Origin of the sequence: Ralstonia pickettii (assembly GCF_030582395.1) — a bacterium.
Taxonomy (GTDB): Bacteria; Pseudomonadota; Gammaproteobacteria; order Burkholderiales; family Burkholderiaceae; genus Ralstonia; species Ralstonia pickettii_D.
In genome coordinates this window covers 3,269,511-3,325,969 of sequence record NZ_CP104381.1, presented here as the reverse complement: position 1 = coordinate 3,325,969, position 56,459 = coordinate 3,269,511, and the positions used below count along the sequence as shown (strand labels likewise).

At 64.3% G+C, this 56,459-nt stretch carries 54 protein-coding genes (2 of these 54 cut by a window edge); 18 read left to right on the top strand and 36 right to left on the bottom strand.

The features are described from left to right. A protein-coding gene (locus N5B55_RS16040; protein WP_304538664.1) for a globin domain-containing protein crosses the window boundary here: on the bottom strand, positions 1-556 show its 5' end (the start). It extends 647 nt beyond the left edge of the window; 556 of the gene's 1,203 nt are visible here — the first part of the coding sequence; it begins with the start codon at positions 554-556; its stop codon lies beyond the left edge, outside the window. Positions 557-785: 229 nt separating this feature from the next. Between N5B55_RS16040 and N5B55_RS16035 the strand changes: the two genes are divergently transcribed. The 5 genes from N5B55_RS16035 to N5B55_RS16015 all read left to right on the top strand — a co-directional run bounded on the left by N5B55_RS16035 (position 786) and on the right by N5B55_RS16015 (position 4,487). Then, complete coding sequence (locus tag N5B55_RS16035) at positions 786-1,265, top strand: RrF2 family transcriptional regulator (RefSeq protein ID WP_154207752.1); 480 nt, start codon at positions 786-788, stop codon at positions 1,263-1,265. Positions 1,266-1,393: 128 nt separating this feature from the next. Further along, on the top strand, positions 1,394-1,777 hold the full coding sequence (locus N5B55_RS25330; RefSeq protein ID WP_369812410.1) for a DUF2795 domain-containing protein: 384 nt from the start codon (positions 1,394-1,396) through the stop codon (positions 1,775-1,777). A gap of 26 nt (positions 1,778-1,803) precedes the next feature. Beyond that, complete coding sequence (locus N5B55_RS16025; RefSeq protein ID WP_304538663.1) at positions 1,804-2,343, top strand: DUF4142 domain-containing protein; 540 nt, start codon at positions 1,804-1,806, stop codon at positions 2,341-2,343. 35 nt (positions 2,344-2,378) lie between these two features. Continuing rightward, the gene (locus tag N5B55_RS16020; RefSeq protein WP_304538662.1) at positions 2,379-2,585 is read left to right on the top strand and encodes a hypothetical protein; all 207 of its coding nucleotides are present in this window, start codon (positions 2,379-2,381) and stop codon (positions 2,583-2,585) included. 243 nt (positions 2,586-2,828) lie between these two features. Next, positions 2,829-4,487, top strand: coding sequence for an S-layer protein (locus tag N5B55_RS16015; protein ID WP_304538661.1), 1,659 nt, complete (start codon positions 2,829-2,831; stop codon positions 4,485-4,487). Positions 4,488-4,518: 31 nt separating this feature from the next. On the opposite strand, the gene N5B55_RS16010 is transcribed toward N5B55_RS16015, so the two are convergent. Beyond that, on the bottom strand, positions 4,519-5,970 hold the full coding sequence (locus N5B55_RS16010; RefSeq protein WP_304538660.1) for a sensor histidine kinase: 1,452 nt from the start codon (positions 5,968-5,970) through the stop codon (positions 4,519-4,521). Next, positions 5,948-6,628, bottom strand: coding sequence for a response regulator (locus tag N5B55_RS16005; RefSeq protein WP_065860016.1), 681 nt, complete (start codon positions 6,626-6,628; stop codon positions 5,948-5,950). Before N5B55_RS16005 ends, N5B55_RS16010 begins: the two co-directional genes overlap by 23 nt. A 147-nt stretch (positions 6,629-6,775) precedes the next feature. On the opposite strand from N5B55_RS16005, the gene N5B55_RS16000 reads away from it, so the two are divergent. Then, positions 6,776-7,825: an ABC transporter substrate-binding protein gene (locus tag N5B55_RS16000; RefSeq protein WP_065860015.1), complete on the top strand. Its 1,050-nt coding sequence runs from the start codon at positions 6,776-6,778 to the stop codon at positions 7,823-7,825. An 18-nt stretch (positions 7,826-7,843) separates the two neighbouring features. Here N5B55_RS16000 and N5B55_RS15995 read toward each other — a convergent pair whose 3' ends face one another. After that, positions 7,844-8,971 (bottom strand): porin, encoded by a 1,128-nt coding sequence (locus N5B55_RS15995; RefSeq protein ID WP_154207747.1) that lies wholly within the window; start codon positions 8,969-8,971, stop codon positions 7,844-7,846. Between the two features lie 288 nt (positions 8,972-9,259). Between N5B55_RS15995 and N5B55_RS15990 the strand changes: the two genes are divergently transcribed. Then, positions 9,260-9,694 (top strand): PaaI family thioesterase, encoded by a 435-nt coding sequence (locus N5B55_RS15990; RefSeq protein WP_154207746.1) that lies wholly within the window; start codon positions 9,260-9,262, stop codon positions 9,692-9,694. Between the two features lie 23 nt (positions 9,695-9,717). Continuing rightward, the gene (locus N5B55_RS15985; protein ID WP_304538659.1) at positions 9,718-10,317 is read left to right on the top strand and encodes a hydrolase; all 600 of its coding nucleotides are present in this window, start codon (positions 9,718-9,720) and stop codon (positions 10,315-10,317) included. A 4-nt stretch (positions 10,318-10,321) separates the two neighbouring features. On the opposite strand, the gene N5B55_RS15980 is transcribed toward N5B55_RS15985, so the two are convergent. Then, on the bottom strand, positions 10,322-11,167 hold the full coding sequence (locus tag N5B55_RS15980; RefSeq protein ID WP_304538658.1) for a helix-turn-helix transcriptional regulator: 846 nt from the start codon (positions 11,165-11,167) through the stop codon (positions 10,322-10,324). Between the two features lie 124 nt (positions 11,168-11,291). Between N5B55_RS15980 and N5B55_RS15975 the strand changes: the two genes are divergently transcribed. Together N5B55_RS15975 and N5B55_RS15970 are read left to right on the top strand one after the other, a co-directional pair. After that, on the top strand, positions 11,292-12,992 hold the full coding sequence (locus tag N5B55_RS15975; protein ID WP_304538657.1) for an MFS transporter: 1,701 nt from the start codon (positions 11,292-11,294) through the stop codon (positions 12,990-12,992). Beyond that, positions 12,890-13,669: an aquaporin gene (locus N5B55_RS15970; protein WP_369812409.1), complete on the top strand. Its 780-nt coding sequence runs from the start codon at positions 12,890-12,892 to the stop codon at positions 13,667-13,669. Before N5B55_RS15975 ends, N5B55_RS15970 begins: the two co-directional genes overlap by 103 nt. A 9-nt stretch (positions 13,670-13,678) precedes the next feature. On the opposite strand, the gene N5B55_RS15965 is transcribed toward N5B55_RS15970, so the two are convergent. From N5B55_RS15965 to N5B55_RS15915, 11 genes are all read right to left on the bottom strand, one after another. Beyond that, a complete protein-coding gene (locus N5B55_RS15965) occupies positions 13,679-14,326 on the bottom strand; it encodes a response regulator transcription factor (RefSeq protein WP_304538655.1) in 648 nt (215 codons plus the stop codon). Between the two features lie 242 nt (positions 14,327-14,568). Further along, entirely contained in the window at positions 14,569-15,783 is a 1,215-nt protein-coding gene (locus N5B55_RS15960) for an EAL domain-containing response regulator (RefSeq protein WP_304539809.1), read from the bottom strand. 940 nt (positions 15,784-16,723) lie between these two features. Next, on the bottom strand, positions 16,724-17,530 hold the full coding sequence (locus tag N5B55_RS15955; RefSeq protein WP_009239483.1) for a MetQ/NlpA family ABC transporter substrate-binding protein: 807 nt from the start codon (positions 17,528-17,530) through the stop codon (positions 16,724-16,726). Positions 17,531-17,667: 137 nt separating this feature from the next. Beyond that, positions 17,668-20,484 (bottom strand): sensor histidine kinase, encoded by a 2,817-nt coding sequence (locus tag N5B55_RS15950; RefSeq protein WP_304538654.1) that lies wholly within the window; start codon positions 20,482-20,484, stop codon positions 17,668-17,670. A gap of 637 nt (positions 20,485-21,121) precedes the next feature. After that, positions 21,122-21,745: a potassium-transporting ATPase subunit KdpC gene (kdpC, locus tag N5B55_RS15945; protein WP_304538653.1), complete on the bottom strand. Its 624-nt coding sequence runs from the start codon at positions 21,743-21,745 to the stop codon at positions 21,122-21,124. A gap of 15 nt (positions 21,746-21,760) precedes the next feature. Continuing rightward, a complete protein-coding gene (gene kdpB / locus N5B55_RS15940) occupies positions 21,761-23,986 on the bottom strand; it encodes a potassium-transporting ATPase subunit KdpB (protein ID WP_304538652.1) in 2,226 nt (741 codons plus the stop codon). A gap of 40 nt (positions 23,987-24,026) precedes the next feature. Next, complete coding sequence (kdpA, locus tag N5B55_RS15935) at positions 24,027-25,799, bottom strand: potassium-transporting ATPase subunit KdpA (protein ID WP_015856000.1); 1,773 nt, start codon at positions 25,797-25,799, stop codon at positions 24,027-24,029. A gap of 19 nt (positions 25,800-25,818) precedes the next feature. Further along, positions 25,819-25,908: a K(+)-transporting ATPase subunit F gene (gene kdpF / locus N5B55_RS15930; RefSeq protein WP_304538651.1), complete on the bottom strand. Its 90-nt coding sequence runs from the start codon at positions 25,906-25,908 to the stop codon at positions 25,819-25,821. Next, on the bottom strand, positions 25,905-26,030 hold the full coding sequence (locus tag N5B55_RS15925) for a hypothetical protein (RefSeq protein ID WP_004628489.1): 126 nt from the start codon (positions 26,028-26,030) through the stop codon (positions 25,905-25,907). The genes kdpF and N5B55_RS15925 overlap by 4 nt, the downstream gene beginning before the upstream one ends. 31 nt (positions 26,031-26,061) lie before the next feature. Next, positions 26,062-26,835: a TorF family putative porin gene (locus N5B55_RS15920; protein ID WP_369812434.1), complete on the bottom strand. Its 774-nt coding sequence runs from the start codon at positions 26,833-26,835 to the stop codon at positions 26,062-26,064. Positions 26,836-27,322: 487 nt separating this feature from the next. Continuing rightward, the gene (locus N5B55_RS15915; RefSeq protein ID WP_009239489.1) at positions 27,323-27,748 is read right to left on the bottom strand and encodes a universal stress protein; all 426 of its coding nucleotides are present in this window, start codon (positions 27,746-27,748) and stop codon (positions 27,323-27,325) included. Positions 27,749-28,453: 705 nt separating this feature from the next. On the opposite strand from N5B55_RS15915, the gene N5B55_RS15910 reads away from it, so the two are divergent. After that, entirely contained in the window at positions 28,454-30,427 is a 1,974-nt protein-coding gene (locus tag N5B55_RS15910; RefSeq protein WP_178959641.1) for an APC family permease, read from the top strand. 324 nt (positions 30,428-30,751) lie between these two features. Here N5B55_RS15910 and N5B55_RS15905 read toward each other — a convergent pair whose 3' ends face one another. The 3 genes from N5B55_RS15905 to N5B55_RS15895 form a co-directional block, all read right to left on the bottom strand. Then, on the bottom strand, positions 30,752-31,075 hold the full coding sequence (locus N5B55_RS15905; protein ID WP_304538650.1) for a type II toxin-antitoxin system HicB family antitoxin: 324 nt from the start codon (positions 31,073-31,075) through the stop codon (positions 30,752-30,754). Between the two features lie 46 nt (positions 31,076-31,121). Continuing rightward, a complete protein-coding gene (locus N5B55_RS15900) occupies positions 31,122-31,577 on the bottom strand; it encodes a DUF3828 domain-containing protein (protein WP_304538649.1) in 456 nt (151 codons plus the stop codon). Positions 31,578-32,140: 563 nt separating this feature from the next. After that, positions 32,141-32,656 carry a hypothetical protein gene (locus tag N5B55_RS15895; RefSeq protein ID WP_304538648.1) on the bottom strand — a complete coding sequence of 172 codons (516 nt, stop codon included), beginning with the start codon at positions 32,654-32,656 and terminating at the stop codon, positions 32,141-32,143. A gap of 731 nt (positions 32,657-33,387) precedes the next feature. On the opposite strand from N5B55_RS15895, the gene N5B55_RS15890 reads away from it, so the two are divergent. Further along, complete coding sequence (locus N5B55_RS15890) at positions 33,388-33,750, top strand: hypothetical protein (protein WP_024973928.1); 363 nt, start codon at positions 33,388-33,390, stop codon at positions 33,748-33,750. An 85-nt stretch (positions 33,751-33,835) separates the two neighbouring features. On the opposite strand, the gene N5B55_RS15885 is transcribed toward N5B55_RS15890, so the two are convergent. From N5B55_RS15885 to N5B55_RS15860, 6 genes are all read right to left on the bottom strand, one after another. Continuing rightward, the gene (locus N5B55_RS15885) at positions 33,836-34,150 is read right to left on the bottom strand and encodes a hypothetical protein (protein WP_304538647.1); all 315 of its coding nucleotides are present in this window, start codon (positions 34,148-34,150) and stop codon (positions 33,836-33,838) included. 5 nt (positions 34,151-34,155) lie between these two features. Then, entirely contained in the window at positions 34,156-34,485 is a 330-nt protein-coding gene (locus N5B55_RS15880) for a hypothetical protein (protein WP_027678782.1), read from the bottom strand. Between the two features lie 191 nt (positions 34,486-34,676). Next, positions 34,677-35,384 carry an aquaporin gene (locus N5B55_RS15875; RefSeq protein WP_304538646.1) on the bottom strand — a complete coding sequence of 236 codons (708 nt, stop codon included), beginning with the start codon at positions 35,382-35,384 and terminating at the stop codon, positions 34,677-34,679. A gap of 5 nt (positions 35,385-35,389) precedes the next feature. Further along, complete coding sequence (locus tag N5B55_RS15870; RefSeq protein ID WP_304538645.1) at positions 35,390-35,908, bottom strand: arsenate reductase ArsC; 519 nt, start codon at positions 35,906-35,908, stop codon at positions 35,390-35,392. Continuing rightward, entirely contained in the window at positions 35,902-36,222 is a 321-nt protein-coding gene (locus N5B55_RS15865) for an ArsR/SmtB family transcription factor (RefSeq protein WP_304538644.1), read from the bottom strand. Before N5B55_RS15865 ends, N5B55_RS15870 begins: the two co-directional genes overlap by 7 nt. 399 nt (positions 36,223-36,621) lie before the next feature. Beyond that, positions 36,622-37,083: a lysozyme inhibitor LprI family protein gene (locus tag N5B55_RS15860; RefSeq protein ID WP_304538643.1), complete on the bottom strand. Its 462-nt coding sequence runs from the start codon at positions 37,081-37,083 to the stop codon at positions 36,622-36,624. Between the two features lie 173 nt (positions 37,084-37,256). On the opposite strand from N5B55_RS15860, the gene N5B55_RS15855 reads away from it, so the two are divergent. Both N5B55_RS15855 and N5B55_RS15850 read left to right on the top strand, forming a co-directional pair. Next, positions 37,257-38,249 carry a lysozyme inhibitor LprI family protein gene (locus N5B55_RS15855; protein WP_304538642.1) on the top strand — a complete coding sequence of 331 codons (993 nt, stop codon included), beginning with the start codon at positions 37,257-37,259 and terminating at the stop codon, positions 38,247-38,249. Positions 38,250-38,481: 232 nt separating this feature from the next. After that, positions 38,482-38,787 (top strand): hypothetical protein, encoded by a 306-nt coding sequence (locus tag N5B55_RS15850; RefSeq protein ID WP_009239500.1) that lies wholly within the window; start codon positions 38,482-38,484, stop codon positions 38,785-38,787. Between the two features lie 22 nt (positions 38,788-38,809). Here N5B55_RS15850 and N5B55_RS15845 read toward each other — a convergent pair whose 3' ends face one another. The 5 genes from N5B55_RS15845 to N5B55_RS15825 form a co-directional block, all read right to left on the bottom strand. Beyond that, on the bottom strand, positions 38,810-39,982 hold the full coding sequence (locus N5B55_RS15845; protein WP_304538641.1) for a chromate transporter: 1,173 nt from the start codon (positions 39,980-39,982) through the stop codon (positions 38,810-38,812). A 229-nt stretch (positions 39,983-40,211) separates the two neighbouring features. Then, complete coding sequence (locus N5B55_RS15840) at positions 40,212-42,293, bottom strand: TonB-dependent receptor (RefSeq protein WP_304538640.1); 2,082 nt, start codon at positions 42,291-42,293, stop codon at positions 40,212-40,214. Positions 42,294-42,486: 193 nt separating this feature from the next. Further along, positions 42,487-43,449 carry a mannuronate-specific alginate lyase gene (locus N5B55_RS15835; protein ID WP_304538639.1) on the bottom strand — a complete coding sequence of 321 codons (963 nt, stop codon included), beginning with the start codon at positions 43,447-43,449 and terminating at the stop codon, positions 42,487-42,489. Between the two features lie 191 nt (positions 43,450-43,640). Beyond that, a complete protein-coding gene (locus tag N5B55_RS15830) occupies positions 43,641-45,014 on the bottom strand; it encodes an ABC transporter ATP-binding protein (protein WP_304538638.1) in 1,374 nt (457 codons plus the stop codon). Between the two features lie 150 nt (positions 45,015-45,164). Then, positions 45,165-46,949 carry an ABC transporter permease gene (locus N5B55_RS15825; protein WP_015855982.1) on the bottom strand — a complete coding sequence of 595 codons (1,785 nt, stop codon included), beginning with the start codon at positions 46,947-46,949 and terminating at the stop codon, positions 45,165-45,167. A gap of 288 nt (positions 46,950-47,237) precedes the next feature. Here N5B55_RS15825 and N5B55_RS15820 point away from each other — a divergent pair, with 288 nt between their 5' ends. Beyond that, a complete protein-coding gene (locus tag N5B55_RS15820) occupies positions 47,238-47,525 on the top strand; it encodes an acylphosphatase (protein WP_154207724.1) in 288 nt (95 codons plus the stop codon). 105 nt (positions 47,526-47,630) lie between these two features. Then, entirely contained in the window at positions 47,631-49,217 is a 1,587-nt protein-coding gene (locus N5B55_RS15815; RefSeq protein WP_304538637.1) for an inorganic phosphate transporter, read from the top strand. An 81-nt stretch (positions 49,218-49,298) separates the two neighbouring features. Here N5B55_RS15815 and ppk2 read toward each other — a convergent pair whose 3' ends face one another. The 3 genes from ppk2 to N5B55_RS15800 form a co-directional block, all read right to left on the bottom strand. Next, positions 49,299-50,201, bottom strand: a complete 903-nt coding sequence (gene ppk2 / locus N5B55_RS15810; protein ID WP_304538636.1) for a polyphosphate kinase 2 — start codon at positions 50,199-50,201, stop codon at positions 49,299-49,301. A gap of 150 nt (positions 50,202-50,351) precedes the next feature. Then, positions 50,352-51,209, bottom strand: coding sequence for a 23S rRNA (adenine(2030)-N(6))-methyltransferase RlmJ (locus N5B55_RS15805; RefSeq protein WP_304538635.1), 858 nt, complete (start codon positions 51,207-51,209; stop codon positions 50,352-50,354). 60 nt (positions 51,210-51,269) lie between these two features. Continuing rightward, the gene (locus N5B55_RS15800) at positions 51,270-52,703 is read right to left on the bottom strand and encodes a CoA transferase (protein ID WP_304538634.1); all 1,434 of its coding nucleotides are present in this window, start codon (positions 52,701-52,703) and stop codon (positions 51,270-51,272) included. A 107-nt stretch (positions 52,704-52,810) separates the two neighbouring features. Between N5B55_RS15800 and N5B55_RS15795 the strand changes: the two genes are divergently transcribed. Continuing rightward, positions 52,811-54,043: a citrate synthase family protein gene (locus N5B55_RS15795; RefSeq protein WP_304538633.1), complete on the top strand. Its 1,233-nt coding sequence runs from the start codon at positions 52,811-52,813 to the stop codon at positions 54,041-54,043. 7 nt (positions 54,044-54,050) lie between these two features. On the opposite strand, the gene minE is transcribed toward N5B55_RS15795, so the two are convergent. From minE to minC, 3 genes are read right to left on the bottom strand one after another with little or no spacing between them, the layout of a single operon-like run. After that, positions 54,051-54,305: a cell division topological specificity factor MinE gene (minE, locus tag N5B55_RS15790; RefSeq protein ID WP_004628536.1), complete on the bottom strand. Its 255-nt coding sequence runs from the start codon at positions 54,303-54,305 to the stop codon at positions 54,051-54,053. Positions 54,306-54,319: 14 nt separating this feature from the next. Beyond that, on the bottom strand, positions 54,320-55,138 hold the full coding sequence (gene minD, locus N5B55_RS15785; RefSeq protein WP_009239512.1) for a septum site-determining protein MinD: 819 nt from the start codon (positions 55,136-55,138) through the stop codon (positions 54,320-54,322). A gap of 44 nt (positions 55,139-55,182) precedes the next feature. After that, positions 55,183-55,977, bottom strand: coding sequence for a septum site-determining protein MinC (gene minC / locus N5B55_RS15780; protein WP_304538632.1), 795 nt, complete (start codon positions 55,975-55,977; stop codon positions 55,183-55,185). 349 nt (positions 55,978-56,326) lie between these two features. On the opposite strand from minC, the gene N5B55_RS15775 reads away from it, so the two are divergent. Further along, on the top strand, positions 56,327-56,459 hold the 5' portion of the coding sequence (locus tag N5B55_RS15775; RefSeq protein WP_304538631.1) for a bifunctional 2',3'-cyclic-nucleotide 2'-phosphodiesterase/3'-nucleotidase. Its footprint extends 1,922 nt past the window's final position; only the first 133 of its 2,055 coding nucleotides appear in the window; the start codon lies at positions 56,327-56,329; the stop codon falls past the right edge of the window.

Sequence of the window (56,459 nt, the reverse complement as noted above, 5' to 3'; positions counted from 1 at the left end):
GACCGGGCAGGAAATCGGCCAACGGCGCATCGCCCACGGCTTCGAGCTTGAACGAGACCACGTCTTCGGCTTGCTGGCGGCGCTCCACAATGCGCACCGGCTGACGATGATCGGGGCCACTGCCGGTGTGCTGGTACAGGCGTGCTTCCGCCGCGATCAACTCGGCCGCGAGCAACCAATAGGCTTCGTCCCAGGCGGCAAGCAGGTCGGGCGTGGCGGCGTCACCCAGAACCTCTGCAATCGCACCAATCAGGTGACGCGCCACGATCGGGTAATGACTTGGCTTGATCCCCACCGCGGCATGCTTGTGCACGATGCGGCTGACCACGGGCGCCAGCGCCGCGTTGTTGCCATGGTTGGCAGCGTACGCAAACACCGCCGAAGCCAGCGACTGTTGCTGCGATCCATTGGCCTGGTTGCCCATGTTGAACACGTTGGTCAGCTCGGGGTGGCTGGCGAACATGTTGCGATAGAAGGTCTGGGTGATAGTCAGGCCGTGCTCGCGCAGCACCGGAACGCTGGCATCGATGTAGGGCTTGGACTTGTCGGACAGCATGCTGGACTCCAAATATGCGTTAAAGATGCAACAAATAGGACGGGGGCGCCGCCAGGTTTTGTCCTGGATGGCGTAGTGCTCAACCAACCGCTTGGATCGGATTCTATTAAACATACATTTTCGATACAACAAATAAGACTGCGACAAACCGGCGCATCTCTTTGGCCGCTTCCCGATAAGATGCGACTTTCATGAATGTTTTAAGCTACGGCAATCCCGAACACCCGCCATGCGACTGACCGACTACACCGACTACGCGCTGCGCACGCTGATCTACGTGGCCGTGCACCCGGACGAACTTGTCACGATCCAGCGCATTGCGGATGCCTTCGGCATTCCCAAGAACCACCTAATCAAGATCGTCCAGCAGCTTGGGCAGGACGGCTTCCTTCACACCGTGCGGGGGCGCGCGGGTGGCATCACGCTCGGCCGCCCTGCGGCAGAAATCAATCTCGGCGATGTGGTTCGCGCCACCGAGCCCGATTTCCGCATGGTCGAGTGCTTCGACGGTGACGACAACCACTGCGTCATCACGCGCGTGTGCGGCCTGCGCGGCGTGCTCCACGCAGCGCTGGAGGCGTACTTTGAAGTGCTCGACGGCTACACGCTGCAGGATCTGGTCGACAAGCCGAACGCGGTCAACCGCGCGCTAAGGGAAGCACCGCTGCCGATGCCGCGTCCGCGCGCCAAGCCTGTATCGCGCACGTAGCCCACGCGCCGCTTCCGTCAAGCATTCTCTGACTTCGCACCTTCGCGCAGGCATGTTGGCTGCTGCGTAGCGGTGGTTGGCCGCGCCATTTCGGGTGACGGCCCGACTAACCAACCAGCGGAGGTGTCATGAAACCGACTCGCGACAAGAGCAAGCACGCGTCGCACTCGAAATCGACGTCGCAGGGCAAACGCAGCAGCGCATCTGACAAGGAGCGTGGCGGTCACGCCAGCCACGGGAGTGCCGGCAAGTCGTCTGAACGTGCCGGTGCCAAATCGCACGAGCGCGGTGCCCATGGCGGCGGTACCGGGGGCGAACACGCAACGCACTCTCCGATCGGCATTCAAAAGGCGCTGAAGGGTGCGTCTTATCCGGCAAAGAAGCAGGAGCTGCTGAAGACCGCGCAGGCCAACGGCGCAGACGACAGCACACTCAAGACGCTGCAAGACATGCCCGACGATGAATACGACACGCCGGCCGCTGTTTCCAAGGCCGTCAGCAACGAAAAGTGATGCGTATGCGCGCAGGAGGACGACTCATGAACAGATCGACACACCATATTGGCGCCCGGCGTGTTGCCGCGTTGCTGGTGGCAGGGGTGCTGGGCTTTGGCGGCGCATTGAGTGTGGCGCGGGCGGCGGCGGACAAGTCCGACACCACGTTCGTGACCAAGGCTGCGGCATCGGGCATGCTCGAAGTGCAGGCCAGCCAAGTGGCCATCACTCGCGCGAGCAGCCCAGACGTGCGCGCGTTCGCACAACGCATGGTGAAGGATCACACCACCGTTGGTGACGAACTCAAGGCACTGGCCGGCAAAAAGGGCATCGCCGTGCCGGAAAGCCTGCCCGCCGATGAGCGCGCGAAGGTGGACAAGCTCAACGCATTGGAAGGAGCCAAATTCGACAAGGCTTACGCCGACGAGGTAGGCGTGAAGGCCCACAAGGAAGCCGTCTCGTTGTTCGACAAGGCCTCGAAGGATGCAAAGGATCCCGACATCAAGGCATTTTTCGCGCACAACCTGCCGGCGCTGCGTGAGCACCTGCAGATGGCGGAGCAACTGAAGCTCGCGGCGAAGTAATTCCGTGAGCAGATCGCATCATTGACGAGGTGACCATGAACAGCCGACACCAGAAGGGCGCGGGCCCTCCCGACGCCGACGAGCCTTTCCTGACCGATGTGTCTGAAACCGATGCAGAAGGCACAACCGTGCGCGAAGCCGAAGTGCGCGAACGTGATTTGTCGGAAGTGGACGGGCGGAAATCACACCGCCAGCCCGCCCGGGAGGAAGAACGCGATACATCAAGCAAGGACGCACCCTGACGCGCCAGCAGTGCGCTGAAGGCGGCCCCTTTTCGGGGCCGCTTTCTTTTGCGCGCTGTTTGGTGCCTTACCTCTTCACTGCATCCCGCACCGCTTCCTGTTTTCACAAGGCGTCTTCACCAAACCTTCACGCCGCGACGAGAAGATTACGCCACGCAAACGTTTTAATCGTGAATGAACCGCCCACAGGCATGGGCGGCCGGCGGCGTTTGCCCGACCTCATCGAATCGACAGGAAACCACCATGCTTTCGACCAAGAAAACGCTGCTCGCGATTGCGGTGCCGGCATGCATGACGCTCGGCTTGTACGCGTGCGGCGGCAGTGACGACCCCGCGCCTACGAACACTGCAGGCACCTCGCCGGCACCCACGCCGACCACGCCGACGCAGCCCGCCAAGCCGCAGGGCCTGTGGACCACGGGCGACCTGCACGTGCACACAGCAGAGTCCGTCGATGCCGTTACGCCGTTGTCGACGGTGCTCGATCACGCATTCGACCTCAATGGCCTCGACTGGATGGCCGTATCGAACCACCTGCGTCCGTCGCCGCGCGACGCCACCGGCGCCACGCTTGCAGGTGGCTCGATTGCCGCATCGGCCGGGATCGCCCAATACGAGATGCCCGCGATTGCGCAGGCGCAGGCGTCAGGCAAATACGCAGGCAAGCTGATCTTCTCCGCTGCCGAGTGGGACATGCCCACGCACGACCACTTGAACGTGGGCATCTTCGATGGCATCGACAAGCTGCAGACGTCGGCCAAGGGCTTGAACAAGTTCGAATACTTCTTTACCCAGCAATCTGCATCGCTGTTCGATCCGAACGATGTGACCGCTTGGCAGCAAGATGGCCCGCGCGCCGGCACCACCCACGCCGACGTGGTCAATGCCTTCAAGTGGCTGAAGACGAACTACCCGAACACCAGCTACGGCCTGATCAACCACCCGTCGCGCAACCCCGGCAAGTACACGGTGGCGGATTTCCGCGAGTTCAACGACACGGCGCCCGACATCATGTTCGGCATCGAGGGCATGGTCGGCAACCAGATGGAACCCGATCGCGGCGGCTATGCCAGCGCCTACATCGATGCCAACCTGAAGAACCGCACCTACGGCGGCGTGGATTACGTAGTCGCCCAAGTCGGTGGCGTCTGGGATGCGCTGCTGGGCGAGGGCCGCCGCATCTGGAACTTTGCGGATTCCGACCACCACTTTGAAGTCGACGCCACACAGCAGTTCAGCAGCGGCTACTACCCCGGCGAATACGCCAAGACGTACATCTGGCTGCCGGGCACCAGCACCGACCTGAAGACGCTGCTGGCGGCCATGCGCTCGGGCAAATCGTTCGCCGTGTTCGGTGACCTCATCAACGCGCTGGACTTCAATGCGGGTACCGCGGCCGCATCAGCCGACATGGGCGGCACGCTTACGGCCAAGGCCGGTGACAAGGTGACGATCACCATCCGCTTCAAGAGCCCCGATCGCAACAACTACGAGTACCCGCTGGGCAGCGGCTTCAAGGTCAACATGCGCCCGGTGGTCGACCACGTCGACCTGATTGCGGGTGACGTGACGGGCAAGGCGGCATCGGGCACGCCGGCCTATGCGAAGGACACCAACGACTCCACCAAGGTCATCGCTACGTTCACGAAGGCCGACTGGAAGGTCGACGCTGACGGTTACAACAGCATCACGTACACCTACACGGCTGCCAAGAACCAGTACTTCCGCCTGCGCGGCACCAACCTCGGCATGAACGTGTCAGGCGAGACCAGCAACGGCAACCCGCTGCCCGACCAGAAGACCGTGGTGACGGAAAACGCCGCGCGCTTCAACGCCATCAACGATCGGAACTACAACGATCTGTGGTTCTACTCGAACCCGGTGTTTGTGTCGGTGCAATAAGGGGGGGAAGCAGTAGGGCGGCGGCGACGACTTACGCTGCGGCGGGTGCGCTCGTGCGTCGCAGCCAAACCGTCACCGCCAGCCCGACGTTACCTGGCCCGGGGGCGAGCGCAATCTGACCGCCCATGCGATCGACGATCTGACGCACGATCGCCAGCCCCAGGCCACTGCCCTGCGTTTGCGTGCCTTCCAGCCGCGTGAAGCGCTCGAACACGCGTGCGTACGCCTCGGGCGGAATGCCTGGGCCGTTATCGGTCACGGTCAGCATGGCCCAGCCGTAGTCCGCCGACACCTGCACCGTCACATGGCCGCCTTCCTGCGTGTAACGCACAGCGTTGTCGACCAGGTTGAAGAGCAGGGCCGCGATCAGCGTGCGGTTGCCCGACGTCCACACGGGCTGGTCGGCTAGCTCGATGCCCAGGTCGATCCGGCGGCCGTCGGCGAGCAGCGCGAGGTCTTCCAGCACGGTGCGCGCCACCTGAGAGAGGTCCACCACCTCGCTCGTCGCGGCCGAGGATTCGGCCTGAGACAGCAGCAACAAGTCGTTGATGAGATCCGCCAGGTTGCGCGTGCTGGTGCGCGCAGCCCTCAGGACTTCATGCAGCGCGGCATCTGCGTTGGCTTGCGCCGCCACCTGCATCTGCGTATCGAGAATCGCCAGCGGCGTGCGCATCTGGTGCGCGGCATCGGCAATGAAGCGCTTCTGCGTGAGCGCGTTGTCGGCTATGCGCTGCAGGTACTGGTTGAACGCGCCGGCAATCGGCTGCAACTCGTGCTGCAGGCCGTTGGGATCAAGCGGCGCGAGGTCGGTGGGGGCGCGTGCCGACACATTGCCGGCCAGCCGTAAGATCGGCCGCAATTCCAGCGTCAGGCCGATGAGGATCATCGCCAGCGCCAGCCCCACGAGCGCGAGCTGGCGCACGGTGGCGGGCCACCACAACTGGCGGATCATCGCGTCACGGCCGTTCATCGTTTGCGCGACACGTGTGACGACGCGCTCGGTGCGGCCGGCGTCGTACATGGTGCGCACCACGGCGGCTACGTGCACGGGCTGGCCCTCCACGGTATCGGTGTAGGTGCCGGCGTCGGCGAGGCCAGCCGCGTCAAACGCGGGGCGCGTGCCGAAGTCGAGCCGCCCGGCCAGCAGGCGGCCGTGCTCAGTGCTGACCTGGTACGCCACCTGGTCGCGCACCGCGGTTTGTGGCGCGGCAAACACCGCCAGCGCAGCCGGCGGCACCGACACGCGCAGGCGGCCTTCGTCCCACTCGATCTGGCCGCTGATCATCTGTGCAGCCGTGTCGAGCGCATGAAAGTGCACGAGATCGGCGTTGTGGCGCGCGGCGGCCAGGTCGAGCCAGCCATCGGCCGCCACGTAGACGACCAGCGGCAATGCCAGCCACAACACCAGCCGGGCGCGCAAGCTGTGCGCCCGTGCCGGGGCGGACTGCGCGGGCGCCCCGTCAGGACTGCGCGGCGGACGCATCGCGCAGCAGGTAACCAAGGCCGCGCAGCGTGACGATGGTGGCAGCGGAATGCTCCAGCTTCTTGCGCAGGCGGTGGATGTAGATTTCGATGGCCTCGGGGCTGGCTTCGTCGTCCATCCCGAACACGCCGTTCACCAGCGCCGGTTTGGACACCGTGCGCCCCAGCTTGAGCATGAGAATTTCCAGCACCGTGTGCTCACGCGCCGGCAGCACCAACGGCTGGCCGGCCAGATTGAAGGTACGGCTGCCGGTGTGGTACGTCAGGTCGCCGCATTGCAGCTCGACGGATTGGTCCGGCGTGCTGCGCCGCACCAGCACCTGGATCCGCGCAATCAGCTCGCGAATCTCGAACGGCTTGACGAGGTAGTCATCGGCGCCGGCCCCCAGGCAGGCGACCTTGTCGTCGATGCCGCCGCTGGCCGTGAGGATCAGCACCGGCACCGCGTTGCGCCGGCCGCGCAAACGTTGCAATACCCCTTGCCCAGACAACTTAGGCAATTGCAGATCGAGCAGCACCACGTCGTAGTGTTGTGTAAGCAACAGCGTATCTGCGGATTCGCCATCGGTGGCGTGATCCACGGTGAAATGGGCACGGCGCAGGGCTTCCGACAGCCAGTGCGCCAGCGGGGCGTTGTCTTCGATCAGGAGCAGCTTCATGCGAAAACAGCGCGTCCGAAAAATGAAAGCGATTTGTGGGTTGCCGCTTCCTAGAATGGTGGCGGCTGCCTACGCGCGCCGGAGGCATCACTCGCCAGACCCGGACCGCGCGATACCGATATCTACAAAAGAGCCGGAGACAACTCAATGGGTGTTTTTACCTGCAGGACCGCCCGCGCACGCGGGGTCCGGGGCTGGATCACGCCGTGGCTCGCTGCCCTTCTGGCAGTGGCAACCTCGCACGCCCTCGCACAAGACCCGACGCGCTTGACGCTCATGGTCAGCGGCACCGCCAAGATGATCTACCTGCCGGCCACGCTGGCGCAACGTCTGGGCTATTTCCGCGACGAAGGGCTGGAAGTGGAACTGATCTCGCAACCCGCCGGCGTCGATGCGGAGAGCGAACTGCTCACCGGCTTTGCACAAGGCGTGGTCGGCTTTTATGACCACACCATCGACCTGCAGGCCAAGGGCAAGGAAGTGCGCGCCATCGTCGTATTCAGCCAGGTGCCGGGCGAAGCGGAAGTCGTGTCGACACGGTTGCCGGCGACGGTGCAGTCGATGCGCGACCTGCGCGGCCGCACGCTGGGGGTGACGGGTCTGGGCGCATCCACCAGCTTTCTCACGCGCTATCTCATGGCCCAGCAAGGGCTGTCGGCCGGGGACTACACCATGCTGCCGGTCGGAGCCGACCGCAGCTTCGTCACCGCGCTGCGCAACGGCCGCATCGATGCCGGCATGACCACCGACCCGACGGTCTCGCGCCTCGTGCACAGCGGCGAAGCCCGTGTGCTGTTGGACTTGCGCACACTGGAAAGCACGCGGGCTGCGCTCGGAGGCCCGTATCCCGCCGCATGCCTGTACCTGCAGACCGCATGGCTGGAGGCGCATCCGGACATCGCTGCCAAACTGGCTCACGCATTCGTGCGCACCCTGCGCTACATGCACACGCACGGCGCCGAAGACATTGCCGCCCGCATGCCGGCTGAATTCCGGCGCGATCATCCCGAGCTGTACGCAAAAGCGCTTGCCGCCGCGCTGCCAACCTTCAGCACCGACGGACGCATGCCGGACGACGGCCCACCCACCGTCCTGCGCGTCCTCGCCGCCAGCAATGCCAACGCGCGCGACAAGCACATCGACCTCTCGCGCACCTACACCAACAAGTTTGTCGACCAGGTGCGCGAGGGCCGCTAGCTCAAGCCAAACAGGCGCTTAGAAGCGCGTGCGCATACCGACGGCAAACTCCGTCTGGCTGTTGTGGCCGTTGGTGCTGCCCACGATGTACTGATCCTTCAGCTTCATGTAGTCGGCCGCGACGTAGAACTCCGTCCGCTTGGACACGTGGTAGAACACCGAGCCGTACAGCGTGCTCTTGCGTCCGCTGCCTGCTGCCGTGGCGCCCACCACGCTGGCATACGCGTTGAGGGTGTTGCCGTCGGCGCTGAAGGCGGCGTTGTTGGCCTTCATGATCTGGTAGCCGATTTCATAGTCGAAGGCGCCCGGGGGAGCGACCTTCAGCGACACGGTGTAGGCGTTATCGCTGCGGTTGCCGATCGCGGCCGGCTGCTCGCCGGTGTAATGGAAGTAACCGGCATTCACGCGGAACATGCCGAAGATCACGTTGCCGCCCACCGAGTACGAACGGTCCATGAAGCCGCCCACCTTGGCCTGTTGCGCGAAGCCAGCCAGGTGGAAGTTGTCGCCGTTGTAGCCCAGCGCGAGCGATTCGGTCGTGCCTTGCGTGAACTGGCCCGGCACTTCACCAAACTGGTAGCCCAGGGCCGTCAGGAAGCGGCCGTCCCACATCTTCTTCCACACCACGCCGTTGTTCATGCGGGTGCCGGTGGCGCTGCCTGCGTAGAAAATCAGCTGCTTGAAGTTGTTGACGTTGGTGTATCCGCCTTCGTCCAGACCGACTTTCTCGCTGGTGTACGGGTCGCCGTAGATCCCGGAGATGTCACGTGCAATCGCGTTTTGGCGGCCGAAGGTCAGCTTGCCCAGCGATTCGCTCGACAGGCCCACCCAGGCATCGCGGTTGAACAACACGCCCGGGGTGTCCATGTTGCCGGTTGGTGTTTCGAATTCCGATTCCAGCTTGAAGATGGCCGACGTGCCGCCGCCCAGGTCTTCCTTGCCGGTCAGGCCCCAGCGGCTGCCCGAGAACCAGGGCACCTGGAAGCCGGTGGTGCGCGCGCCGGCGGCGTTGGTGTTGTTGACGGTGCTGATCGTGGTGTCGATCAGCCCGTAGAGCGTCACGTTCGACTGGGCATGGGCGCCGCCGGCGGCCAGCGTGGCCGCAGCCGCTGCTGTTGCCGCAAGGGCAAACTTGATGCGGGACATTGAAGTCTCCTTCCTTTGTGGGTGATGGTGTCCGGTCGTAATGCCGGCTTCGGAAAACGCGCAACGGCAGTGGGTCAGGCCGCCGATGCAATCGCTGGGCGAGCGTAGAAGGGGGCACCTTTCAGGAGCCTTTCGCGTCGGCGTGCGCGCAACGTTAGGGTCTACCCGTATTGGGGCGTGCGCTGACGCTCAGTTGTTGCGTCGACCCATGCAACGCATTGCAGCCCCGGCAATCGGGCTCGCGGTAGAGTGTCGTGTCACCTCTTCCGAACTCAAGCAGACTTCCCCATGCATCCGTCCCAAATGACCGGCCTGCAATTGCTGCAAGCCATGTCGCACGGCGAACTGCCGCGCGCCTCGATCAGCGAAACCATCCCGATGACGATGGATGTCATCGAAGCAGGCACCGTGCACTTCACGGCCCGGGCCGACAAGCGCCACCTCAATCCGCTGGGCGGCGTGCACGGCGGTTTTGCGGCGACGGTGCTCGATTCCGTAACGGGCTGCGCCGTGCATTCGATGCTGGAAGCCGGCGTCGGCTACGGCACGGTCGACTTGAACGTGAAGATGGTGAAGGCTGTGCCGGTCGATACGCCGCTGGTGGCCGTTGGGCGCGTGCTGCATGTCTCGCGCACGATCGGCGTGTCGGAGGGCACGCTCAAGACCCAGGACGGCACGTTGCTGGCGCATGCCACGGCAACGTGTGTCATCCGCCGTCCATAACCCCGATTCATCTGGAGCATCTGATGTCTGAACCGCTGCAAACCCTGTCCGCGTTGTCTGCGAAGACCACCGCACTGGTGTTGATCGACCTGCAACGCGGCATCCTGCCGTTTGCCCAGGGGCCGCACTCGGCCGAGCAGGTATTGAGTGCGTCCGCCAGGCTCGCCAAGCGCTTTCGCGAGCTGGCTGCGCCCGTGGTGCTGGTGCGCGTGGGATGGGCGCCGGACTACGCCGATGCGCCGCGCCAGCCCGTCGACCGGCCCTCGCCTACACAGCCGGGCGGTCTGCCGCCGCAATGGTGGGAACAGCCCGCCGAGCTGGAGGTCGCACCCACTGACATCCAGATCACCAAGCGCCAGTGGGGCGCGTTCTACGGCACTGAGCTGGATCTGCAACTGCGCCGTCGCGGCGTCACCACCATCGTGCTGGGCGGTATCTCAACGCATGTGGGCGTGGAATCGACCGCGCGCGCTGCGTGGGAACACGGCTACGCGCTGGTGCTGGCCGAAGATGCGATGAGTTCGAACGATGCGGCGATGCATCGATCGTCAGTGGAGAACGTGTTCCCGCGACTGGGCCGCGTGCGCGATACCGGCACCATCCTCTCGGCCTTGACGGCCTGAGCGTTCAGGCCCCGTCCTCGACGGGCACGTAGAGCACCATGCGCAGGCGCGGGTCTTCCATCACCGGCAGACCAATGTAGTCATAGCGGACGACCTTGCCGCCAGGCGTGCGGATCAGCTTGTGTTCCGCACGCTGGGCGCGCACCTCGTGCTGCCGCCACCAGGTATCGAACTCGCGGCTACTGGTGCGCAGCCGGTCGACCAGTGCAGCGAGCACCGGGTCGTCTGCATGCGGGTCGTACACCGCGCGAAACTTCGCCAGCATGCGCCGCGCCTCGTTTTCCCACTCGACAAAACGCTCGCGCGCGTTGGCGTACAGAAACATGTAGACCAGCGAGTTGCGGTCTTCCGGCGGCATCGTGCCGAAATCCATGAAGAGCTGCGAGGTCGCCTCGTTCCAGCACAGCAGTTCGGTGCGGTAGCTGCGCACGTGGGCGGGCAGCGCCATGCCGGCGACGGCGCGCCGCAAGACATCCGGCACCGCCTCGGCCGTGGAACGCTCGGCCGCTCCCGCGCCGGCGCCCGTCAAAACGGATTCGGCACGCGCCAGGCCCCGCATGTGCGCGCGCTCGTCCGAAGACAGCTTCAGCGCCCGCCCGATCGCCTCGATGGTCGCCACGGAAGGCCGCACGTCGCGCCCCTGCTCGATACGCACATACCAGTCGATGCTGATGTTGGCGAGTTGCGCGACTTCTTCGCGGCGCAGGCCCGCGGTGCGGCGGCGCCCGCTGCCCTCGGGCAGCCCCACGTCCTGCGGGCGCAGATGGCTGCGGCGGCTGCGCAGGAACTCGCCCAGCTCGTTGCGGGGCGCGGCGGGTAAGGGCGCAAGGTCGGCGGTGAAATCGTCCATGGCGGTATTACACACGCTGGCATGTGCGGGTGGGAGGGACAAGCTAATCCTAGGTTAATCCTAGCTCTGCATCGAATCGGCTCGCGCACCTACGCTGCGTTCATCCCACTTTCCGGAGCCGATCGTGACTCACCATTCTTCTGCTTCCTCCGTATCGGAACCCCGCCGCTGGCTCGCCTTTGGTGTGATGGTGACGGCGCAATTCATGTTCATCGTCGATGCGTTCATCGCCAATGTGGCCATCCCGAGTATCCGCACGACCTTGCATGCCACACCCGCGCAACTGGAGGCCGTGCTGGCGGTGTACCAGCTTGGCTACGCGATTCTGCTCATCACCGGCGGCCGTCTGGGCGATTTGTTTGGGCGGCGGCGCGTGTTTCTGCTGGGTCTCGTCGCCTTTACCGCCACCTCGGCCGGTTGTGGGCTGGCGGGCAGTGCATCGGCGCTGATCGCATGGCGTTTCGCGCAGGGCCTGTCGGCCGCGATGATGGTGCCGCAGGTGCTGGCGAGCGTGCAGGCGCTCTTTGCCGGCGCCGAGCGCGACCGCGCACTGTCGATTTTCGGCCTGGTGATGGGCACCGGCGGGGCGGCCGGGTTGCTGGTGGGCGGCGCACTCACCAGCGCCGACATCGCCGGGCTGGGCTGGCGCGCGGCCTTCCTGATCAACGTACCGGTCGGGCTGACGGCCGCGCTGCTGGGCGGGCGCTGGATCCCGCACCCAAGCCCCGACGCGGCGAAGGTGCATCTGGATACAACCGGCGTGACGTGGATGGCCGTGAGCGTGGCGGCCGTGCTGGTGCCGTTGCTGTTCGGCCGCGAATTGCACTGGCCGGTGTGGACGCTCGCGCTGCTGGTTGTTGGCGTGCTGGGTATGGCCACCTTCCAGCAGCTTGAGGCCCGTGTCGACCGCGCAGGCGGTACGCCGCTGCTGCCGCCGGACCTGCTGCAGCATCGCGCCTTCATGACGGGCCTGACGGCATCGGCGCTGCACTACATCGGGATGATGGCGTTCTTCCTGGTGCTGACGCTATATCTGCAGAACGGGCGGCAGCTTTCCGCGGTGCGCATGGGTATCGCCATCCTGCCGCTGGCCATCACCTTTCTGATCACATCGCGGGTAGCCAATGCCTTGGTACGGCGCTATGGCGTCCGCGCGCTGTTGGCGGGGCTCGGCCTGATGGCCCTGGGCCTGCTGGTGCTGCTGGCGGGATTCGGAACAGAGTGGGCACACCCCGCCACGCCCAGCATGATGCGCATCGGCATTGCGGTGGCGCTGTACGGGGCGGGACAAGGGCTGGTCGTCGTTCCGCTGATCGGCTTGGTGCTGACGGGCGTCGCACGTACGCAAGCGGGGGCAGCGGCGGGATTGCTGATGACCGCGCAGCAATTGGCGGGCGCGCTGGGCGTCGCCTGTATCGGCGGCCTGTATTTCACCTTCGCCGCTCCCGGCGGCGCCAACGGCATGGCGCACGGCACGATGGCGGGCTGCACCGCCATGCTGGCAGCGCTCGGTGCGGCGGCCGTCGGCTTTGCGCGGCTGGGTGCACAACAGCGCCGACTGGCCGCCACCGGCGCGGCAAGCCCGGCCTCAGCCCCGCCGTACCAATCCCGCCATTCGATACTCGGGCGCGCGACACAAGCGCGCCTGGGTGCATTGATCGGCCCCGACGGAGGTTCCAAACTCCCGCGCGATGCGCTTGGCATCGTTCCTCTTCTTCCCTCATGGCCACTGTGTCCCATCTTCGCGCCGCGGTCTCGGCCACGTCCGCTGCACCATCCCTGGCGCGCCGCATCGTTGCGGAGGCACTTGGCACAGCCCTGCTGATTGCGGTGGTGATCGGCACGGGCATCCACGCAAGCCGACTCTCCGGCGGCGACGCCACGTGGACGCTGCTGGCGCAATCGCTGGCCGGTGGCGCCGGGCTGCTTGCGCTGCTGACGGTCTTCACGCCGGTGTCGGGCGCACACCTGAACCCCGCGGTCACGCTGTCGGCGTTGTTGCGGGGCAGTCTGCGCGGCCATGAGGCACTCGCCTACCTGGCTGCCCAAGCTGCGGGGGCCGTGCTCGGCGTGGCGGCCGCGCATGCCATGTTCGGCATGTCGGCGTGGGCGCCGGGCACGCATGCCGCAACCGGGCCCGCCCTGTGGTGGAGCGAGGCACTTGCAACGTTCGGATTGATTGGGGTGGGCATCGCATGCGGCCGTCACGCGCCCAGGCACTTACCGCTGGTGGTGGCCGCCTATATCGCGGCGGGGTACTGGTTCACGTCGTCGTCCTCGCTGGCCAACCCGGCATTGGCCCTTGCCTGCGCGCTGACCGACGGCCCCTCCGGCATCCGCCCTGGAGACGTGCCGGGCTACATGCTCGCGCAGTTGCTCGGCGCGATGCTCGCAACGCCCTTGTTCAATTGGCTGATGGGCGTAGAAGCGTCGCCGGCGCTGGCATCCGACACGGCCATCGCCCCGGCGCAAGCCGTACCGATGCACCGCGGGGCCGGCTGAGATCGCCGCTCAACGCAGCGCCGTCAAACCGCTGTCGCGAACGTACTGAAACAAATCCGTCTCGCGCACCAGCCCGAGCTTACGCAGCGCCACGGTTTTTTGCGTGCTGACGGTTTTGATGCTCGATCCGAGCTTGAGGGCGATGTCCGACACGCCCATGCCGCCGGCATACATGCGAAGCACTTCGCGCTCGCGCTGGCTCAGTCGCTCAGTCACAGTCCGCTCGTTGGAACCGAGGCCCGTGTCCGCCAGGATGCGCGGGCTGTCGTAGCGCACGCCTCGCGCACCGGCCATGACAGCGTGGCCGACATGAACCAAGCCATCGTCCTTGCTCACGATGCCGGACACACCGATTTGCCGCATGGCCCGCAAGAGGGCCGGATTGTGAACCATCGTGCAGACAACGATGGCGCGCTTCGGATGCTTCTTGCGCAGGCGCGCCAGCAGTTGCATGCCATCGAAGGCGGGTTCGCCGCCCATGTTGTAGTCGGTCACGATGACGTTGCAGTCGGTGTGCAGAAGCACCTGCAGAAGTTCGCGTCCGTCGTGTGCCTGTGCAACGACACGCTGCTGGGGAAACTGCCCGATGGCGGCCGCCAGCCCCAGCAGAATCAACGGATGATCGTCTGCCATCACGATCGAGAGGACAGAGGACATGCGCGCGCGGTCAGCTCAGGCGCGTCGCCGGAGATGGCGCATCGTACTTGGCAAGCAACAGAGGGGGAGAGATCCGAGCCGTCATGGGAGAGTGGAAGGCCGCCGAAAGGAGCCGGTACCTTACTGACCCGATGTGCCCGACGGGGTCAGATTTTTCTTACTTTTGCGGCGTGTAACCTTTCGGCGCAGAAGCTGTTTTTATCAGGGCTGAAGAAAACTGAATCGCCCTGCAGCATTCGCACTTAAGCCGCCGCTTGCACATGCGCCAGAAACGCCGTGACGGAGAGCGGCGCGGCCCACAGATAGCCCTGGCCCGTTGCACAGCCCAGGGCGCGCAGCGTTTGGCGTTGCGCTTCGGTTTCCACGCCTTCGGCAATGCACTCGAGCTGCAAGGTGCGCGCCAGTTCGATCATCGTGCGGCAGATCACGCCGCGCTGGCTGGTCTGGTCCACCGCGGCTGTAAATGAGCGATCGATCTTGAGAATGGTGAATGGCAGATCCGCCAGCAGCTTGAGCGTGGCAATGCCCACGCCAAAATCATCGATGGCCAGCGGATGACCGAGCAGGCGCAGACGGTTGAGCGCAATGGTGAGCTGTGCGGCATCAGGCACGGGCGAATCTTCCGTCAGCTCGATGGCGATGGCCGCCGGCGCAATACGCGCCTCACGCACGATCGTTTCGATGCGGTCGACGGTGCCGGCACGGCCCAGCGTCTGCGCAGACGCGTTCACGCCGATCGAGACGGGATGCGCATGCGCGGCCAGCGCGTGCTGCACACGCACGCAATGCTCCAGCACGTGGAAGAACAGGCCATCGGACAGCCCCAGCGCTTCCAGCCGCGGAACGAAAGCCGCGGGCGATACCCGCCCATGCACCGGATGCATCCAGCGGCACAGCGCCTCGGCGCCGGCAATCTGGTTGGTGGCCAGATCGTGCTGCGGTTGGAAGACGACTTCGATCTGCTCGGGCGTTTCGTGGATGAGGGCCGCCAGTTCATCGTCGGAAAACTGCGGCAAACCCGGGGTTGCGGCAGGCACCGGGTCCAGCTCGCGCGCAGCGGCTTCTTCCAGCAACGGCAGCACATGTGTCGGACGCAGTGGCTTCTGCACGCCATGCGTGCGCGTCAGCCCGATCGCATCGGCCAGGCCGACATGCGACTCGACGATCGGTGCGTCCATCGCGCTGACCCACGCCCACACGGGCGCCTGGCGCGGAAAGACACGGCCGCCGCGCAGATGCATCTGCTCCATCAGTTCCGGACCGTTCATACCGGGCATGTCGATGTCGCACAGCACGAGATCGACGTGGCAGAGCTGGAGGAGGTAGAGCGCCTCGCGGCCGTCGCAAGCGGTCAGGATCTGCTGCACGCCCAGCGTATGGAGCAGTTGCCGGGCGGCAGCCCGTTGCACGGGGTGGTCGTCCACCACCAGCACGGCGAGTTGCGCGAAACCTTCCATCGGCCAGTCCTTGTCGTTGTGCGTATCGGCGCGCAGCGCATCGTGTTTGCGCTGTGTGACGCCACCGTCAGCCGCCATTGAAGCACCCTGCAGAAGCCTTGTCAGGCACAGTCAACACGGAGCCGGAAAAAACAAAGCCCGCGCAGCTTTTCAACTGCGCGGGCCTTGAGCGATTCCCCCAACCTTTTGAGCTTCCGACGCCGGTGTCGACGGCGTCGGGATGGAAGAAATCGTGCCCGAAAAAAATGAAGCCCGCAACAGGGGCGGGCTCAAAAGGGGGGGAGTGCTCTCTAAAGAGAGAGCAAGGTGAAGTTTAGTGGAGGGGATGACGTCAGACTGTCCGGGGTTCGCCGAAACCCTTGTAGGACAAAAACTGACGAAATTTGGCGATGTTAGCTGCACAAAGCACGCTGTTGCGCGCACATTAGCAGCAGCAACGTGATTCAAACAACGCTTTGGATAGGATCGGCGCTGACGCGGGCAGGCGACTCAAGCGTGGCTCGGCGCGCGCGCTTAAAAAATTTGCGCTCGTTGCTATCGGGCAACGCCGCGCTCGCAGGTCGCTTGAGAGGAAGGTTTCAGAGTAGCCAGGATCGGCCGAGATGCAAGGCGGCCAGAAGAACAACAACGGCGGCGGCGCACCAAAGAAAAAAGCCCGAGCACCAGGTGCTCGGGCCACAATCCACCAAGGAGGGTGGAGGAGACAGTTCCTACTATAGCGAATCGTTTGCTGCGTTGCAATAAGGTAGAACTACTTAATGTAACGAGAAGCTACAAGCGTTGCCAGCGCACCACGTGTGACGGAAACGCTTGCAACCGTCACACACTGCTGCAGCGCAGCAAATGACTTGGCGCGCCGCCGGCTAAGCTGAGCCAGCGGCGCGCCGCACTTCAATCTCGGGTCAGTTCGCGAAAGTAATCGCTGACTTAGCGTGAGGCCTTAAAACGCCGGCAGGATCGCGCCCTTGAACTGCGTGTCGATGAACTTGCGCACGTCTTCAGATTGGTAGGCGCGCACCAGCGTCTTCACCCACGGCTGATCCTTGTCTTTTTCACGCACGGCGATGAGGTTGGCGTACGGCCCTTGGCGATCTTCCAGTGCGATGGCGTCCTTGGTCGGCGTCAGGCCGTTCTTGACCGCGTAGTCAGTGTTGATCGAAGCGGCGTCCAGATCATCCAGCGAGCGCGGCAGTTGCGCCGAATCCAGCTCGATCAGCTTGATCTTCTTCGGGTTCTCGACCACATCACGCGGGGTCGCATTGTTGCCGTTCGTGCCGGCGCCGGCCTTGAGCTTGATCACGCCCACCTTTTGCAGCAACAGCAGCGCGCGGTTGCCGTTGGACGGATCGTTCTGGATACCGACCTTGGCACCTTCCTTGAGCTGCGCGAGCGACTTGACCTTCTTCGAGTAAAAGCCCATCGGCGCCACATACGTCAGGCCCACATTGACAATCTTGTAGTGGCGCGCCTGGATCTGGCTGTCGAGGAAGGGTTGATGCTGGAAGCCATTGGCGTCCAGGTCGCCCGAATCGAGCGCCGGGTTGGGCTGGGCGTAGTCGTTGAACTCGATGATCTTGACGTCGAGGCCATCCTTCTTGGCGACCTTCTGTACGACTTCCCAGATTTGCGCATCGGGGCCGCTCATGGTGCCGAGCTTGATCTGCTTGGTATCGGCATTGGCGGCGGTGGCGACGGCAAAGGCGATGGCCGGTACGGCCACGCGCGCAAGGCGGGAGAACAGGGACATGGAGAAACCTCGTGGATCTTGTCGTGAATGAAATCCGCCCGCGGATAGCGGGCGTGTGACGTGATCCTGTCATAGCGGCATCCGTAACCGAACGACTTTTTCGGCATGTCCATATGCCCTGCGACGGTGCAGCCAGGCTAGGCGATGGGCTCGGCGTCTTCCAGAGGCGGCGGCTCGGCGGCGGGCAGGGCGACGACGAAGCACGCGCCGCCGTCAGCCGGCGCCTCCACCCAGATGTGGCCGTGATGCGCACTCACGATGGCCTCGCACACGGCCAGGCCCAGCCCGACGCCGGTGGTGGCCGATTCCTTCTCACCGCGCGTGAACTTCTCGAAGATGGTCTGCACCGAACCCGCCGGCACGCCGGGGCCGTGGTCGCGCACACGCAGGCGGAGTTCGTTGCCGCGTGCTTCGTCGTGGACAATCTCGCCAGAGATACGCACCTCGGTGCCGGCCGGCGCAAACTTGCCCGCGTTCTCCAGCAGGTTCGACAGCACGCGCTCCATCAGCGGCCCGTCGCAGCGGATGAGCGGCAGGGCTGCGAGGTCATCCACCACCACACGATGATCGGGCAGCGGAATCGCCTGCAGCGCCGCGCCAACCAACTCCTCCACCGATTGCCACTCCAGCCGCAGCTTGACGTCCTGGTTCTGCAGCCGCGCCATGTCGAGCAGGTTCGTGACCATCGTACGCATGCGCTGGGCCTGCTGCCCGATGGCGGCCGCGGCTTCTGCCTGCAGCGCGGGCAGGGGCGGCTGCGCGCGCAACAGCGTTTCGGCCATCCCCACCAGGCCCGTGAGCGGCGTGCGCAAATCGTGCGACACGGCGGCCAGCAGTGAATTGCGCAGCCGCTCCGATTCAATCCGCACCAAGGCGTCGCGAGCGACTTCCACGTAATGCACACGCTCGATGGCAATCGCGATGAGCGTGGCGCAGGCGTCGATCTGGCGGCGGTTGTCGGGTTGGGCGAGCACCTGGAAAGTTTCCGGCTCCACGGCCAGCACACCGCGAATCGCCATCGGCGCCTTCAAGGGCAGATACAGCACCGAGCCAGACGGCAGCGTATGCGTGCCCGTACCGGCAGGCTGGCCGTGCTGGTACGTCCAATCGGCCAGCACGCGGTCAAGATTCGGCATGCCGGACGGTGCATCGGTGCTGCCTTCCGGCTTGGCGACCTGCGGTGCGCCCAACCGCCCATCGAGCCCGACGAAGAAGAACGCACAGCGCCCGCCAAACGTTGCGTTGACGAAGCGCCCGCCGATGCTGACGATCTGGTCCAGCGTGAGCGCGGCAGACAACTCCCGCGCGGCCTCATACAACGCATGCGCCGCCGCCTCGCGCTGCACCGCCACCTCGGCCTGTTCACGCAGGCCCGCCGTCAGCTGGCCCACCAGCATGCCGACCGCCAGCATCACCCCAAAGGTCAGCAGGTACTGCACGTCGCTCACGGCAAAAGAGAAACGTGGCGGCACGAAAAAGAAATCGAACAGCGCCACCGACAGCACCGACGCCAACGCTGCCGGACCCCGCCCGTGGCGCATCGCCACCGCCACGACGGCGGCCAGGAACAGCATGACGATGTTGGCCAGATCGAACACCGGCCGCACCAGGCTGGACAGCGCCGTCGCAATGCCGACGTACACGCAGGCGGCCACGTAAGCCGGCTTGAGCCAACCAACCTGTGCATCGGCCGCGCGCTGGGCTTCGCTGCGCACATCAGCGCGGCCGACCTCCGCTGCGCGCGGCGTGAGCTGGATATGCGCCGGGTCCGCCGCGGCACGGATCACGTCGACCTCGGGGCAATGCCGCGCCAGGGCCTCGGCAAAGTCGCCGCTGGGCAGCCGGCGCTCCAGCCCGATCGCCAGCCGCAGCGCCACGACGACGGCCCGCGCCGATCGCCAGCGCTTCTCCGGCGGGCGCCCGATCACGGCCTTGGTGATGTTGTGGCGGCGGATATAACCGGTGATCGCCTCGACGGCGTTGGTGCCGGCCAGCGTCTCCACCTTGGCGCCGGCGTCTTCGGCCAGCTTGAGCAGGGCATGCAACCGCTCGGTGCGCGCATCGGCGGCGCGCAGATGCGGCATCACCACGGCCACGGCATGCCAATCGCATTGAAGCTGGGCCGCGAGGCGGGCGGCGCTGCGGATGACCTGTTCGCCATCGCCCTGCGGGTCGAGGCACGCGACGACGGTTTCGCGCGTGCGCCAGACGTTTTCGATGCGGCGCGCGCGGCGGTAGGCCTGCACGTCGTCGTCGACGCGATCGGCGGTGCGGCGCAGGGCGAGTTCGCGCAGCGCGATGAGGTTGCCCTTGCGGAAGAAATTGCGCGCGGCGTGCTGCGCCTGCTCGGGCATGTAGACCTTGCCCTCGGCCAGGCGGCGCAGCAGTTCATCGGCCGGCAGGTCGACGAGGATGACTTCGTTGGCGGCATCGAACACCGCGTCCGGCACGGTTTCCCACACGCGGATGCCGGTGATGCTGCCCACCGCCTCGTTCAGGCTGTCGAGATGTTGGACGTTGACGGTGGTCCAGACATCGATGCCGGCGGCGAGCAAATCCTCAATGTCCTGCCAGCGCTTGGGGTGGCGCGAGCCCGCCACGTTGGAGTGCGCCAGTTCATCGACGAGGATGAGGGCGGGCTTTCGCGCCAGCGCGGCATCGAGATCAAACTCGGGCAGCGTGCGGCCCTTGTATTCGATCTGGCGGGTGGGGAGGCGTTCGAGGTCGGCGACCAGCGCGGCGGTTTCGGCGCGACCGTGGGTTTCGACCAGGCCGATGATGGCGTCGATGCCGGCTGCGCGCGCGGCCTTGGCTGCTGCCAGCATCGCGTAGGTTTTGCCTACGCCAGCCGAGGCGCCGAAGTAGATGCGGAGTTTGCCGCGGGCGGACTGTTCCTTGCCGGATTGGAGTTCGGCTAGGAGTTGGTCGGGGTTCGGGCGCTCGTTATCTGGCATGCGCTGTATTTTGGGTTTTTGGGACTTGGTGGTCCATCCCTGTTTCATCCCCTGCCGGGGCTGACTCACTTTCTTTGTCTTGCCAAAGAAAGTAAGCAAAGAAAGGCGCGCCCGAGATGGCGACCCACCCCTTGAATTTATGTCGCAGGGAGGGGAAGGGAAAAACTCGCTGCGCTCAGACAGTTTCCCTTCCTTTTTCCTCCCTGCAACAGAAATTCAAGGCGCCATCTAGGGCAGGGTACGGCCACACCATCGAAGCACCACCGCAGTAGAGCGCAAGCGACAAGACGCGAAGCAAAGCGAGCGAACCAGTGGAGTGCGAGCGAAGCGAAGCAGAGCACCGCAACAAACGAAACTCCGACAGACCACGCAAACCACAGTTTCGGCCGTTGACGTTCCTGCCCTTGATGGCGCCTTGAATTTTCGTAAGCGGGCGGAAAAAGGTGGGGAACTGTCTGAGCGAAGCGAGTTTTCCCCACCTCCGCCCGGTTACGCAAATTCAAGGAGTCTTTCGCCATCTCGGGCGCGCCTTTCTTTTGCTTACTTTTCTTTGGCAAGACAAAGAAAAGTGAGTCGGTCCCGGCAGGGAACGAAAGGGGGATGGACCACCAACATCAAAGCCAGCAGTCCACAACCCTCACTTCAAATCATCCAACGCCAAATTCAGTTCCAACACATTGACGGTAGGCTCGCCAAACACCCCAAGCACCGGCCCCTTGGTGTTCTCAGCCACAGCCTTCTTCACCAGGTCAGCCGAGAGATGCCGCGCACGCGCAACACGCTCCACCTGATACGCCGCAGCAGCAGGACTAATCTCCGGGTCCAGCCCACTGGCGGATGCCGTCACAAGATCCGCAGGAATCGGCGCACTGTTCGTCGGGTCCGCTTCCTTCAGCGCCGCAATGCGTGCCTTAGCCGCTTCCGTCAACGCAGGGTTGCTCGGCCCAAGGTTCGATCCGCTTGACGCCTGCGCGTTATACGGATTCGGCGCAGTCGCCGAGATCCGCCCCCAGAAATACTCCGGCGTATCAAAGTTCTGCCCGATCAACGACGAGCCAACGGCCTTGCCATGACGCTCGATGATCGAGCCCCCGGCCTGCGCCGGAAACAACGCCTTGCCAATACCCGTCACCACCACCGGATACAGCACGCCGGTAATGAGCGACAGCCCAACAAACACCACCAGCGCTGCACGCAGCAGCCCACCTTGTTGCGGCACATCGGCCTGAACAGGTTGACGCGCTTGAGTTGTGGTTGCCATGAATGCACTCCTTCCTTAAACCCAGCCCATCGCGGCCAGGAACATGTCGATGATCTTGATGCCCGGGAAGGGCAGCAGCAGGCCGCCCAGGCCGTAGATCAAGAGGTTGCGGCGCAGCAGCGTGGCAGCGCCCAGCGCGCGGTACTTCACGCCCTTGAGCGCCAGCGGGATCAGGAACACGATGATCAGCGCATTGAAGATCACGGCGCTCATCACGGCCGATGCGGGCGTCGCCAGGTGCATCACGTTCAGCGCGGCGAGCTGCGGATACGTCGTCGCGAACGCGGCCGGGATGATGGCGAAGTACTTCGCCACGTCATTGGCGATCGAGAACGTGGTGAGCGAGCCGCGCGTCATCAGCATCTGCTTGCCGATCTCGACAATCTGGATCAGCTTGGTCGGGCTGGAATCCAGGTCGACCATGTTGCCGGCCTCCTTGGCGGCCTGCGTGCCGCTGTTCATGGCGACGGCCACGTCGGCCTGTGCCAGGGCGGGCGCATCGTTGGTGCCGTCACCGGTCATGGCAACGAGGCGGCCCTGCGCCTGCTGTTCGCGGATCAGCGCCAGCTTGGTCTCGGGTGTGGCCTCGGCAATGAAGTCGTCAACGCCCGCTTCGGCTGCGATGGACGCGGCGGTCAGGCGGTTGTCGCCGGTGATCATCACCGTCTTGATGCCCATCTGACGCAGCTCGGCAAAGCGCTCGCGGATGCCGGCCTTTACGATGTCTTTCAGTTCCACCACGCCGAGCACGCGGTCGTTGTCGGACACCACCAGCGGCGTACCGCCCGCGCGTGCCACGTCATCCACGGCCGTCGATACGGCATCGGGAAACTTGCCAGCCAACAGCGTCACGTGCGTGCGAATCGCATCGGCCGCCCCTTTGCGGATCTGACGGGCCTCCCCGTTGTGCCCAACGTTGATGCCGCTCATGCGCGTTTGCGCAGAGAAGGCGACGTACACCGGTTGCGTCTTCGCCAGCGCCGCTTCATCGATGGACGCCTCGCCCAGGTTGCGCGCGAGCGTGACGATGCTGCGGCCTTCCGGCGTTTCATCGGCCAGCGACGACAGCCATGCCGCCTCGGCCAACTGCTTGGCCGTCACGCCCGGCGCCGGGATGAAGCGCGATGCCTGACGGTTGCCGTGCGTGATCGTGCCGGTCTTGTCGAGCAGCAGCACATCCACATCACCAGCCGCCTCTACGGCGCGGCCCGACGTGGCGATCACGTTGGCCTGCATCATGCGGCTCATGCCGGCCACGCCGATGGCGGAGAGCAGCCCGCCGATGGTGGTCGGGATCAGACACACCAGCAGCGCCACGAGCACAGTAATCGTGATCGGCGAGCCCGCCTTCATCACATCCACCGAGAAGATCGAGTACGGCAGCAGCGTGACGGTCGCCAGCATCAGGATGATGGTCAGGCTCACCAGCAGGATCGTCAGCGCCAGCTCGTTGGGCGTCTTCTGGCGCTTGGCGCCTTCCACCATCGAGATCATCCGATCCAGGAAGCTCTCGCCGGGGTTGGCGGTGATGCGCACGATGATCCAGTCCGACAGCACACGCGTACCGCCGGTCACAGACGAGAAATCCCCGCCCGATTCGCGGATGACCGGTGCCGATTCGCCCGTGATGGCGCTTTCGTCCACCGAGGCCACGCCTTCGATCACCTCGCCGTCGCCGGGCACCATGTCGCCGGCTTCGATGAGCACGATGTCGCCACGGCGCAGGGCGGTGGCGGCGCGTGCTTCCACACGGTCACGGCGGGCGGCATCCGCCAGCACCTTGGCCTGCACCGTGGTCTTGATGCCGCGCAGCGATGCCGCCTGCTGCTTGCTGCGGCCCTCGGCCAGCGCTTCGGCAAAGTTGGCGAACAACACCGTGAACCACAGCCACACCGATACGGCGAGGATGAAGCCCGCCGGCGCTTCGGCCTGGCCGCGCAGCGCCATCACCCACAGGATGGTGGTGAGGATGCTGCCGACGTAGACGACAAACATCACCGGGTTCTTGGCCTGCGCGCGCGGCGACAGCTTGCGGAAGCTATCGACAATGGCGGGCTTGACCAGCGCCGACGAGAACATCGACAGCTTGCGCACATCCTTGGCGGACAGCGTGGTATGCGTCGTGTGCGTGCTGCGTGCCTGCGGCTCGGCGGCTGCAGCAGTACCAGTACCGGCGGTGGGCTCAAGCTTGTGCTTGACCGTACGCACAGCCGGTTCGGATTCGGGATAACGGATAGCCATAAGGCACCTGTTGATATTGGGTAGACGACTCGCCGTGCGCTTAGCGGGCGAGATGCTCTGCAATGGGGCCTAGCGCGAGCGCCGGGATGTACGTGAGCGCGCCCACCAGCAGCACCGAGCCGATCAGCAGCACCACAAACAGCGGGCCATGCGTGGGCAGCGTGCCGGCCGTCACGGGCAGGCGCTTCTTGGCGGCAAACGTGCCTGCCATCGCCAGCACCGGCACGATGATCCAGAAGCGGCCCAGCCACATGCAGATGCCCAGCGCGATGTTGTAGAACGGCGTGTTGGCAGACAGGCCCGCAAACGCGCTGCCGTTGTTGTTGGCGGCCGACGAGAAGGCGTACAGCACTTCAGAGAAGCCGTGCGTGCCCGGGTTGAAGATGCCCGCCTTGCCCTGCGTGACCACCACGGCCACGGCCGTGCCCACCAGCACCAGCAGCGGCGTGACGAGGATGGCGATCGACGTCATCTTCATCTCGAACACCTCGATCTTCTTGCCGAGGTATTCCGGCGTGCGGCCGATCATCAGGCCCGCGATGAACACGGCCAGGATGGCGTACACCAGCATGCCGTACAGGCCCGAGCCCACACCGCCAAACACCACTTCGCCCAGTTGCATCAGGAACATCGGCACGAAGCCGCCCAGCGCGGTCAGCGAGTCATGCATGGCATTGACCGCCCCGCACGACGCTGCCGTTGTGATGGTGGCAAACAGCGACGAGGCCACGATGCCAAAGCGCGTTTCCTTGCCCTCCATATTGCCCACGGTCTGGTCGATGCCAAGGTTGGTGAGCATCGGGTTGGCGTGCAGCTCAGCCCATGCCAGGAAGACGGCGAGCACCACAAACAGCACCGTCATCGCAGCCAGCACGGCCCAGCCTTGCCGGCCATCGCCCACCATGCCGCCAAACGTAAAGCACAGCGCCGCCGGGATGATGAAGATGCACAGCATCTGCACGAAGTTCGTCAGCGCGTTGGGGTTCTCATACGGGTGCGCGGAGTTGGCATTGAACGGGCCGCCGCCATTGGTGCCGATCATCTTGATGGCTTCTTGCGAGGCGATCGGACCCATCGGCAGAGTCTGCGTTTGCGTGGTGGCCTTTTCCGTGACGGGGTTGCCTTGGGCATCCTTGATCGGCTGGCCGTTGGCATCCATCTTCGGGTTGTCGTACGTGGTGGCGGTGACGGTGGTCACCTCCTTGTAGCCATCGAAGTTCTGGATGACGCCCTGGCTGACAAAGAACACCGACACGATGATCGACAACGGCAGCAGCACATAGACCGTCGAGCGGGTGAAGTCGACCCAGAAGTTGCCGATGGTGTTGGCCGAGTGGCGCGCAAAACCGCGGATGAGCGCAATCACCACCGCAATGCCGGTCGCCGCAGACAGAAAGTTCTGCACCGCCAGCCCGAGCATCTGCGTGAGATAGCTCATCGTGCTTTCGCCCGAATAGCCTTGCCAGTTGGTGTTGGTGACAAAGCTGACCGCCGTGTTGAACGACGAATCCGGCGTGACCGCACCAAAGCCCTGCGGGTTGAGCGGCAGCCACTGCTGCGCGCGCTGCAGCGCATACACCGCCAGCGCGCCCAGCACGTTGACGACGATGACGGCCAGTGCGTAGTGCTTCCAGCCCATCTCGGCCTTCGGGTTGACGCCGGCCACGCGATAGAACAGCCGCTCGACGGGGCCGAGCCAGTGCGTGCGCGATGGCTTGTCACCAAACACGCCGGTCATATACGCGCCCAGCGGTTTGGCCAGAACCAGCAGCACGACCAGATAGATCGCCAGCTGGAGGAGGAACGCATTCATGGTGTGCCTCGCAGTGTTGTTAGAAACGTTCTGGCCAGAGCAAGGCCACGAACAAGTAGACGAGCAGAACCACCGTGATGGCCCCGGACAGCGCATAGAGCCAGGTCATTGCTGTTTCTCCATCGCGTGCGTGGTGGGTTGGTCTTTGGTGGCGAGCCGGCCGGAGAGGGCGAGCAATCCGCCCACTGCCAGGGCCAGCACCGCTAGGCCGGCGAGATAAACGAGGTCCATATGCGCTCCCCTTTCCTTCGGGTGGTGGTCGTTAGAACGTCTTGGTCACGGCGAGCAGGGCGGTCGCCTTGCCCATGTAGCTGTTACGTGTGTTGGTGTAGGCCAGACGCGATGCATTCGTGTCGATGTAGCTCAAAGAAGCTGTCCAGCCCGAACCAAAATCCTTCGTTACGCCCACTTTCCAGTCGGCATAGGACGTGCGCACCACTTGGTGCGGCACTTGTTGATAGCCCACGTGCAGGTTCAGCGTCAGGCCCCAGAAACCGGTGTCGAAGTTGCCCGACAGATCGAAGTACTGGCTGTGGTGGCTATCTGCAAAACCGAACAGGTTGGAGAACGCATGCGAATACTTGAACGTGACGGGCCCGTAGCCGATCTGCGCATAGCCTTCCGTGGTGTGCGGGCGGGTGTAGCTGTCGGGGTAGCTGCCCGGGTAGTAGTACTGCAGCACGCCCACATCAATGGGCACATCCTTCATCAGCTCGGTCTTGTAGCCGCCGTAGAAATCCATCTCGATGGGGGCAGAGACGTTGGGGTTGGAATCCCCCAGCCAGCTGATCGACGAGTTCCAGTTGCCCACGTAGAAGCCGTTGGGCAGCGCGTAATCCACGCCGCCTTGGATGGCAGGCTTGTTGTTGGTCTGCATGAGACCGCGATAGCGGTACTGGCTGGCCAGCGTGACGTTGGCCGTCAACGGGCTGGCAGGTGCAGCCGGGGCGGCAACAGGTGCCGGGGCAGCGTCAGTGGACTGCGCAAATGCGGCCGCGTTCGACAGTGCTGCGGCACAGAAGACAACGCCACCCATGACGGTGGCGCGCAAAGAAACGTTGGCTTGCATGGACCTTTCCCTTGTTGTTTTAGGTGCCGCCCGGCCCGGCGCAGATGCGCGTCAACTGGGGCCGGATGCGGCGTGCGGACAGGCTCCCGTCACAGGGCCTGCGTGCAGTGCAACATTAGGGAAGCGGGGATAAAAACGGGATAAAGCTTCAGGGGAGGGGTGTAAACGCCGTGTAAAAACGGTCGATTGCCCGGGCGATCACTGCCCCAGTTGTATCAGGGGTGCCCGCGAGCCAGACACACCGGGCCGCGATACAGCTCCGAGCAAAGGCGGGACATCCCGTAGCGGATAGCGCCGGTCTTGGTTGTCGGATTTCGGGGAATACGGCCACGCGCATTGCGGCGGGCTCCGGCGCGGTCGACTTTGATGGCTACGCACGTGTTGGCCGGCACCCCGCGCGGATGGCGGTAACGCTGCGTCATGACGACGAGCGTCCTGCGTACGGGCGCACTGGTTAGCGAACCAGCGTCACCGGAATGCGAGACAGGCGCATCAACCGGTTGGACAGCCGGGCGGCCATGAGGGAGCCGAGCGGTGAGCGGGCAGCCGAGCCCATGACGATCATGTCGCATTGGTTGGCGGCAGCGGTTTGCGCGATCGTTTCGGCCACGCGACCGATCCGGACCTGGGCAACGTAGTGCGCGCCGGCATCGTCCAGGATGGCGCGCGCCCGCCGCAGGGCCTCTTCACCGCTCTGTTCCTCAATCTCGCGCAGGGCCTGCAGCGAGTGGTAGGCGCTGGCGCGTCCCCCTTCAATCGGTGTCTGTACGTTGAGCAGCACGATGTCCGACGCGCAACGGTCCTGGCAGAGAAAGGCTGCATGGCGAACCGCGTCGAGCGCGTGGCGAGAACCGTTGACGGGGACGAGAAGCTTGAGCATTGCGTAACCCTGATCACGTTGGTCGACCGGCGGCAGGGTGAGTCGGGTCGTTGCCTGCACAGTGCCGGGGGCATGGCCGTTTGAACAGCGTGACGGCCTGTCGGTGTTATACGAACGCCGCCGCAAAGACGGTGTAAAGACTGCGGCCCGTGCCCATAAAAAAGGTGTAAAGGGACGCGCGTACCGCATGCGCCGTGGGCGCGGCGTCGGCTGACGTCGGCCCAGCAGGACCAGCGGCAGCGGCAGTCTTCACGAGGGATCCCCGGGGTTCGAGAGCCCTTTCTCATGGTGCTCGATTGCGCGCCCATAGCGCCGGGACGCGCTTCGCTCATCCAGGTAAAGCACCACGAACAACATCACGAGGGCGAGCACGGCACCGGCGCCGAGTAGCCATCTGGCGGCCAAAGTCATGATGATTGAGCGCACTGCGCCCCCATAGTCCAGTCAATGCAAGAGTAGTGAGGCGGCCATTAAAAACGTGTAGAGACTTGGCGTGGCTGTAGAAAAATCCTGTAAACGCCCTGCCCGTGCGTTTGCGGGTGACCATCACAGCAAGCCAGCCCAGGCATGCATCTGTGGCGTTGCGAAGGGTGTTGTTTTAGATTGCCGACTAGAACGCCATCCAACTCGGCGCGCACGCGTGGGAATGACTCCTCCTGCGACGACGACGCGCGCATCGATATCATCTGCTGCAGGGGAGACACCATGGCACGCTTCGCCAAGATGTGGCAGTTGCTGTTCGGCAAGCCATTGGACCCGCTGGACCCGCGCACGCGACACGCCATTGCCGTGACGCCGCTGCTGGCGTGGGTCGGCCTGGGTGCGGATGGTCTCTCATCCTCCTGCTACGGCCCGGAAGAAGCCTTCCTGGCACTGGGCCAGCACACACCGCTTGCCTTGTTCCTTGCGTTGGCCACCGCTGCCACGGTGTTCATCATCGCGCTGGGCTACAACCAGGTCATCGAGCTGTTTCCCACTGGCGGAGGCGGTTACCGCGTAGCCACGGCGCTGCTCGGACCCCGGCCCGGGCTCGTATCGGGCGCCGCACTCCTCGTCGACTACGTGCTGACGGTTGCAACGTCGCTTGCCAGCGGCGTCGACGCATTCTTCAGCCTGCTGCCCGTGAGCGCGCAAGCATTCAAGCTGGGCACCGAGATCGTGCTGGTTGTACTGATGACCGGGCTCAACTTTCGGGGCATGCGCGAATCCATCCTCGTGCTGCTGCCCATCTTCATCGGCTTCGTGGTGCTGCATCTCGGTTTGATCATCTATGGCGTCGCCGTACACGGCCAGCACCTTGCGGCTGTCGTGCCCGAGGCCGTCGGCGAGGCGCATGGCATGTCGCAAGCCTTCGGGCCACTGGTGATGATCGGGCTGCTGATGCGCGCGTTCTCGATGGGCGGCGGTACCTATACCGGGCTGGAGGCCGTCTCCAACAACGTCAACATGCTGGCCGAACCGCGTGTTCCGGCCGGCAAGCGGACCATGGTGTACATGGCAACGTCGCTGGCCTTTACGGCAGGCGGCATCATCCTGCTCTACATGCTGTGGCAGGCCAAGCCGGTGGAAGGGCAAACGCTCAACGCCGTGGTGTTCGGCAGCGTGATCGACCACATGGGCCTGGACTCCGCCTTCGCACGCAGTGCGCTGCTGGCCGCCGTGCTTGCGTTCGAGGCCGGCCTGCTGCTGGTTGGCGCGCAAACCGGTTTCCTGGATGGCCCCGCTGTGCTGTCGAACATGGCGCAGGACTCATGGGTGCCACGTCATTTCCGTGATCTGTCGACGCGACTCGTGCGGCAGAACGGCATCATCGTCATGGGCGTGGCCAGCGTCATCATCCTGCTGTGGACGCACGGCCAGGTGGCGGTACTGGTGGTGCTCTACAGCATCAACGTGTTCCTGACCTTCAGCCTGTCATTACTGGGCTTGTGCACCTATTGGTGGCGCCGCCGCCGCGATGGCGGCAACTGGTACACGCACTTCGGTCTGTCGGCGCTTGGGCTTTCGGTCACCAGCACGGTGCTCGTCATTACGCTGGTCGAGAAATTCATGGCCGGCGGTTGGTTGACCGTGGTCGTCACCAGCGCGGTGGTCGCACTCTGCTTCCTGATCCGGCGGCATTACGATGAAACGCGCGCACTGATCGCCAAGGAAGACGCCTTGTTTGCAGGCCAGCCTCCGGTAGTGGACCCAGCCACGGCGCCAGCACAGCCCGACCCGTCGCAGCCGACCGCCATCCTGCTGGTGGGCAAGCATCGCGGCGCCAGCATGCACGCGCTGCTCTGGGTCAACCGGCTGTTTCCGGGTCACTTCAAGAACGTCATCTTCCTGGCCGTGGGCGAAGTGGATGCCCAGAGCTACGAGGGCGCGGAGCACCTGGACCACCTGCGCCAGACCATCGGCGCATCGCTGGAGTACTACGTCGCGCATTGCCGGCGGCACGGCATGGCGGCCGACTACCGCATCGCCTTCGGCACCCACCCGATTGCCGAATTCACCCGACTGGCCGAAACAACGATGGACGCCTTTCCGAACAGCGTCTGCTTTGCCAGCAAGCTGATCTTCAAACAGGTCAACTTCCTGACCGCATGGCTGCATAACCAGACGCCGCTCGAGATTCAGACGCGCCTGCATGTGCAGGGCAAGCAGATGGTGCTGCTGCCGATGAATGTGGGGTAGGTGGAGTTGATGTGCGGGGGAGTGTAAAGGCGCTGCAGAAAGGGTAGGCGCCACATGCTGCGACGCCCGGGTGTCTCTGCTGGACTGTTTACCTGTACTCCCAGGTGTCGTCGATTTTGATGATCTACCAGGCCGCATCCACTCGCTTCATGAACAGGAGCACATGCACCGGGTCTTGCGGGTGCCCCGGGGGCGGGTTGAATGACGATCACGTCTCCTTTTACCGTCGGCCGTTTGATAGTTAGTCTCATCGGAAATCACACGCTGGCCCGAGGCAAGAAAAAGCCCGCTTGCGCGGGCCGGAGACGGGTCGATATTGCTTCGTTATGCACACAGCTTGGCGCTCGCGAGGCGATTCAAGCTAACGCCCTGTTCTGCGGCCTGCATGACCAGGGCGCGATGCGCCTGCGGTGGGATTCGCACCTTGAATTCGCCGCTGTAGGTACGGTCAGCGATTGGCTCAGGGCCTTCCTCGCCATTCGCCTCCATGTCGCACACCGTTTCGGCAACAAGGTTACGAATACCGGCAAGCGCACCTTCCGGCGTGGCAGCGAGCCACGATAGCGACGGGAATCCTGCGCAGAGGCCGACGTGCTCTCCATCTTCAGAGGACCATGTCGTTCGGTAAGTGAAGTGGTTCTGCGTCATGACTTCGCTCCTGAATCAAAAGAGCCGCACAAGGCGGCTCTCTTTGTCAGTTACCCGGTGATGAATAGGGCAGCATGTCATCGACCTTGATGATCTTCCAACCATCATGTTGCTTGGTGAAAAACACGAGAACGGTGACCTCGCTACGCGAGCCGAAACTCACAGGCACGACAACAGCATCGCCGAACGTGAGCTGCCTACCTGGCTTGATATGCGCGAGCCAGTCACGTTCGTCGTAATCCTGCACCTTCAGAAAGTAGTCCGCCCCGCCAGGAAGTTGATCTCGCTTGTAGTCTCTGCGCAGGCTCTCAACCGTGGACGCGTCAACGTAGCGACCGATCTCATGATCTAGAAGCGGAAACACTTGGTTCACCTGCTTGTTGATGTACCAGACATAGAATTGCTTTGCTTGCAGACCAGGAGATGTCACGGCGTCGGCATAGGAAGCGAACGAGAATGTCATTAGAAAACTGGCAATCCAGAATGAGAGTATTTTTTTCATTCTTGCCTCAATGATGTCGATATAGCTTGTATGGTGGCTTTTGTGTCCGATACTCTTGCCCCGGATAAAATCCATTGTTCTGGACAAAGTCTGATACCCAGGTTGTTCCGTCAAACATTGCCATATGGCCGTGGGGGTGCCCCGGGATGGGTTGGATCACAATCACGTCCCCTCGACGAGGCGACGATGCATCCCCCTCCCCCAGCTCGATAAATCCGGCCTGACGCAAGGGGAATCCATAGTCCTTTGCCGATAGTGTTCGCGTCACACTGATTCCGCCTGCTTCAATCGCCTTTCGGACATACTTTGCACAATTCCCACCGCTTTGGCTTTGCGCATGCTGTCGAACATGATTGGCGGCTGCATTACTGTCCCACATATTTTCCTCGCATTCAGTTCATCGGAAATATCTCTCACCAGATATTTCCGAGAATGCTAGGACTTAAATCGTAGTTTAAGGATTGAGATTTGTGCCATATTCATTGGAAGATGTGTTATTCCAATTCAACAGGCCTTCTTCACGTCCGTCTCGTACCAAACCCATCCGCATCATCCAACCCCGTCTACGATGATTCAGCCCCCCGCACCTCATCCGGCGATCTTTCCTCACTTCTGCCGGCCTCGTCGTCTTTTCGCTTTGCTCCCCGACTAAACCGCACCGCCAGCGCCTTGCGCGCCGCATCCAACCCTTCGCCCTGGCCCGCCACCTTGAGGAACGCATACCCCTCCAACGTGGCGCTCATCACATCGCTGCCCAGCGCCAAGTGCGAATCCGCCATGCGTTCGTGAATGCGCGCCACGCGCATGAGGCGGCTGCGTAGCTGATCGAAGCCCGCCAGATCGCGGCGCAGTTCGGCGAGGTCGAAATTGCCGGGCAGCACGTTGGGGTTGTTGTTCAGCACCTCCACGGCCTTGCGCGCGAAGGCTTCGGACTTGTCGCCCATCTTCACCAGCGTTCGGCGCTGAACCGGGGTGAGGTCGATCAGGCTGGCGAGCCGGTCTTCCAGCGTCTTCAGCGCACCGTCCACAGCGGCCAGATCGGCCGAGGTGAGCTGATACGAAATCAAGTTCTGCGGCATTTCACTCCTCGCAAATCAATTGGCGGTGCCGTGCCATCAAGGGCACGAGGGCGGGAGATTGGCCGCTGCGGCGCTGATCCGCAATGCCAGGAGGGGGTTTTGGGCGAAGAATCAGAATGATCTGATGCGGCCTTCACAACTCGACACATCGAGCGGCGTTCTCGACGGTCCGAGCTCGGTGCTCGGCGTATGAGGCTCTTTGCTCGACCGTCCGAGCTCGGAGCTCGGCGTGCGAGGCTTTTTGCTCGGCGGTCCGAGCTCGGAGCTCGACGCGTGAGGCTTTTTGCTCGGCTGTCCGAGCTCGGAGCTCGACGTGTGGGGCTTTTCGCTCGGCTGCCCGAGCTCGGAGCTCGACGTGTGGGGCTTTTCGCTCGGCTGCCCGAGCTCGGAGCTCGACGCGTGAGGCTTTTTGCTCGGCTGTCCCAGCTCGGAGCTCGGCGTACGAAAATCAGAATCCGGTGCGTACCCCCCATCGCTATAATTCCCCCGCTGCCGCACCAAGGGCAGCCGGGTGTAGCAGCCCGTCTCTTTCTCACAGGCCGGATAGCCGCTGCCACGCGGCTTTTTTCATCCGGAGCTTGTGCACGCCTATTGTTTTTACGGCGGGCCGGGCAGGGAGACCTTCGGGTCTGCCGGTTTCCTGTGAGGCCGGTCTGCTACCCCTGTCGTCGGGCCCGCCACCCTCGTGTAGCAGCGAATGGCCGGGCCTCTCTTGTCTCACAGGAGGTTCCATGACCGGAGTCGCAAGCGGGCACCGCCCCGCGTCTTATCCATCTCCACCAACAGCACCACCCACCACGTCGTCTGGCGCAGGCACGCTTACAAAAAACCGTACCTACCTGAACGGCGCAATCGCAGCGCAGGCGTATCTCAGGCGCACGCGCACCGCCATGCGCACCCACGGCCAATGCCGACCGGGGATGCTGCGTGAAGAGCTTCAACACTTCTCCGCACACGCGTTCCCGCCGGCTTTTATCAAAGGCTTTATGGATGCGATTGATGCGTACGTTTCGATGTCGCTCGGAGGGCGCGATGTCGATCCGCAGACGTGGGATGTACTAGCCGCCATAGAGCGGCGAGGCTACAGCCAATAACAACTGATTGACGCATTCCCGCGACGGGCGGGAATGCCATGGCCGTGTCGTCGCTTCCCTCAGCACCATGGCCAAGACCATCCCATCACTCAACGTGTTCTTCAAACTCGCTGAGCCGCCTCATGACAGCGGGATTGTCTTTGTACCGCCGCTTCAACGCTGCAAGACGCTTGTCAGTGCCAGCGCAGTAGATGTCGAAGCTGTCGAGCAGCCTTTCTCGACGCGCAACCTGCTCCGGACTGTCTTCCTCAATCACTTGCCGACGGATGTAGTCACAGGTCTTCCGTTCCTCAATGAACGTTGTCACTTCCGATGGCGGGCGCGGCGGCGTAAGCGCGCTTGCGTGCGAACACGCGGTCAGAAGGACGAGGCAGCCAGCAAACCTCAATGTGGCGCTCATATACCTCAAACCTTCCCCACCGGCTTCAACTCCCACATCGGCAGGTAATTCATGATCGGCCGCTCAAACGTGCCACCCTTGTCGAGAAAGGGCTTGGCCGAATCCAGCATCGGGCGAAACGTATCCAGTTGCTTGGCCGCATCGAGATCAGTCCACAGGCTCACGTTCGACAGCGACGAGGTCGCCTCGTCCTCGCCCACATAGAACGCGACCAACCCGCGCATGGCTTCGATACCGGGCCGGAGCACGGCTTCGAGGTCGTTCATCATCTGGCGCATCTCGGCGAACTTGTCTGGTGGACACCGAAGAATCGAGACTCGGACGACTGGCTGCATTGGGAACTCCTCGCATTGAGATGCGTTGAACAAGTTTCGACTCTCGGCGCACTGCCGGCCTGCACTCGTTCGCTAACTCGCAGATTTCGCTTCGCAGGTCAGCGCGCGACGCAGGGCCTCGTCAAGAGTAGTACGCGCCACGCGGGGTGCAAGCGTGAAGGAGAGGGGGGCGGGCGCTGGTGGCTCGGGGGTTACGTCTGCGGCGGATGCTCGCCCGACGATTCGATGACGTTGGGATGGCCGCTCGCAGCAAGGCGCGGCTCAAGCAGGTTGTGCAGCAGCATGCCCAGCACGGCGCCCGCGCATTCAGCCAGCACAAACCCCGGCACGCTGCCGGGCGCGATGCCGGCAAAGCTGTTGCTGAACATGCGCCCGAACGCGGCCGCCGGGTTGGCGAACGATGTGGACGCCGTGAACCAGTACGCCGCGCCGATGTACGCCGCCACCATCGATGCAGCCCGCCCGTTGGGCGCCCGCAGGATGACGAGCAGCAGGCCGGCGGTGGCCACCGCTTCGGCAATCCACTGCCCCGTGCCGCTGCGCACCTTGGTGGAAAACTGCAGCAGGGTCATGTCGAACATGGCGTGCGCCAGCCATGCACCCAGCACCGCGCCCAGCATTTGCGCAACGATGTACGGCAGCAGGGCGGCGCCGGGCAGCTCGCCACGCGCCGCCATCACAGCGCTCACCACCGGATTGAAGTGCGCCCCGCTGATGAGCCCCAAGGCTTCGATCAGGACGTAGAGGCCTCCCACCGTGGCGGCCGTGTTGGCGAGCAACGCGATCGCGACGTTTCCGCCAGACAGGCGTTCGGCCATGATTCCGGAGCCGATCACGATGGCCAGCAGTAGCGCCGTACCCAGTGCTTCGGCGGTGAGCCGGCTACGTAGTTCGACCATGGTGCTCAGGCCTGCGCAATGCGTTCCAGCGCGGCCTGCAGTTCGGCGTTGCTGAGTGTGTCGAGCGGCAGCGCCAGCAACTGCAGCATGCGGTAGCCGATGGCCTGACGTGTCAGTTCAAAGGCTTGCCGCTTGCCCTCCTCGCCGCCCGGCGCGTTGGAGGGGTCGGCGTAGCCCCAATGCACCTTGACGGGACTGCCGGGCCAGTAGGGGCAGGTTTCCGCTGCGGCGCTGTCGCACACGGTGATGACGATGCGCATCTGCGGGGCGCCGTCGCCCACGAATTCGTCCCAGCTCTTGCTGCGGTAGCCGGTGGTGTCGATGCCTGCGTTGGTGAGGGCTTCCAGTGCAAACGGGTTGAGGCGGCCGCTCGGTGCGCTGCCGGCGCTGTAGGCGCGCACGTCTTTGCCGAGTTGTTTGGCCCAGTGGTTGAGCATGCCTTCGCTCAGCACGCTGCGTGCGGAGTTGTGGGTGCAGAGGATCAGGACGTTGGTGGTGCGGGCGGCGGTGGGGGTGGTCAGCATTTGCAGTCACTGGCGGCGCTCAGGCAGGCGTTGCCCTGGCAGCAGTTGTCGGTCAGGAAGCCCAGCAGGGCATTCATGTGGTCATACGCCGCGCGGTAGATCAGGTTGCGGCCGTCGCGCTCTTGCGTTATCAGCCGCGCTGTCGTCAGTTCCTTGAGGTGGAACGACAACGTGGCGCCCGGCACTTCGAGCTGTTCGGCAATCGCACCCGGCGTGAGGCCGGTTGGGCCTGCCACGACCAGCATGCGAAACACCTGCAGGCGAATGCCGTGAGCCAGCGCGGCGAGGGATCGGATGGCGTCGGTCTCTTCCATAGTTCCAACATATTGAAACTATTGAATGACAGCCGGGTGTCAATCCGTAGGCTGTGTTGCCGCTTTGCCCACAACCCCGCCACGGCCTCGATGCCCCACAGAGGGTTTATCGGTTTACTTCTTTATGTATACAGATAGTAGTAGTAGATAACGGTGGATAAGTCCTGTGGATAAGCACCAAAAGCGCTTTGGCATCAACCACTTGCAGAACGGACAACCCATCGGACAGCGTGTGCCGTCGCGTGGATGACTGCAGGGCATCGCGTCGGGGCCCGTCGCCACGGTGGGAAGTTATTCCCGTGCTGTCTGCACGCTGACCCCGGAGAACCAACACGTTTGTCCCTGGAGTTATTCACAGGGGGAGGGGAGGTTATCCACAGTGGCATCTCTCCCACCCGGCTAGTGCGGGTAGTACTCCAGCTCTGCAATGCGCGCCCGGATTGCCTCCACGTTCAGCCCTTCGATATCGGGGCTCGCCACCGAACCGGCGTCTGCCCGCCATGGCGCGTTGTCGGCGGCCTTCTGGGCTGTCCGATAGGCCAGCCACGCACGTTGTGCGTTACGGATGGCCTCGCGCGATACGGGGTCGGATTTGCTCATTACGGCTTGGTACAGCGTGTTCATCTGCCGGTCGTAGGCCTGATACGCGGCGTGCGTGCACTCGGTCATGCCGGCCGTGGTTTCGCCGCGCGGGGTTTTCAGGCATTGCTCCAGCGCGTCGTCGATGGGGTCCGCGGCCGATGCGGCCAGGGGCAGTAGCAACGCGGCAGCGACGGAAAGCGTACTGACGACTCCGCGCATAAGCCGGGTGGCGAGATAGGATGCTTGGTGGGTCGGGGCGTTGAGCGTAGGAAGGGCCATTGCGTACCTCATCGTTTTTTCGGCGGGGGGTGGTTGCCATGGTAGGAAAAGTCTTTCCGTGCCGCTCTGGCCGGGGGGTGAAAGCAACCAGGCGCGGAGAAAGCACACCAGACGGGCCAATTCCGCAGCACAATCGCGCACACGCTTATCTTGTTTTCCCATGGGTGCATCCAATGACGCCATTTCGCGGCATCTCCGCTATCGCTTTTGCCATCGCCTTGCTGCCCACGGCTACACACGCAGCCAGCTTTGATTGCGCCGCCGCCCGCAGCCCCATCGAGCATGCCATCTGCAATGACGCGCAGCTCTCCGCGTTGGATAGCCAACTGGCCGATACGTACCGCGCTGCGTTGAACAAGCACGGCGTCGACACCAATGAATTGAAGGCCGCGCAACGCGATTGGCTGAAACAGCGTGCCCCATCGAGCCAGATCGACGTGGAAGAATTGAAGTACGCGTACCGCACGCGGATTGACGAGTTGGAAGCCCAGCCCGCTTTTCCGGAGCCAAGCGAGCCGGTCAATGGCCCGGTCTTCCCGCTGACGGCGATCGCGAAGCAGCGCGACTTCGTGCTTCGCATGCTCGAAGCCTGCCCGGGGGACAGCAGCAAGGAGGACATCACCTGCGAAGGGCCCGCCCAGTTGGTCATTCATGACAAGGGCCAACGCGCGGTGCGCCAGGTCATCAACCTGTCGAGGGTATTTGTCGCTCTGCCCAAGGGGGGCAGGGGGCCGCTGGTCAACTCGGCGCACCTTTATGACTACCAGGGCGTAATCAACGTTGGCGATTTCAACTTCGATGGCCAGGAAGACTTCGGCATCCAGACTGGTAACGAGGGCAGCTACGGCGGCCCGAGCTACGACGTCTATCTGTTCAATGCGCAGGCGCAGCGCTTTGTGCGCAATAGCGAGATGACGTCGCTGATCCTGTCGACACTCGGTTTCTTTGAGGTCGATGCCGAAAACAAGCGTTTGCGGACCTTTGCGAAGGGCGGTTGCTGTTATCACGAGACCACTACGTACCGCGTCGACCGCGATGTGCCGGTCGCCGTCGCGCGCTACATCGAAGAGGTGATGAATTCCGGCGACAAGATGAAGATCACCGAAGAAACCTTCGTCAACGGCAAATGGCGCAGCAAAGTGCACTACGAGCCGATACCGAAGTGAAAGCGCTCACCCGTCGACCGCAAGCAAGCTCGCCGGGTCGTCTGCTTCGGGAGCATTGGCTACACGCCCTCATCCTGGCATCTACGCCATCTCGGCTAACCGATGGCTGATAACGCAAACACGACGGCCGTCCTATACCTGTGGTGTTCGGCCATGCGCAGGTGTGGCGGCCGTGGTGGCCGTGGTGACCTCGTTGCGGCGCTTGCCCTGGCCATCATCCAGGAGGCAGATCATGCGCATGCTCGTCAACGTGCGGATTCCGCACGAACCTTTCAACACCTATGTGCGCGACGGCTCCATCGCCGAGCGGATCCCGCGCGTGTTGGCCGAAAGCAAGCCCGAGGCGGTCTACTTTACCGAGCAGAGCGGCCATCGTGGCGCGGTGCTCATCGTGAATGTGGAATCGGCCTCGCACATTCCCGCATTGGCCGAGCCGTGGTTCCTGCAGTTCAACGCAGACTGCGAGTTCCGCATCGTGATGAGCGCGGAGGATTTGCAGAAGGCGGGGTTGGCGGAGATTGGTGCCAAGTGGAAGTGAAGTCGCCGCTGCTGGCGTGGTGTTACCGATGCAGCAGCGGATACAGCGCCAGGCCAAGCAATGCGGCGCCTGCCACGATCACCGGTTCGGGCAGCTTCTTGAACTTCACGAGCAGCAGCACCGTCGCCACCGCCAGCAGCGCCGTCGGTACATCGACGATGGAGCGCTTGGCCAGCACGATCACCGCGCCGGTAATGGCGCCCACGGCCGCCGCTGTTACGCCATCAACAAAGGCCAGAATGGCCGGCAGCTTGCCGTATTTCTTGAAGTACGGCGCCGGCAGGATGGTGAACAGGTAGCACGGCAGGAACGTGCCCAGCGCAGCCACCCACGCACCGGGCAGGCCCGCCACCAGGTAGCCGATAAAGCCGACAGTGATGACCACCGGGCCGGGCGTGATCATCGCCACGGCCACCGCGTCGACGAACTGCTTTTCGTTGAGCCAGTGGTGCTCCGTAACCACGCCGCCGTAGAGGAACGGCACGATGGCCAGCCCCGAGCCGAAGACGAATGCGCCGGCCTTGGCGAAAAACGCGCCGAGCTGCGAGAGCAGCGGCCAGTCGATCGAGCCAAGCACACCGCTTGCCGCCGCGACCGGGGCAACGGCGATGGCATTCGTGCGGCCCTGGCGCAGCCACCGGGGCGGCGCGCGCCAGAACCACACCAGCACGCCCGCCGCCAGGAACAGCCACGCCACCTCCGATTCGGTGATGACCGTCACGGCCGCCAGCAGCAGGTAGATGGCCCACAACAGCTTGTCTTTGCCGACGCTCTTGGTGGTGAGCTTGTGCGCACTGATGGCGATGATGCCGATGACCGCCGCGCCCACGCCGTAGAACACGGATTGCATCCACGTCAGGCCGCCAAAGCGCGTATAGGCCCAGCCCAGCGCCACCACCATCAGGAACGACGGCAGCACGAACGCAATGCCGACGAGCGTTGCGCCGACGATGCGGTAGTGCACGTAGCCGAGGTAGATGGCCAGTTGGGCGGCCAGCGGCCCCGGTGCGAGCTGGGCGAGCGCAAGGCCTTCCTTGTAGTCCGCTTCGGTAATCCACTGGCGGGCATCGACCAGGTCGCGGCGCATATAGCCGGCCAGCGCTACGGGGCCGCCAAAACCGAGTGCGCCAAGCCGCAGGAAATACAGGAGCAGTTGCCGGAGCGTGTAGGAGGGGCGTTCGGGGGCAAGGTTCATGCGTTACCTGGGCAAGGTATGGGGCGGTTAAGAGAGCAGCATAGGCCGCCATAAGCGTACCAATGCAGTGGACGTGCTGCGCGAGTACGTCCCCATCTTTGCACCGAGGGACCCGCAGCCTCGATGAGGAACGCGTTGACGGCCACCAATGCGCGCCCGGCTTGCCCCACGTTGGTGCCAAGCGAGACCCCCCGGGGCGGTGCAAGCCGCCGCAGCCCTCTTCGTCGATCTAGAAATTCCACACCACACCGGCGCGCATGGTGCGTGGTTCTGCGGGATGAATGTGGCGGTCATTGATGCCGGTTGCAACACCATTGGCATCCAGCGGCGAGGCTTCGCCCTTGAGCAGGGATGCGTAGTAGTAGTCGATATCGTTCACCTTTTTGTTGAGCGCATTGAGCACCTCGACGAATACGCGCACGTTCTTCTGCAGCCGGTAGCCCAGCTTGAGGTTGACCAGGAACGACGATGCGGAGCGCACGCTGTTGTCTTCAACGAGCGGGCGCGGGCCGAAGTAGCGCAGCCGTGCGCCGAGCATCCAGCGGTCGTGCATCCACGACACGCCGGCCGATGCGGTGGTCTGGATGGCCTCGGGGATGGTGTCGCCTGCCGGGTTGCTGTCGCGAAAGCGCGCGCGCGAGAAGGCCGCATCCGCATCGAGAATCAGTTCGGGCAGCGGTGTGTAGTAGGCCGCGAGTTCCACGCCCGTGCGGCGGCTCGGGCGGCTGGGCTCGGTGGTGCCGGTGTCGCCCGAGAAGACAAGTTCAGAGCCGATGTCCAATCGCCACAACGACGCGGAAAGCTGCAGGTTGGGGGCAAGCGCCCGCGTGCGCACGCCGACCTCGTAGCCGGTGGCAGGGACGAGCACCGACACCTTCTGCACCGGGTCTGCGCTCACCGGATCAACGGTGGTGGTCGCGCCGCGCACGTCATTGCTGTGATAGCCCCGGCCCCAGTTCATGAACACATCGGTACGCGCCGTGGGCGACAGCACGGCGCTCAGCTTGGGGCTCACGATGTGGTCCGTTCCATTGCCCGAATTGAGCGGGTTGCTGCTGGCAACGCTGTACCAAAACTGATCGGCCCGCACACCGGCGATGGTGCGCAGCCACGGCAGCCACTGCGTGCTGTTGCGCACGTAGAGCGCGGTGCTGGTTTCGTTCACGGTGTCGCTGCGTACCAGCGCGTACGGTTGCCGCGCCTGCGTGTTGGTCAGGCGGATCGGGTCCAGCCGGTCAAAGCGCGTCTGCGAGCCGACTTCCGTTTCGCTCTCACGCCCGGCAACGCTGCCCAGCCACGTGCGCGATGCATTCACGCCAGTGGTGACGCGGTTCTCGAACTGCTCGAACTGGTCGCCTCGCTCGGGGTTATTGAGCGCATACGTAAAGTTGGAGAACAGCCGCAGCCGGCTCTTGATGACGTAGGCGTTGGCCTTGAACACGCCGTCGGCAAGCGGCCGCAGCCAGTCGGCCGAGAGGCTGTAGCGGGACGCTGCGCCGCCATCGCTCGGGTCGATTGCACCAAAGCGCGGGATCAGCCCTTCGTTGATGGCGCGTAACGGCACCTGGTCGGTGGATTGCCACGCGTTCTTGTAGGCCATGCCCGTCACGCTGACGCGCTCGCCGCCGCCCAGCGGCACGGTGTAGCGCAGCACGCCATTGAGCTTGTGCACGCCTTCGGGCACGGTCCACGGGCCGTTCTCGCCCAGCCATTCGAAGCCATAGAGCAGCGTGCCGGGGCCAAGCGTGCTGGAATTGGCCAGCAGCCCGCGCCGGTAGTTGTGCTGCCCGAGTTCCAACTGCGCGATGCCTTGCGGCAGACGATTCACGTAGTCCATGCGCACGGCACCGGCGGCAGAGAAGTCGCCTTCTTCCGCAAAGGAGGGGCCTTTCTTGTAGGCAATGCCGTCTACCAGTTCGGGGATGACGAAGTTCAGATCGGTGTAGCCCTGGCCGTGCGCGTGCGTACGCATGTTGACCGGCATGCCGGCCACCGTGGTGGCGAGATCCGTTCCGTGATCAAGGTTGAAGCCGCGCAGGAAGTACTGGTTGGCTTTGCCATCGCCGCTGTGCTGCGTGACGATCAGGCCCGGCACGCTCTCCAGCAATTCGCCCGGCCGCAGCAGGGGGCGGTTCTCCAACTGGGCGCGCGGCACATAGCCTTGGTTGGCGGCCTCGCCCGTGGCCGACGCGGCGGCTGCAGAACCGCTGGCGGTGACGGTCCCAAGCTGAAATTCAGGCTGTTGAAGGCCCCCTGCATGAGCGATGCCCGGGTGGCCCCACGTCCAGCACAGGCCCCACAGTGCCCTCATCGACCACGCGTAACGCCCCTGCATACCACGGCCCCCTTTGCCCCGGATGTTGTTTGCGAAGTGCTATGCAAGCCTCATACCACATGTCGGTGGGCGAGGGCTTAGGGGGGATGGTCGGTGCGGGTCAAAGGCTTTGCGCTGCAACGCTGCGGTGGAAAAGCACGGAGCGCGCCGTGCCGGCGTCGTCCACTCGTCAATGGCCGGGCAGCTCCGCGCCCCACGCCGCCGTCACGTTGCCGCCCAACCGCCATTCAGAAAACGGGCGGCGCGGTGCAATCAGCGCAGGCAGCCGCGGGTCTCGCGCGTGGACATAGTAGGGCTCCATCCAGCACAGCTCATCCTGGAAGGTCCACGGAAACAGCGCCTGCTTGATCGGCGTGATCTTTTCGAAGCTCGCCGGGTCAATCACCGCATCGATCACCAGATTCGCCAGGCGGCCGATGGCGTGGTCGTTCTCGCGGTACAGGTCGATATGGCGCCGCTGCACCAGCTCTGCCGCAAACACCAGCGGGATCAGCGCGAACGTGTGGTAGTGCAGCGCGCGATCGCCGCGCTTGACCTCGCGCGCCAGCGCGCCGTCCGGGCCGATATCGCGGATGCCCTCGCGAACGCGAAGGAGTCCGGAGTTGATCAGGTCGGTGTTGTCGATTGCGGTGCCGATGGCAATCAGGTTGAGGCCCGCCCAATACACCAGGTTGTTATGCAGATGATTGATCGCCTCGGCGTTTCGGGTGGCGATCGCAATGCGCTCGAGCCACGGTGCGATGGCATCGAGCTGCGCCTGGTTGCGCTTGCGGATGTCGCTCGGCATGCGCAGCAGGACCATGGCGAAATCCGTTCCGGCCCACGACCGTTCGTAATGGCCCTGATAGCCGGAAATCTTGCCCATCAGCGCGTCGGCATCGGCCCAGGTTCGCAGCTGGCTCAGCGCGCACGTCCAATCACCCTTGTCGGCGGAAGCGTTGAGTTGTGCGATGAAATTGCGCATCGGTTTTACGTCGCGCGCGTAGCCGGCTGCGTCGTCGTAAAAGCCGGGTGGATCGATCGTCTGGACGGGTGCGGGAATCTCACAGGCGCGGGCGGCATGCACCAAGCCGAAGCCTGCGCCGACGGCCAGCGAAAACGCTAACAACGTTCGAACGTACGCGCGACGCATTTCGACCTCCGGGGCGGGGCGGCAAAGGACGGCAGACGGGGGAAGACTGGAACGAGCGGGCTTGCGAGAGTCGATGCCCGCACACGCAAAACGGCGTGGTTCGCGGCAGCGTTGACGGGCGTTACAAACGGTAGCGACTATGAAAAAGAGCCGCATCGAGCGGCTCTTCTGGCATCAGCAGCAACGCGCACTTACGCTGCGTTGTCCCCACCATCCTGCGCTTCACGCTCTTCGCGTTCCTCGCGCTCTTCACGGGGCAGGGTCAGCATGCCGGTGTTGTACACGTACTCGTACACCTCGCCGTAGCGGCCCCATTCGATGCCGATCTTGAGCACGCGCTCGGCTTCTTCGGGCTTGAGGTACGCCTCAAGTTCGCGCAGCACATGCTCTTCGCGGATCTCGCCGTCTTCGTTGGCTTCCAGCTCGGCGCGGATGTGCGCGGCCAGGGCCACGCGCTCCAGCAGCTTCTGGCCGAACAGCACCTTGCGCTCGGGCGGCTCGGTTTCCATGTAGGTCTTGCCGAACGGCGTGACGATGATGTCGCCGCGTTCGATGGTGGCCAGTTGCAGCAGGGCCAGCGCTTCGCACGCGGGCAGCAGGTCGTCGTCGGTCACGCCGGCTTCTTCTGCCAGGTGCGGCAGGTCGGCACGGCCGTTGAACGGCGCTTCGACCAGCAGGTCGAGAATGGCCTCCATCTGGCCGATCTCGGCATCGGGCAGGCGGTAGGCCAGCTCCTCGGCTGCAGGCTCGACGCCCAGATGCACGCCCACGCGCTGGGGCGACGTCATCAGCCCATACACCTCGTCGATGAGGTTGCGCACGGCGGCGGAATCGCGATTGCGCGGGCGCGGGAAGGGCACGCGCACCTCCGCACGGATGCGCCCCGGATCGCTCGACAGGATGACGATGCGGTCGGCCATCATCACCGCCTCTTCAATGTTGTGCGAAACGATGAGGATGCTCTTGATGTTGGTGCGGCGGTCTTCCCACAGGTCGAGCATTTCGTCGCGCAGGTTTTCGCCGGTCAGCACGTCGAGGGCCGAGAACGCTTCGTCCATCAGCAGCAGGTCGGGCTCGGTCACCAGCGCGCGCGCAATGCCCACACGTTGGCGCATGCCACCGGAGAGTTCGCGTGGCAGGGCGCTGTTGAAGCCGGACAGGCCGATCAGGTCGATGGCCTGTTCAGCCCGCTCTTCACGCTCGGCCTTGGGCACGCCTTGCGCCTCCAGGCCCAACTCCACGTTTTGCTGCACCGTCAGCCACGGAAACAGCGCAAACGACTGGAACACCATCGCAATGCCCTGCACGGGGCCGGAGTATTCACGCCCACGAAACAGCACCTGCCCGCGATCGGCGCGCACCAGACCCGCCATGATGCGCAGCAGCGTCGATTTGCCCGAGCCGGATTTGCCCAGCATGGCGACGATCTCACCCTGGCGCAGGTTGAGGTCCACGCCTTCGAGCACGGCGCGGTCTGTGTGGTCTGCGGTGCGGAAGATCTTCGAGACGCCGCGCAGCTCCATGACGCTTTCAGCGTTCTGGCTATGGGTGCTGGTGGTAACCATGTGTGTTCTCAGCTAAATAAGTCGTCTTAGAACATGCTCAAGATCCGTAGCGAGCGCCCCGAGGTTGGCCCGAGACGCGCAGCCGTACATGAGTACGGCGAGCATCGCAGGGTCAAGATCGGGGTGCGCAGTAGGATCATGAGCATGTTCTTACAGGCGGGTGCGCTCTTGCGCTATGTCGTAGAGGCGGTTCCACAGCAGCCGGTTGAAACCGACCACGAACAGGCTCATCACGGCAATCCCGAGGGCAATGCGCGGGAAGTCGCCCTTGGCCGTCATCTCTGCGATGTAGCTGCCCAGGCCTGTTGCCACGAGCGTGCGGTCGCCCCAGGACACATATTCGGAGACGATGCTGGCGTTCCACGAACCGCCGGCGGCCGTCACCAGGCCCGTCAGCAGGTTGGGGAACACGGCGGGAATGAGGAAGCGCTTCCACAGCAGCCAGCCGCGCAGGCCGAAGTTGCGGGCCGCCAGTTTGAGTTCGGTCGGGATGGCCGACGCGCCGGCAATCACGTTGAACAGGATGTACCACTGCGTGCCGAAAATCATCAGCGGGCTCAACCAGATTTCAGGGTTGAGCGCGAAGCGCGCGATGAGCATGACCGCCAGCGGGAACATCAGGTTGGCCGGGAACGCCGCCAGGAACTGCGCCACCGGCTGGGCGATGCGCGCCACGTTCGGGTTCAGGCCGATGCGGATGCCGATCGGCACCCACACCAGCGCGGCCAGCGCAATCAGCAGGATCACGCGCAGCATGGTCAGGAAACCGAGCCAGAAGACGTGGCCGACCTCGGCCCAGCCCACCTCGGAGCGCACGAACTGCAGCACGTGCGCCACCGCCATCAGCGCGGCCAGGATGATGACCACATCGGCAACGCGGTGCGACCACGGGAAGCGCGGCAGGAATCCGTTCGAACCGGCAGCCGTGGGCCGCGTGCGTTCGGCCCCCCAGGACAGCGTGTGCTCGGCCAGGGCAGCGGTGCGCTCCAGCAGTGCCTTGACCCACTCGGAACGGCGCAGCAGATCCAGCAGCCACGATTGCGGCTCGCGCTCCGACGACATCGTGTCGAAGCGGAAGCGGTCTGCCCAGGCGATCAGCGGGCGGAACAGCAGCTGGTCGTACAGGATGATGCCGATCAGCATGGCCAGGATGGCCCAGCCGATGGCCGGCAGGTTCTGCTGCTGGATCGCCAGGGAAATGTACGAGCCGATGCCCGGCAGCTTGATGTCGTGGCCCGACACCGAGATGGCTTCCGACGCCACCACGAAGAACCAGCCGCCCGACATCGACATCATCATGTTCCACAGGAGGCCCGGCATGGCGAACGGCACTTCCAGGCGCCAGAAGCGCTGCCACTTCGACAGGCGGAACACCGTGGCGGCTTCTTCCAGGTCGGTCGGGATGGTGCGGAACGATTGGTACAACGAGAACGCCATGTTCCACGCCTGCGACGTGAAGATGGCGAAGATGGCCGCGCATTCCACACCCACCAAGTTGCCCGGGAACAGCGCAATGAAACCCGTGACGGTGATCGACAGGAAACCCAGCACCGGAATCGATTGCAGGATGTCCAGCGCCGGCACCATCACCTTCTCGGCCGTGCGGTTCTTGGACGCGATGGCGGCAAACGCAAACGAGAACGCCAGCGACGCGCCCAGCGCCAGCAGCATGCGGATGCTGGTGCGCAGCAGGTAATAGGGCAGTTCAATGACGTCGAGGCTGACGTCCAGGTGTTCGCCGGGCGTGTATGGCACGTTCATCTGCTTGGCGGCATACGCCACGAGCACGATGGCGGCCAGGATGATCGGCAGCAGCGCCAGGTCGAAGCGGTTGGGCGGCGCCGTCAGCAGGTTGCCGAAGTTGACGCCAAAGTTGGTACCGAAGGTGGTACCCAAGCGGCCCCGGATGGTGGTTTCGTTGTCGTTCTGCTGCATCTTGGATAACCGGGACGGAAACCGCGGATGAATTTCGGGCGCCTCAAGGCCCAGGGCCGAGGCGCAATACATGGCATGGCGTACTACGGGGCTGGGCGCAGTGCTTAGCTGAAGCGTTGCTTGGCACCCGGCGGCAAGCCGCCTAGTTTACCTTGCGTAACGTCAGAGCCCGCCGCGCGGTTGTCAGTCTGACGACGTCACATTCCAGAAATGTGACAGAGATGCGACAACGCCGGCTTGTCATGTTTTACCCAACACATCACCTGCCGTTTGTTTCGGAGGCCCGCCATGTCCGCCATTGCACAAGTGATCGTTACCGTACAAGGCCGCGTGCAGGGCGTCGGCTACCGCGCGGCGTGTGCCCACCGCGCCCGTCTGCTTGGCTTGCGCGGCTGGGTGCGGAATCGCCGCGACGGGGCGGTGGAGGCCTTCTTGGCGGGCCCGGAGGCCAATGTGCTCAGCATGCGGGAATGGATGTGGGTAGGGCCCGACAGCGCCCACGTCACGCAGCTGGACGTGGTGACGGGCGATCATGAGGCGCCCGTGCCGGGTTTCGAGATCCGCCCCACAGTGTAATTTTCGGCAATCAGCAGACACGGACTCGACACGAAACCGTCACCTACAGCGCAAGCTCGGCTTCTAGAATCGGTCAGCCTAGCCCCCCTCTTCCGGTGCCCCCTCATGTCGCATCCCCTCTCTGTCCAGCCCGGGGCCGTGCCCGGGCGCTTCCGCAACCTCGGTATTGCAGCGTTCTTGCTCATGCTGGTGGGCGGCGCCGCCTACGTGGTGAGCCATCTGGTGACCGATCTGGAAAGCGTGTCCACCAGTTCGGCGCTGCCGTTCGTGCTGCTGGGCATTGCGCTGCTGATCGCGCTGGGCTTTGAGTTCGTCAACGGGTTTCACGACACGGCCAATGCGGTGGCCACCGTCATCTATACGCATTCGCTGTCGCCGCACCTGGCGGTGGTGTGGTCGGGCGCGTGGAATTTTGCCGGGGTGCTGGTGTCCAGCGGCGCTGTGGCCTTCGGCATCCTGCAGCTGCTGCCGGTGGAGCTGATCCTGCAGGTGGGCAGCCACTCGGGCTTTGCGATGGTGTTTGCGCTGCTGATCGCGGCCATCATCTGGAACCTGGCGACGTGGTATCTGGGCCTGCCGTCCTCCAGCTCGCACACGCTCATCGGCTCGATCATCGGCGTGGGCCTGATGAACCAGCTCCTGCACGGCGCGAACGGCACCAGTGGCGTGGACTGGAGCCAGGCGCTGGGCGTGGGCAAGTCGCTGCTGTTTTCGCCCATCATCGGCTTTCTGCTGGCCGGGTTGCTGCTGTGGGTGCTGAAGGCCGCGGTGCGTGTGCCCGCCCTCTATGCCGAGCCCGAGGGCAACCAACCGCCGCCGTTCTGGATCCGCGCGCTGCTCATCCTCACGTGCACGGGCGTGTCGTTCGCGCACGGCTCCAACGACGGGCAGAAGGGCATGGGCCTGATCATGCTGATCCTGATCGGCACGGTGCCCACCGTCTACGCGCTCAACCGCGCGCTCACGCCGGCCGAGACGCAGACCTTCCTGGCGGTGTCGCATCAGACTGCGGCCACCTTCGGCAAATACACCAACGGTATGGCGCCGTCGGCCAATCCGCGTGCCGACGTCGAAACCTACGTGCAGAAACGCGTGCTGACGCCCGCCACGCTGCCGGCCGTGCAGGCGTTGACGAACAGCATTGCCGCGCAGGTCGGCGAGACCGGCTCGATTGCCGCCGTGCCGCAAAACGAAGTGGATAACGTGCGCAACAACATGTACCTGGCATCCGAGGCCATCCGTCTGCTCAAGAAGAGCGGCCAGCCCGCCATTGCCAAGGATGACCAGGCCATCATCGACAACTACAAGCAGCAGCTCGACCACGCCACGAAGTTCATCCCCACGTGGGTGAAGGTGGCTGTGGCGATTGCGCTTGGCCTGGGAACGATGGTGGGCTGGAAGCGCATCGTCATCACCGTGGGCGAGAAGATCGGCAAGCAGCACCTGACGTACGGGCAGGGCGCCTCGGCCGAACTGGTGGCCATGGTGACGATCGGCGCAGCCGATGCGTATGGCCTGCCGGTATCGACCACGCATGTGCTGTCGTCCGGCGTGGCGGGCACGATGGCGGCCAACGGCTCGGGGCTGCAGTGGAATACCGTGCGCAGCCTGCTGCTGGCCTGGGTGCTGACGCTGCCCGCATCGATCGTGCTGGCGGGCGGCTTGTACTGGCTGTTCCGCGCAATCTTCTGAATATCTGAGTGCGCGCATTCAACGAAAAGGGCGACCGCGCAGGCCGCCCTTTTTTGTTTCTCCGATGGCGTTGCCGCCGGTTCAGTACACGTTCGGCACGATCATCTCTTCCGGCACCGGGTGACGGATGTACTCCGCGTGGTGCACGCGCTCCGGCAGCAGCACCGGCGGATGCGGTACCGGGTGGTAAGGCACCTGCCCCAGCAAGTGGTGGATGCAATTCAGGCGCGCGCGCTTCTTGTCGTCGGCCAGCACCACCCACCAGGGCGATTCGGGAATGTGCGAGCGCTCGAGCATCGCCTCCTTGGCCTGCGTATAGGCTTCCCAGCGGCGGCGGCTTTCCAGGTCCATCGGGCTCAGCTTCCACTGCTTGAGCGGATCGTCGATACGGCTCTGGAACCGCACTTCCTGCTCTTCATCGGTGACCGAAAACCAGTACTTGACGATCTGGATGCCCGAGCGCACGAGCATCTTTTCGAACTCGGGGACGGAGCGGAAGAACTCTTCGTATTCCTCGTCGGTGCAAAAGCCCATCACGCGTTCGACGCCGGCGCGGTTGTACCAGCTGCGATCGAACAGGACGATCTCACCCGCGGCGGGCAGATGCGCCACGTAGCGCTGGAAGTACCACTGCGTGCGTTCGCGGTTGGTGGGCGCCGGCAGTGCGGCCACGCGGCACACGCGCGGGTTCAGCCGTTGCGTGATGCGCTTGATGGCGCCGCCCTTGCCGGCGGCGTCGCGCCCTTCGAAGATCACCACCAGGCGGTGGCCGGTCTCGATCACCCAGTCCTGCAGCTTGACGAGTTCGCCTTGCAGACGGAACAGCTCGCGGAAGTACATGCGACGCGTTTCGCGCGCTTCATCGGTAATGCCTTCGCCGCCGCCGAGCAGGTGGTCGTCGATTTCCATCTCCAGCTCTTCGTCAAGCGTGTCGAGGAGGTCTTCCTGCAGGCGCGCCTGCCGGGCTGCGTCGCGTTCGCTCATGGTGTGTTGCTCCTGCCGATCTTGCGGATCGTGCCGATGTTGCCGAGAGGCGGCGCTGCGCTGGGGCAACGCAGTACAAGTCTAAGCCCGACTAGGTAGCACGGGCACGTGGCAGGGGAGTGACATGCGGGCGTCACGCCGCCCGAAGGCTTAACTGGATTCGCCTTCCAGCATGAACTTGGCGCCGTCGTCCTGGCCGAGCAGGCGCACCAGCGTGGGCATGGCTTCCTGCAGCTGCGCCTTCAACGTCCACGGCGGGTTGACGATGAACATGCCGCTGCCGTGCAGGCCCAGGCCGCCCTCGACCGGGTGCCGGACGGTGAGCGTGACGTGCAGCCAATCCTTGGGGCGCAACTGCTTCAGGCGCGAGGGAAATTGCGCGGCTTCCCGCCGCTGCACGAGCGGATACCAGACCGCATACATGCCGGTCGCAAAGCGCTGCAGGCTGTCTTGCAGCGATTGCACGGTGCGGGCGTAATCCTGCTTGTCTTCGAAGGACGGATCGATCAGCACCAGCGCACGGCGCGGCGGCGGCGGCAGGATCGCCTTGATGCCGGCAAAGCCGTCGCCGTCATACAGCATGACCTTGCGCCCGGCACCACGGAAGTTGTTGGACAGCACCTTGATTTCGGAGCTGTGCAGCTCGAACAGGCGCAGGCGATCGGCGTCGCGCAGCATCTGCCACGCCAGCCACGGCGAGCCAGGGTAGTGCCGGAGTTCGCCGTTCGGGTTCAGTTCGCGCACCTCGTCGAGGTAGGCATCGAGCAGCGGCGGCAGCGTTTCGCCGCTTTCGGCCGCGCGCCACAAGGGGCCGATGCCGGTATCGAATTCGGCCTTCTTCTGCGCCCATTCGTGGTCCAGCGCGTAGAGGCCGGCGCCGGCGTGCGTGTCGATGTACCAGAACGGCTTGTCCTTCTGCGTGAGGTAATCGAGCATCTGCACAAGCACGGCGTGCTTGAGGACATCGGCGTGATTGCCGGCGTGGAAGGCGTGGCGGTAACTGAGCATCGGCGGGCCATGTGCGCCCGGAGTATCAGGCGCGGGCAGAGAAAACGGTAGGCGCGAATGCTACCACCGCGCGGGATGCGTCCCCAGCGGCACGCTGGGCAGCGCCCAGTGCGGCGGCGTGTCGGAAAGCTGCCCCGCGTGGCGCAGAGCAGTGAGCGCGCCAAAGCCGGAAGGCGCGGTATCCAGAGACGCACCGATCTCTTCATAGTGCGGGTCGGCCGCATCGAACCCGTTGGCGATGCGGCCGAAGCTGCGCAGCCAATGCGCCGTCTGCGCGAGCGACACACGCACGTGCCAGCTGCCGCCTTCCGTCATGCGGCGTGCGAGCGCCGTCATCGCGCCAGCCGCCATCAGATAGCCAGCGCCGTGGTCCAGCGCCTGTGCGGGTAGCGGACGCGGCTTGGCCTCACCGGCGGCTTGCGCTTCGGCCCAGTTGAAGCCGCTGGCGGTCTGCACGAGTGAATCGAAGCCTCGGCGATTGGCCCAGGGGCCTTCATAGCCGTAGGCGCACAGGCTCACGTAGACGATGCCCGGGCGCAGGGCCGCGACCTGCTCGGGGCCAAACTGCAGCGCTGCCACACCACCGGGCCGATACCCCTGCACAAAGATGTCGGCGTCGCGCAGCAGCGTGCGGAGTTGCGCGGCCCCGGCCGCATCGCGCAGGTCAAGCTGCGCGGAGCGCTTGCCACGCCCGGTGTCGATCACCAGCGGCGGAATGGCGGGCAGATGCGGCGCTGTAACGAGCAGCACGTCGGCCCCATGCGCCGCCAGCGTCCGGCCACAGACGGGGCCGGCAATCACGCGCGTGAGGTCGAGCACGCGCACGCCCGAGAGCGGTCGGCCATCGGCGTGCGCCGCCAGCGGCTGCGGTGGCGCATCGCCAATCCGTTCGATCGTCATCAGCGGCTGGCTTGCGACGGCGATGCCTTGCGGGTGCGCGTCCCACTCTTCAAATGTGCGTGCGGCAGTGACGACCATGCCCGCCTGCGCCGCCGCCTCTTCAAACGCTTCGGCCTTCCATTGGTTCAGCGCGGCGGCCACGGCGTCCCGGTCATACGCGCAGCCGAGCAACTTCAGCACGCCGTCACGGTGATGCGGAAAGTTGGTGTGCAGGCGCACCCAGCGGCCATCGCCGCAGCGGTAGAGCCCGGCGATCTTGTCCCAGGGTTCGGGCGGCAACTGGCCATCGACCCGGAAATAGCGCTCCGAGCGGAATTCCAGCGTAGCGTGCTGCATGTCGACTGACACCGTCTGCTGCCGCCCGCTGCGCAACGTATCGACCTGCGCCGCTGCCAGCGCGGCGGCAGCGATGGTGCTCTGCGCGAGCGTGCCCACGGCAAACGACGACGGCAGCGCCGGCTCCGTACCCGTGAGCGTGGCGCGCGACAACGCATCCGCCGGCTGGCCCAGCACGGTCCACAACTGACTGAGCGCGCCGGCGGGGCTGACAGTCTGCGGGGAAGGATCGACCACATCAGCAACAGGTGACGGCATGGCGGGGCTCCGCAAAGAAGGTGCGCCCATTACAGTCCCGCACCGCAGATAGCGTCAACATTGACTAGACTGATCAACCTCGATTGCCGCCCACTTCATCCGGCCCGATGACCACCTACCTCAATGCCGCCGATGCCGCCGAGCGCCTGCACGTTTCGCGCCCCACGCTGTACGCCTATGTGAGCCGCGGGCTGCTGGCGGCATACCCTTCGCCCGACGGCCGCGGCAGCCGCTACCGCGAGGCCGATGTGGCCCGGCTCGCCGATCAGCGTTCCGGCGGACGGCGCCCGCGCCAGGTGGTACGCCATGCGCTGGACTGGGGACTGCCCGTCATGGAATCGGCCATCACATTGATCGATCACGGGCAGTTGTTCTACCGCGGCACGCCTGCTGTGGAATTGGCCGAACGCGCCACGCTAGAGGCCGTTGCGGCGCACCTGTGGCAATACGAAGAAGCCGCAGCCTTCAACGCGCCCGCGCCGGTGTTGCCGAAGAGCTGGTACGCGGCGCTCACGTCGTTGGCAGACGCGGACATCCGCCAACGCTGCATGGCGCTGTGCACGCTTGCCCTGCCGGCGCTGGACGAAGCCGCGTGGCGGCAGGATTCCGCACGCACGGCGCGCGATGCCGGTGCCCTCCTGCGCGTGGTGTTTGCCGCGATGCTCGGCCGCAAACCCGACACCGCACCCGTGCATCTGCAATGTCAGCAATCATGGAACGTAGACGCGCACGCCGCCGAGGCCATCCGCGTTGCGCTGGTGCTCTGCGCCGATCACGAACTCAATGCTTCGAACTTTGCGGCGCGCGTTGTCGCATCGACCGGCGCCAGCCTGGGCGCGGTGGTCAGTGCAGGCCTGGCTGCGCTCACCGGTGGCCGGCATGGCGGCACCACGGCGCGCGTGGAGGCCTTGCTGAGTGAACTGGAAAGCGAGCGCTCCGTGACAGCAGCGTTGCGCCGTCGGCTTGATCGCGGCGATACGCTGCCGGGTTTCGGCCACCCCCTGTATCGCCAGGTCGACCCTCGCGCGGGTGCAATCCTGGCGCACTTGCCGAAGACGGGCGCGGTGCGCAAGCGGCTGCAAACGGTGATGGACGCCGTGGCCGGGTTGACGGGCGATGGGCCATCGGTGGATTTCGCGCTGGTAGTGACCCGCCGCGTGCTGGGGCTACCGGAGGGTTCAGGCTTTGGCCTGTTTGCTGCGGGCCGTACGGCCGGTTGGATTGCGCACGCGCTGGAGCAGCGCGCGGCGGGGCAGTTGATCCGCCCGAGAGCCGCCTATGTGGGGCCGATGCCGGCCGCGCCGGATACTCCGGCGGGCCGCATCATTCGTGTGCGCTGAAGCGCAATCAGGCCTGCGGAATCTCGATCTTCACCTCAAGCACTTCCAGGTTGTCCTGGCGCTCGAGGTTGACCTTGATGTCGTCGTTGCCGATCTTCACGTACTTCGAGATCACGGCCACCAGCTCGCGTTGCAGCGCGGGCAGGTAGTCGGCGGGCGCACCGCTGGCGGTGCGTTCATGGGCGAGGATGATCTGCAGGCGCTCTTTGGCAACGCTTGCAGTCTTCTTCTTCTCGCCCAGCAGGAAAGACAGAATCGACATGGATGTGCGTCTCCTTATTTTCCGCCGCCGAACAGGCGCTGCAGGAAGCCCGGCTTGTTGTATTCGACGTAGCGAAGCTCCTTCTCCTTGCCCAGGAAGCGGTCGATCACATCGTGGTATGCGTTGGCCACGTCCGAGCCTTCCAGGTGGATGGCGGGCAGGCCCTGGTTGGACGCCTGCAGCACGGCTTCGGATTCCGGAATCACGCCGATCAGCTTGATGCGCAGGATTTCCTGGATGTCGGTCAGCGACAGCATCTCGCCTTCGGACACGCGCTTCGGGTTGTAGCGCGTGAGCAGCAGGTGTTCCTTGATCGGCTCCTTGCCTTCCACCGCGCGGCGCGACTTGGAAGACAGGATGCCCAGGATGCGGTCGGAGTCGCGCACCGAAGAGACTTCCGGATTCGTCACGACGATCGCCTCGTCGGCAAAGTACATCGCCATCAGCGCACCCGATTCGATACCGGCCGGCGAATCGCAGACGATGTATTCGAAGCCCATTTCCTTCAGGCCTTCGATCACCTTCTCGACGCCTTCACGCGTGAGCGCATCCTTGTCGCGCGTTTGCGAGGCGGGGAGGATGAACAGGTTCTCGCACTTCTTGTCCTTGATGAGGGCCTGGTTCAGGTTGGCCTCACCGTGGATCACGTTGATCAGGTCGTACACGACGCGGCGCTCGCAGCCCATGATGAGGTCGAGGTTGCGCAGGCCGACGTCGAAATCGATGACGGCGGTCTTGTGGCCGCGCAGCGCAAGGCCGGCGGAAAACGCCGCACTGGTGGTCGTCTTGCCGACACCGCCCTTGCCGGAGGTGACTACGATGATCTTGGTCATGGCTCGTAACTCTGTAAGTTAAATCGCTCGGCGCACGGGGTGCGTCACTTCATCCGCAACGGTTCGAAAACCAGCGTGTTGTCCGCGAGCCGGACCTGCGCAGGCTTGCTGGCGTAGGCGTCGGGCCACGGGGTTTCGCCGGTGCGGTAGATCCCGGCGATGGAAATCAGTTGGGGCTCCAGGCACGTGCAGAAGATGCGCGCGTCCAGGTTGCCCTTCACACCTGCCAGCGCACGGCCGCGCAGCGAGGCATACACGTAGATGTTGCCCTCGGCGATCACCTCGGCGCCGTCGCTCACCAGGTCGAGCACGACGAGGTCGCCGCGCGCATAAATGCGCTGGCCGGAGCGCAGCGGGCGATCGACGATCATCGTGCCCGGCTGCATGGCCACGGCATCGGCGGGAGGAACAGCGGAAGTGGAGGCGGGGGCTTCAGCGGCCTTGGCGTGCTCGGGCGCATCCTGTGCGTCCGGCGCGTCGTTGCTGTCGGCGTCTTTGGCGTCATTTCCGCCACGCGGCCGACGGCCGTGACTATCGAGCAGCGGAAGGCCAAAGGCTTGGGCCCACTCGGCTTGTTCGGGGCTGGCAACCACGCCGATCGCGCGGGCACGCAGCGCGGTCAGGGTCTCCACCAAACGGTCGATGGGCAGGCGCTCGTCTTCCGCCAGACGGCGCACATCGATGGCGATGACGTCGTTGGAGAAAAACTCCGGCGTGTCGGCAAAGCGTCGCGTGAGTTCGGCGGCCAGGGCGTCCATGTCGGCGGTGCGCGGCGACAGCAGCAGGGCATCGACGGTGCCGCTGCGGATCTCGAACAGCGGCGCTTTCTTCTGGGACATAGAACGGCTACGCGGAAAAATGGGCTCATTCTAACGTTGTTGACGAAGCGCCTTGAATTTTTTGGGGCCGCCGATCCGCCACCCGGCTGAGACGCACAGCCGGCGCCGATCTCCGCATGGTGGATGCCACGCGCAAATGTCATCCGACGGTCACGGCATCGTCATGCGCGCTTTCGATACTTCTCGGCTCCTGAGCCCCCCGGTCCAGTCGGTAGTCCTCTCGCGTTGCGCAAACGGTTCCCCCGGTTTTGCGTGCGCGTCTGCGTGTCATTGGCTTCATCAGCAATCGCATTTCGCAATCCGCAGTCCGTAGTTCGCATACCAAAAAATAGACTTCAGGGAGAAGTTCATGCGAGTCCGACCATTGTGTTCGGCGGCGTTGCCGCTTGCTGTTTTCTTGTCGATGTCGCTGGCTGCCTGTGGCGGCAGCGACGATACTCCGACCACGCCTGCCGCCAGCGCTGCCCCCGCGGGCACCAAGG

Coding starts and splice junctions, on each gene's coding strand:
- N5B55_RS16035 (WP_154207752.1), top strand. CDS start 786: ATGCGACTGACCGACTACACCGACTACGCGCTGCGCACGCTGATCTAC.
- N5B55_RS25330 (WP_369812410.1), top strand. CDS start 1,394: ATGAAACCGACTCGCGACAAGAGCAAGCACGCGTCGCACTCGAAATCG.
- N5B55_RS16025 (WP_304538663.1), top strand. CDS start 1,804: ATGAACAGATCGACACACCATATTGGCGCCCGGCGTGTTGCCGCGTTG.
- N5B55_RS16020 (WP_304538662.1), top strand. CDS start 2,379: ATGAACAGCCGACACCAGAAGGGCGCGGGCCCTCCCGACGCCGACGAG.
- N5B55_RS16015 (WP_304538661.1), top strand. CDS start 2,829: ATGCTTTCGACCAAGAAAACGCTGCTCGCGATTGCGGTGCCGGCATGC.
- N5B55_RS16010 (WP_304538660.1), bottom strand. CDS start 5,970: ATGCGTCCGCCGCGCAGTCCTGACGGGGCGCCCGCGCAGTCCGCCCCG.
- N5B55_RS16005 (WP_065860016.1), bottom strand. CDS start 6,628: ATGAAGCTGCTCCTGATCGAAGACAACGCCCCGCTGGCGCACTGGCTG.
- N5B55_RS16000 (WP_065860015.1), top strand. CDS start 6,776: ATGGGTGTTTTTACCTGCAGGACCGCCCGCGCACGCGGGGTCCGGGGC.
- N5B55_RS15995 (WP_154207747.1), bottom strand. CDS start 8,971: ATGTCCCGCATCAAGTTTGCCCTTGCGGCAACAGCAGCGGCTGCGGCC.
- N5B55_RS15990 (WP_154207746.1), top strand. CDS start 9,260: ATGCATCCGTCCCAAATGACCGGCCTGCAATTGCTGCAAGCCATGTCG.
- N5B55_RS15985 (WP_304538659.1), top strand. CDS start 9,718: ATGTCTGAACCGCTGCAAACCCTGTCCGCGTTGTCTGCGAAGACCACC.
- N5B55_RS15980 (WP_304538658.1), bottom strand. CDS start 11,167: ATGGACGATTTCACCGCCGACCTTGCGCCCTTACCCGCCGCGCCCCGC.
- N5B55_RS15970 (WP_369812409.1), top strand. CDS start 12,890: ATGGCCACTGTGTCCCATCTTCGCGCCGCGGTCTCGGCCACGTCCGCT.
- N5B55_RS15965 (WP_304538655.1), bottom strand. CDS start 14,326: ATGTCCTCTGTCCTCTCGATCGTGATGGCAGACGATCATCCGTTGATT.
- N5B55_RS15960 (WP_304539809.1), bottom strand. CDS start 15,783: ATGGAAGGTTTCGCGCAACTCGCCGTGCTGGTGGTGGACGACCACCCC.
- N5B55_RS15955 (WP_009239483.1), bottom strand. CDS start 17,530: ATGTCCCTGTTCTCCCGCCTTGCGCGCGTGGCCGTACCGGCCATCGCC.
- N5B55_RS15950 (WP_304538654.1), bottom strand. CDS start 20,484: ATGCCAGATAACGAGCGCCCGAACCCCGACCAACTCCTAGCCGAACTC.
- kdpC (WP_304538653.1), bottom strand. CDS start 21,745: ATGGCAACCACAACTCAAGCGCGTCAACCTGTTCAGGCCGATGTGCCG.
- kdpB (WP_304538652.1), bottom strand. CDS start 23,986: ATGGCTATCCGTTATCCCGAATCCGAACCGGCTGTGCGTACGGTCAAG.
- kdpA (WP_015856000.1), bottom strand. CDS start 25,799: ATGAATGCGTTCCTCCTCCAGCTGGCGATCTATCTGGTCGTGCTGCTG.
- kdpF (WP_304538651.1), bottom strand. CDS start 25,908: ATGACCTGGCTCTATGCGCTGTCCGGGGCCATCACGGTGGTTCTGCTC.
- N5B55_RS15925 (WP_004628489.1), bottom strand. CDS start 26,030: ATGGACCTCGTTTATCTCGCCGGCCTAGCGGTGCTGGCCCTGGCAGTG.
- N5B55_RS15920 (WP_369812434.1), bottom strand. CDS start 26,835: ATGGGTGGCGTTGTCTTCTGTGCCGCAGCACTGTCGAACGCGGCCGCA.
- N5B55_RS15915 (WP_009239489.1), bottom strand. CDS start 27,748: ATGCTCAAGCTTCTCGTCCCCGTCAACGGTTCTCGCCACGCGCTCGAC.
- N5B55_RS15910 (WP_178959641.1), top strand. CDS start 28,454: ATGGCACGCTTCGCCAAGATGTGGCAGTTGCTGTTCGGCAAGCCATTG.
- N5B55_RS15905 (WP_304538650.1), bottom strand. CDS start 31,075: ATGACGCAGAACCACTTCACTTACCGAACGACATGGTCCTCTGAAGAT.
- N5B55_RS15900 (WP_304538649.1), bottom strand. CDS start 31,577: ATGAAAAAAATACTCTCATTCTGGATTGCCAGTTTTCTAATGACATTC.
- N5B55_RS15895 (WP_304538648.1), bottom strand. CDS start 32,656: ATGCCGCAGAACTTGATTTCGTATCAGCTCACCTCGGCCGATCTGGCC.
- N5B55_RS15890 (WP_024973928.1), top strand. CDS start 33,388: ATGACCGGAGTCGCAAGCGGGCACCGCCCCGCGTCTTATCCATCTCCA.
- N5B55_RS15885 (WP_304538647.1), bottom strand. CDS start 34,150: ATGAGCGCCACATTGAGGTTTGCTGGCTGCCTCGTCCTTCTGACCGCG.
- N5B55_RS15880 (WP_027678782.1), bottom strand. CDS start 34,485: ATGCAGCCAGTCGTCCGAGTCTCGATTCTTCGGTGTCCACCAGACAAG.
- N5B55_RS15875 (WP_304538646.1), bottom strand. CDS start 35,384: ATGGTCGAACTACGTAGCCGGCTCACCGCCGAAGCACTGGGTACGGCG.
- N5B55_RS15870 (WP_304538645.1), bottom strand. CDS start 35,908: ATGCTGACCACCCCCACCGCCGCCCGCACCACCAACGTCCTGATCCTC.
- N5B55_RS15865 (WP_304538644.1), bottom strand. CDS start 36,222: ATGGAAGAGACCGACGCCATCCGATCCCTCGCCGCGCTGGCTCACGGC.
- N5B55_RS15860 (WP_304538643.1), bottom strand. CDS start 37,083: ATGGCCCTTCCTACGCTCAACGCCCCGACCCACCAAGCATCCTATCTC.
- N5B55_RS15855 (WP_304538642.1), top strand. CDS start 37,257: ATGACGCCATTTCGCGGCATCTCCGCTATCGCTTTTGCCATCGCCTTG.
- N5B55_RS15850 (WP_009239500.1), top strand. CDS start 38,482: ATGCGCATGCTCGTCAACGTGCGGATTCCGCACGAACCTTTCAACACC.
- N5B55_RS15845 (WP_304538641.1), bottom strand. CDS start 39,982: ATGAACCTTGCCCCCGAACGCCCCTCCTACACGCTCCGGCAACTGCTC.
- N5B55_RS15840 (WP_304538640.1), bottom strand. CDS start 42,293: ATGAGGGCACTGTGGGGCCTGTGCTGGACGTGGGGCCACCCGGGCATC.
- N5B55_RS15835 (WP_304538639.1), bottom strand. CDS start 43,449: ATGCGTCGCGCGTACGTTCGAACGTTGTTAGCGTTTTCGCTGGCCGTC.
- N5B55_RS15830 (WP_304538638.1), bottom strand. CDS start 45,014: ATGGTTACCACCAGCACCCATAGCCAGAACGCTGAAAGCGTCATGGAG.
- N5B55_RS15825 (WP_015855982.1), bottom strand. CDS start 46,949: ATGCAGCAGAACGACAACGAAACCACCATCCGGGGCCGCTTGGGTACC.
- N5B55_RS15820 (WP_154207724.1), top strand. CDS start 47,238: ATGTCCGCCATTGCACAAGTGATCGTTACCGTACAAGGCCGCGTGCAG.
- N5B55_RS15815 (WP_304538637.1), top strand. CDS start 47,631: ATGTCGCATCCCCTCTCTGTCCAGCCCGGGGCCGTGCCCGGGCGCTTC.
- ppk2 (WP_304538636.1), bottom strand. CDS start 50,201: ATGAGCGAACGCGACGCAGCCCGGCAGGCGCGCCTGCAGGAAGACCTC.
- N5B55_RS15805 (WP_304538635.1), bottom strand. CDS start 51,209: ATGCTCAGTTACCGCCACGCCTTCCACGCCGGCAATCACGCCGATGTC.
- N5B55_RS15800 (WP_304538634.1), bottom strand. CDS start 52,703: ATGCCGTCACCTGTTGCTGATGTGGTCGATCCTTCCCCGCAGACTGTC.
- N5B55_RS15795 (WP_304538633.1), top strand. CDS start 52,811: ATGACCACCTACCTCAATGCCGCCGATGCCGCCGAGCGCCTGCACGTT.
- minE (WP_004628536.1), bottom strand. CDS start 54,305: ATGTCGATTCTGTCTTTCCTGCTGGGCGAGAAGAAGAAGACTGCAAGC.
- minD (WP_009239512.1), bottom strand. CDS start 55,138: ATGACCAAGATCATCGTAGTCACCTCCGGCAAGGGCGGTGTCGGCAAG.
- minC (WP_304538632.1), bottom strand. CDS start 55,977: ATGTCCCAGAAGAAAGCGCCGCTGTTCGAGATCCGCAGCGGCACCGTC.